The sequence below is a fragment of the Mesorhizobium sp. P2_C7 genome, assembly GCF_056404515.1.
Window position 1 is genome coordinate 225,120 of sequence record NZ_JBFUDW010000004.1, and the last position, 57,671, is coordinate 282,790.

51 protein-coding genes (2 of these 51 cut by a window edge) are annotated in these 57,671 nt (G+C 63.0%); 23 read left to right on the top strand and 28 right to left on the bottom strand.

What is annotated here, in order from left to right; genetic code table 11:
- Window positions 1-1,084: the 5' portion of a DHA2 family efflux MFS transporter permease subunit gene (locus tag AC1D2G_RS11045; RefSeq protein ID WP_477413905.1), read on the bottom strand. The gene continues 347 nt to the left of window position 1, outside the view; 1,084 of the gene's 1,431 nt are visible here — the first part of the coding sequence; the start codon lies at window positions 1,082-1,084; its stop codon lies off the left edge, out of view.
- A 347-nt stretch (window positions 1,085-1,431) separates the two neighbouring features.
- On the opposite strand from AC1D2G_RS11045, the gene AC1D2G_RS11050 reads away from it, so the two are divergent.
- Window positions 1,432-1,767: a hypothetical protein gene (locus AC1D2G_RS11050; RefSeq protein WP_477225853.1), complete on the top strand. Its 336-nt coding sequence runs from the start codon at window positions 1,432-1,434 to the stop codon at window positions 1,765-1,767.
- 23 nt (window positions 1,768-1,790) lie between these two features.
- Here the strand turns inward: AC1D2G_RS11050 and AC1D2G_RS11055 are convergent, their stop codons facing one another.
- The 3 genes from AC1D2G_RS11055 to AC1D2G_RS11065 are packed head-to-tail and all read right to left on the bottom strand — an operon-like array spanning window position 1,791 to window position 4,513.
- On the bottom strand, window positions 1,791-2,321 hold the full coding sequence (locus AC1D2G_RS11055; protein ID WP_477413907.1) for a DUF5943 domain-containing protein: 531 nt from the start codon (window positions 2,319-2,321) through the stop codon (window positions 1,791-1,793).
- A gap of 5 nt (window positions 2,322-2,326) precedes the next feature.
- Window positions 2,327-3,601 carry a metal-dependent hydrolase family protein gene (locus AC1D2G_RS11060; RefSeq protein ID WP_477413909.1) on the bottom strand — a complete coding sequence of 425 codons (1,275 nt, stop codon included), beginning with the start codon at window positions 3,599-3,601 and terminating at the stop codon, window positions 2,327-2,329.
- Between the two features lie 27 nt (window positions 3,602-3,628).
- Entirely contained in the window at window positions 3,629-4,513 is an 885-nt protein-coding gene (locus AC1D2G_RS11065; RefSeq protein WP_477413910.1) for a fumarylacetoacetate hydrolase family protein, read from the bottom strand.
- Window positions 4,514-4,657: 144 nt separating this feature from the next.
- On the opposite strand from AC1D2G_RS11065, the gene AC1D2G_RS11070 reads away from it, so the two are divergent.
- Window positions 4,658-5,359, top strand: coding sequence for a GntR family transcriptional regulator (locus AC1D2G_RS11070; protein ID WP_095080829.1), 702 nt, complete (start codon window positions 4,658-4,660; stop codon window positions 5,357-5,359).
- A 75-nt stretch (window positions 5,360-5,434) separates the two neighbouring features.
- Here the strand turns inward: AC1D2G_RS11070 and AC1D2G_RS11075 are convergent, their stop codons facing one another.
- The 10 genes from AC1D2G_RS11075 to AC1D2G_RS11120 form a co-directional block, all read right to left on the bottom strand.
- Entirely contained in the window at window positions 5,435-6,481 is a 1,047-nt protein-coding gene (locus AC1D2G_RS11075; protein WP_477413912.1) for an extracellular solute-binding protein, read from the bottom strand.
- A 37-nt stretch (window positions 6,482-6,518) separates the two neighbouring features.
- Complete coding sequence (locus AC1D2G_RS11080; protein WP_477413914.1) at window positions 6,519-7,313, bottom strand: ABC transporter permease; 795 nt, start codon at window positions 7,311-7,313, stop codon at window positions 6,519-6,521.
- Window positions 7,310-8,179 carry an ABC transporter permease gene (locus AC1D2G_RS11085; RefSeq protein WP_477413916.1) on the bottom strand — a complete coding sequence of 290 codons (870 nt, stop codon included), beginning with the start codon at window positions 8,177-8,179 and terminating at the stop codon, window positions 7,310-7,312. The genes AC1D2G_RS11080 and AC1D2G_RS11085 overlap by 4 nt, the downstream gene beginning before the upstream one ends.
- 7 nt (window positions 8,180-8,186) lie before the next feature.
- The gene (locus AC1D2G_RS11090) at window positions 8,187-9,185 is read right to left on the bottom strand and encodes an ABC transporter ATP-binding protein (protein WP_477413918.1); all 999 of its coding nucleotides are present in this window, start codon (window positions 9,183-9,185) and stop codon (window positions 8,187-8,189) included.
- 210 nt (window positions 9,186-9,395) lie between these two features.
- The gene (locus tag AC1D2G_RS11095; RefSeq protein WP_477413920.1) at window positions 9,396-10,487 is read right to left on the bottom strand and encodes an ABC transporter ATP-binding protein; all 1,092 of its coding nucleotides are present in this window, start codon (window positions 10,485-10,487) and stop codon (window positions 9,396-9,398) included.
- Window positions 10,488-10,491: 4 nt separating this feature from the next.
- A complete protein-coding gene (locus tag AC1D2G_RS11100; protein WP_477300940.1) occupies window positions 10,492-11,421 on the bottom strand; it encodes an ROK family protein in 930 nt (309 codons plus the stop codon).
- Window positions 11,421-12,464, bottom strand: a complete 1,044-nt coding sequence (locus tag AC1D2G_RS11105) for an SIS domain-containing protein (RefSeq protein WP_477413922.1) — start codon at window positions 12,462-12,464, stop codon at window positions 11,421-11,423. Before AC1D2G_RS11105 ends, AC1D2G_RS11100 begins: the two co-directional genes overlap by 1 nt.
- Before the next feature lie 64 nt (window positions 12,465-12,528).
- Window positions 12,529-13,383, bottom strand: a complete 855-nt coding sequence (locus AC1D2G_RS11110; protein WP_477226417.1) for a carbohydrate ABC transporter permease — start codon at window positions 13,381-13,383, stop codon at window positions 12,529-12,531.
- 29 nt (window positions 13,384-13,412) lie between these two features.
- Window positions 13,413-14,300, bottom strand: a complete 888-nt coding sequence (locus tag AC1D2G_RS11115; RefSeq protein ID WP_095080821.1) for a carbohydrate ABC transporter permease — start codon at window positions 14,298-14,300, stop codon at window positions 13,413-13,415.
- Window positions 14,301-14,400: 100 nt separating this feature from the next.
- On the bottom strand, window positions 14,401-15,660 hold the full coding sequence (locus AC1D2G_RS11120) for an ABC transporter substrate-binding protein (RefSeq protein ID WP_477413924.1): 1,260 nt from the start codon (window positions 15,658-15,660) through the stop codon (window positions 14,401-14,403).
- Window positions 15,661-15,847: 187 nt separating this feature from the next.
- Between AC1D2G_RS11120 and AC1D2G_RS11125 the strand changes: the two genes are divergently transcribed.
- The 4 genes from AC1D2G_RS11125 to dhaL all read left to right on the top strand — a co-directional run bounded on the left by AC1D2G_RS11125 (window position 15,848) and on the right by dhaL (window position 19,531).
- The gene (locus AC1D2G_RS11125) at window positions 15,848-16,891 is read left to right on the top strand and encodes a Gfo/Idh/MocA family protein (RefSeq protein WP_477413926.1); all 1,044 of its coding nucleotides are present in this window, start codon (window positions 15,848-15,850) and stop codon (window positions 16,889-16,891) included.
- Window positions 16,881-17,657 carry a GntR family transcriptional regulator gene (locus AC1D2G_RS11130; protein WP_457151256.1) on the top strand — a complete coding sequence of 259 codons (777 nt, stop codon included), beginning with the start codon at window positions 16,881-16,883 and terminating at the stop codon, window positions 17,655-17,657. The genes AC1D2G_RS11125 and AC1D2G_RS11130 overlap by 11 nt, the downstream gene beginning before the upstream one ends.
- A gap of 142 nt (window positions 17,658-17,799) precedes the next feature.
- Window positions 17,800-18,807 carry a dihydroxyacetone kinase subunit DhaK gene (locus AC1D2G_RS11135; RefSeq protein ID WP_477413928.1) on the top strand — a complete coding sequence of 336 codons (1,008 nt, stop codon included), beginning with the start codon at window positions 17,800-17,802 and terminating at the stop codon, window positions 18,805-18,807.
- A gap of 82 nt (window positions 18,808-18,889) precedes the next feature.
- Window positions 18,890-19,531, top strand: a complete 642-nt coding sequence (gene dhaL / locus AC1D2G_RS11140; protein ID WP_457151254.1) for a dihydroxyacetone kinase subunit DhaL — start codon at window positions 18,890-18,892, stop codon at window positions 19,529-19,531.
- 19 nt (window positions 19,532-19,550) lie between these two features.
- Here the strand turns inward: dhaL and derI are convergent, their stop codons facing one another.
- The 14 genes from derI to tssH form a co-directional block, all read right to left on the bottom strand.
- A complete protein-coding gene (derI, locus tag AC1D2G_RS11145) occupies window positions 19,551-19,988 on the bottom strand; it encodes a D-erythrulose-4-phosphate isomerase (RefSeq protein WP_477393986.1) in 438 nt (145 codons plus the stop codon).
- A gap of 32 nt (window positions 19,989-20,020) precedes the next feature.
- On the bottom strand, window positions 20,021-20,788 hold the full coding sequence (locus AC1D2G_RS11150) for a triose-phosphate isomerase (protein WP_477413930.1): 768 nt from the start codon (window positions 20,786-20,788) through the stop codon (window positions 20,021-20,023).
- 63 nt (window positions 20,789-20,851) lie between these two features.
- Window positions 20,852-21,790 (bottom strand): sugar phosphate isomerase/epimerase family protein, encoded by a 939-nt coding sequence (locus tag AC1D2G_RS11155; RefSeq protein ID WP_477413932.1) that lies wholly within the window; start codon window positions 21,788-21,790, stop codon window positions 20,852-20,854.
- Window positions 21,790-23,298 carry a glycerol-3-phosphate dehydrogenase gene (locus tag AC1D2G_RS11160; RefSeq protein WP_477413934.1) on the bottom strand — a complete coding sequence of 503 codons (1,509 nt, stop codon included), beginning with the start codon at window positions 23,296-23,298 and terminating at the stop codon, window positions 21,790-21,792. Before AC1D2G_RS11160 ends, AC1D2G_RS11155 begins: the two co-directional genes overlap by 1 nt.
- 4 nt (window positions 23,299-23,302) lie before the next feature.
- Entirely contained in the window at window positions 23,303-24,877 is a 1,575-nt protein-coding gene (locus AC1D2G_RS11165; protein ID WP_477225836.1) for an FGGY family carbohydrate kinase, read from the bottom strand.
- A gap of 99 nt (window positions 24,878-24,976) precedes the next feature.
- The gene (locus AC1D2G_RS11170) at window positions 24,977-25,918 is read right to left on the bottom strand and encodes a D-ribose ABC transporter substrate-binding protein (protein ID WP_095081092.1); all 942 of its coding nucleotides are present in this window, start codon (window positions 25,916-25,918) and stop codon (window positions 24,977-24,979) included.
- 39 nt (window positions 25,919-25,957) lie between these two features.
- Entirely contained in the window at window positions 25,958-27,091 is a 1,134-nt protein-coding gene (locus AC1D2G_RS11175; protein WP_477413936.1) for an ABC transporter permease, read from the bottom strand.
- A 26-nt stretch (window positions 27,092-27,117) separates the two neighbouring features.
- Window positions 27,118-28,659 (bottom strand): sugar ABC transporter ATP-binding protein, encoded by a 1,542-nt coding sequence (locus AC1D2G_RS11180; RefSeq protein ID WP_477413938.1) that lies wholly within the window; start codon window positions 28,657-28,659, stop codon window positions 27,118-27,120.
- A complete protein-coding gene (locus AC1D2G_RS11185; RefSeq protein ID WP_477413940.1) occupies window positions 28,656-29,312 on the bottom strand; it encodes a DUF2291 family protein in 657 nt (218 codons plus the stop codon). The genes AC1D2G_RS11180 and AC1D2G_RS11185 overlap by 4 nt, the downstream gene beginning before the upstream one ends.
- 33 nt (window positions 29,313-29,345) lie before the next feature.
- On the bottom strand, window positions 29,346-30,368 hold the full coding sequence (locus AC1D2G_RS11190) for a sugar-binding transcriptional regulator (protein WP_477413942.1): 1,023 nt from the start codon (window positions 30,366-30,368) through the stop codon (window positions 29,346-29,348).
- Window positions 30,369-30,788: 420 nt separating this feature from the next.
- Window positions 30,789-32,501 carry a glycerol-3-phosphate dehydrogenase/oxidase gene (locus AC1D2G_RS11195; RefSeq protein WP_477413944.1) on the bottom strand — a complete coding sequence of 571 codons (1,713 nt, stop codon included), beginning with the start codon at window positions 32,499-32,501 and terminating at the stop codon, window positions 30,789-30,791.
- Entirely contained in the window at window positions 32,498-33,274 is a 777-nt protein-coding gene (locus AC1D2G_RS11200) for a DeoR/GlpR family DNA-binding transcription regulator (protein ID WP_477413946.1), read from the bottom strand. The genes AC1D2G_RS11195 and AC1D2G_RS11200 overlap by 4 nt, the downstream gene beginning before the upstream one ends.
- Entirely contained in the window at window positions 33,271-34,806 is a 1,536-nt protein-coding gene (locus AC1D2G_RS11205) for an FGGY-family carbohydrate kinase (protein WP_477413948.1), read from the bottom strand. The genes AC1D2G_RS11200 and AC1D2G_RS11205 overlap by 4 nt, the downstream gene beginning before the upstream one ends.
- 470 nt (window positions 34,807-35,276) lie before the next feature.
- Window positions 35,277-38,087, bottom strand: coding sequence for a type VI secretion system ATPase TssH (gene tssH / locus AC1D2G_RS11210; RefSeq protein ID WP_477413950.1), 2,811 nt, complete (start codon window positions 38,085-38,087; stop codon window positions 35,277-35,279).
- Between the two features lie 219 nt (window positions 38,088-38,306).
- Between tssH and tssA the strand changes: the two genes are divergently transcribed.
- The 17 genes from tssA to AC1D2G_RS11295 form a co-directional block, all read left to right on the top strand.
- The gene (gene tssA / locus AC1D2G_RS11215) at window positions 38,307-39,479 is read left to right on the top strand and encodes a type VI secretion system protein TssA (RefSeq protein ID WP_477413952.1); all 1,173 of its coding nucleotides are present in this window, start codon (window positions 38,307-38,309) and stop codon (window positions 39,477-39,479) included.
- A gap of 6 nt (window positions 39,480-39,485) precedes the next feature.
- Window positions 39,486-40,025, top strand: a complete 540-nt coding sequence (tssB, locus tag AC1D2G_RS11220; protein ID WP_095080775.1) for a type VI secretion system contractile sheath small subunit — start codon at window positions 39,486-39,488, stop codon at window positions 40,023-40,025.
- A gap of 3 nt (window positions 40,026-40,028) precedes the next feature.
- Window positions 40,029-41,534 (top strand): type VI secretion system contractile sheath large subunit, encoded by a 1,506-nt coding sequence (gene tssC / locus AC1D2G_RS11225; RefSeq protein WP_095080774.1) that lies wholly within the window; start codon window positions 40,029-40,031, stop codon window positions 41,532-41,534.
- A 49-nt stretch (window positions 41,535-41,583) separates the two neighbouring features.
- Window positions 41,584-42,039: an Hcp family type VI secretion system effector gene (locus tag AC1D2G_RS11230; RefSeq protein WP_095080773.1), complete on the top strand. Its 456-nt coding sequence runs from the start codon at window positions 41,584-41,586 to the stop codon at window positions 42,037-42,039.
- Entirely contained in the window at window positions 42,026-42,781 is a 756-nt protein-coding gene (gene tssE / locus AC1D2G_RS11235) for a type VI secretion system baseplate subunit TssE (protein ID WP_477414120.1), read from the top strand. The genes AC1D2G_RS11230 and tssE overlap by 14 nt, the downstream gene beginning before the upstream one ends.
- A 1-nt stretch (window position 42,782) precedes the next feature.
- The gene (tssF, locus tag AC1D2G_RS11240; protein WP_477413954.1) at window positions 42,783-44,657 is read left to right on the top strand and encodes a type VI secretion system baseplate subunit TssF; all 1,875 of its coding nucleotides are present in this window, start codon (window positions 42,783-42,785) and stop codon (window positions 44,655-44,657) included.
- The gene (gene tssG, locus AC1D2G_RS11245; RefSeq protein ID WP_477413956.1) at window positions 44,621-45,688 is read left to right on the top strand and encodes a type VI secretion system baseplate subunit TssG; all 1,068 of its coding nucleotides are present in this window, start codon (window positions 44,621-44,623) and stop codon (window positions 45,686-45,688) included. Before tssF ends, tssG begins: the two co-directional genes overlap by 37 nt.
- Entirely contained in the window at window positions 45,685-47,154 is a 1,470-nt protein-coding gene (gene tagH / locus AC1D2G_RS11250) for a type VI secretion system-associated FHA domain protein TagH (RefSeq protein ID WP_477413958.1), read from the top strand. Before tssG ends, tagH begins: the two co-directional genes overlap by 4 nt.
- A gap of 3 nt (window positions 47,155-47,157) precedes the next feature.
- Window positions 47,158-47,610: a type VI secretion system lipoprotein TssJ gene (tssJ, locus tag AC1D2G_RS11255; protein WP_184871654.1), complete on the top strand. Its 453-nt coding sequence runs from the start codon at window positions 47,158-47,160 to the stop codon at window positions 47,608-47,610.
- Between the two features lie 39 nt (window positions 47,611-47,649).
- Window positions 47,650-48,984, top strand: coding sequence for a type VI secretion system baseplate subunit TssK (gene tssK, locus AC1D2G_RS11260; protein WP_095080766.1), 1,335 nt, complete (start codon window positions 47,650-47,652; stop codon window positions 48,982-48,984).
- 4 nt (window positions 48,985-48,988) lie between these two features.
- Window positions 48,989-50,311 (top strand): type IVB secretion system protein IcmH/DotU, encoded by a 1,323-nt coding sequence (gene icmH / locus AC1D2G_RS11265; RefSeq protein ID WP_477413960.1) that lies wholly within the window; start codon window positions 48,989-48,991, stop codon window positions 50,309-50,311.
- A gap of 1 nt (window position 50,312) precedes the next feature.
- Window positions 50,313-53,852, top strand: a complete 3,540-nt coding sequence (gene tssM / locus AC1D2G_RS11270) for a type VI secretion system membrane subunit TssM (protein WP_477413962.1) — start codon at window positions 50,313-50,315, stop codon at window positions 53,850-53,852.
- Window positions 53,834-54,376 (top strand): type VI secretion system-associated protein TagF, encoded by a 543-nt coding sequence (tagF, locus tag AC1D2G_RS11275; protein WP_477413964.1) that lies wholly within the window; start codon window positions 53,834-53,836, stop codon window positions 54,374-54,376. Before tssM ends, tagF begins: the two co-directional genes overlap by 19 nt.
- Window positions 54,377-54,501: 125 nt before the next feature.
- A complete protein-coding gene (locus AC1D2G_RS11280) occupies window positions 54,502-55,560 on the top strand; it encodes a DUF2169 family type VI secretion system accessory protein (protein ID WP_457151560.1) in 1,059 nt (352 codons plus the stop codon).
- Entirely contained in the window at window positions 55,557-56,615 is a 1,059-nt protein-coding gene (locus AC1D2G_RS11285) for a beta-ketoacyl synthase N-terminal-like domain-containing protein (RefSeq protein WP_477413966.1), read from the top strand. Before AC1D2G_RS11280 ends, AC1D2G_RS11285 begins: the two co-directional genes overlap by 4 nt.
- Window positions 56,615-57,559, top strand: coding sequence for a DUF4150 domain-containing protein (locus AC1D2G_RS11290; protein WP_457155189.1), 945 nt, complete (start codon window positions 56,615-56,617; stop codon window positions 57,557-57,559). Before AC1D2G_RS11285 ends, AC1D2G_RS11290 begins: the two co-directional genes overlap by 1 nt.
- Window positions 57,552-57,671, top strand: the beginning of a protein-coding gene (locus tag AC1D2G_RS11295; RefSeq protein ID WP_477225824.1) for an SMI1/KNR4 family protein. It continues 432 nt past the right edge of the window; 120 of the gene's 552 nt are visible here — the first part of the coding sequence; the start codon lies at window positions 57,552-57,554; the stop codon falls past the right edge of the window. The genes AC1D2G_RS11290 and AC1D2G_RS11295 overlap by 8 nt, the downstream gene beginning before the upstream one ends.

Here is a 57,671-nt window from a genome sequence, read left to right on the forward strand (position 1 = left end):
AGTGTGGCGTGTCGGCGCCGATCAGGGCGAAGCCCGCCACACCGGCGGAGCCGACAAGCGCGCTGCCGATCAGCACGACATTGAAACCGAAGCGCCGCAACAGCGGCGACAGCAGCGGCCGAATGAGCAAGGCGCCGAAGCTGCCGACGAATGTCAGCGAGCCGGAGGTGACCGGGCTCATGCCAAAGCCGACCTGCAGCATCAGCGGCAACAGGAACGGCACGCCGTTGAGGCCGACACGGCACAGGCCGCCGGCGAGCGTACCGACCCAGAACGAGCGAAACCGAAACAGCGTCAGGTCGACTGCAGGCGCGACGACGCGGCGTGCATAGCGCCCGAAGGCGAGCAGCAGCAGGACCGCCGCTGCCAGCACCAGCACTGTCGCCGAGACAGGGATGATCGGCCGGCCGATGCTCTCCAGCCCGAATTGCAGCAATGCGACGCCGCATCCCACCATCAAGAATCCGGCGAAATCGAAACGTCGTACCGCTTCCTCATGGAAATCGTCGACGAAGCGCAGCGCAGCCGCAATGCCAAGGCAGCCGAACGGCACGTTGACATAGAATATCCAGCGCCACGAGGCATAGGTGGTCAACAGGCCGCCGAGCAGCGGCCCGATGACAGGTCCCATGATGGCGGGCAAGGTCATGTAGGTCATGGCGGTGATCAAGCCGCTGCGCGGAAAGCTGCGCAGCAGGATCAGCCGCCCGACGGGCGTCATCATGGCACCGCCCAGCCCCTGCAGCGCGCGCATCGCCAGCAGCATGCTGAAACTGCTGGCGATGCCGCACAGCGCCGAACCAAGGGTGAAGGTGAAAAGCGCCAGCGCGAACACTCTTCGTGCGCCGAACCTGTCCGCGAACCAGCCGCTGACGGGGATGAACACGGCCAAGGTCAGGATATAAGTTGTGATCGCCAGGTTCAGCCTGACCGGCGTCGTGTCGAGGCTGCGTGCGATGGCCGGGATTGCGGTGGTGATGATGGTGGAATCGAGCTGCTCCATCAGAAACGCGATGGCGACGATGATCGGAATGATTAGCCTCAACCTCGGGTCGCGCTCGGTGGCAAATTGAGGCTGTTCCAATGCTGTGGCCAATTCCGTCATGCAGGCGGCGATATGTTCCAGCCCAAGCTGGCGCATCCGCGTTCAAAGGCAAGATTGCCTTGTGTGCGCCAGCCAGCCGAGACCCGACGGCACGGCCTGTCTTATGGTCCGACAAAAAGGCAAGCGGTAGTCAATTTGGCCTTGATGGAAGTCAACAAATCTTGACCGCGGCTATCCCTGCGAGGATATCGGCAAACGGCCGTTGCGTGGAGTTTTCCGGCTCATTTGCGTTTCAGCGAATGCCGTCCCGATTTCGTGAAGGAACGTGTCGAGTGAGAGGTCGTTTTCCTCCCCATGTATGTCTCGCATGAACAGGAGGCATCCTCATGAAAAGGCAAATAGCATTCATCACTTCCATCGTACTGGCGTTGGCCACGAGCGCGATCCCGTTGACCACCGACGCCAATGCCGCGGTCGTGAGGCACCATAGTGTCCACCACACTGCTGCCCATCACGGTGGCGCGCATCGACACGCTGTGCGCGGTGGACATGGGCACCGCGGCGGGTGGGTCAGCGGCGGTTGGACCGGCGACGATCGGGTCGGCGATGATGGCTGGATAGACGGCTACTACAATGGCTACGGCAGTTACGACGGCTACGCCGGCGACTATTGCGGAACCATCCAATGGACGCTCGACCTGTGCGGCCCCCACGGTCCCTGACCCTCATCCGGCCGTAGCGTGCCTCAGGCAGGACGCCTTTCCGCGAAGTCGAACCGGCAATGGTCGTGCCGGCCATCACAGGCGCAGTATGTCTCCTCGCATTCGACTTGCGTCGGTGCCGCAAGACCGAGCAGGAACGAGAAGGCGCCGGTGACAAAACCCTCGAACATGTAGCAGACGCGCTGGCCTGGCCCCTGCCCGGCCTCCAGCGCGAAGATCGAATTCCTCAGGCTGATGCTGCCGAAGCGCCCGCCCACATCCAGCGTGTCGATCGAGAACTGGCCCCAGCCGCGCTGCGACAGGCGCTGGAAATAATGGCGGAACGTCGCCTCCGGATCGAGGCCCTTGCCCTGCACCTGCGCCTCGCACCATTCGATGGCGGACTTTGCCGTCGCGGTGCGCAGGATGGCGCGATAGGCCTCGCGGCCAAGGACTGCCTCGACCGCGAGATGATTGTTAACCAGGAAGTGCCTGGGCAGGTAGACCATCGGCAGCCCGTCGGTCCGCCAGATGCCGCTCGTCTCGTCGACATCGATCGGAACCGCGGGCTGCATGATGCCTAGGCCGCTTGGCGCTGCGCGGCGACCGAGGCCGACTGGTCCTTGTAGAGCTCGCCGTCCTTCATGATGACGACGAGGTTCTTCTCATGCACCATCATGTCGAGGTCCTTCAGCGGGTCGCCATTGACCAGCAGCAGGTCAGCGATGAAGCCTTCCTTGACCATGCCGAGCTCGTCGCCGAGGCCCATCACCTGGCCGCCGAGGCGCGTGCCGCATTGCAGCGCCTCGCTCGGCGAATAGCCGAGCAGGTCGACGAAATGCTTGAGGTCGCGCGCGTTGGTGCCTTGCGGCGTCTGCGCGAAACCATAGTCGCCACCGATCAGTGCGCGCACGCCGCGCTTGCGCAATTCGGTGTATACCTTGCGGCTGTCGTCGAGGATGCGCTGCATGCCGAACTTGACCGCCATCTCGTGGGTGAAGCCGAAGGGCTCGCCCTCGTAGAGTGTGCCGTAGATGATGCCGATGGCCGGGCCGACGAAGATGCGGTCCTTGGCCGATTCCAGTGCATCGAGCGCTTCCTCGTCGGCGGATTCGCAGTGATAGATGACGTCGACGCCGCACTTCACCGCGCGCTTCACCGAACCCGCGGCGCGGGCATGGCAGTTGATCTTCTTGCCGAAGTCGCGCGCCACCGACACCGCCGTCATCACTTCGGCCTCGCTCATCACGGTGAGGCCGCCATGCGCCGCCGGGCTCAGATCATCGCCGGAAATGTTGATCTTGATGTTGTCGGCGCCTTCGCGGCAGCACAGGCGCACCGCCTTGGTTATCTCCTCGACGCCGTCGGCGATCATGCCGAAGCTCTCGTGATACATGTGCTGCTGGCGCTCGTCGCCGAGGCCGCCGGTCACGGTGATTTCCGGACTGCCGGCGCGCATGCGCGGTCCCGGCAAGCGGCCGGCATTGATTTCGTTGCGGATGACGATGTCCAGCCTGAGCTTCGAGGTCGCGGCGCTGTAGGCGCTGGTGAAGCCATGGTCGAGCAATGTCTTGGCGTTACGCATGGTCAGCAGAAGATGCTCCTCGGGCGGAATCAGGCCAAGGTCGGAATCCTTGATCGCGCCGCCGAAGGAGATGTGGGCGTGGCCTTCGACAAGGCCCGGCATCAGCGTCATGCCGCGGCACTCGACTGTCGTCGCGCCGTCGCCGGACAATTGGCCGGGCGTGCGCGCAATGGTGACGATGCGGCCATTCTCGACCAGCAGATCGGCTGGAAAGGCATCGGCGCCGGTGCCATCCCAAATCATGGCATTTCGAAACATCACTCTTGTCATGACATCGTCCTTTCGGAGTTGGCGGGGTTATTGGTTGACGGCTTGCGCTGAGATGACGTCGTCGGCAACGACATTGGACAGGATGCCGACGTCTTCCAATTCCACTTCGCAGACGTCGCCATGTTTCATGAACAGCTGCGGCTTGCGCGCCATGCCGACGCCGGACGGCGTGCCGGTGACGAGGATATCGCCCGGCTCGAGCGTGATCGCTTCACTGATGATCGAGATCAGCGAGGCGACATCGAAGATCATGTCGCTGGTCGAGGCGTTCTGGACGACCTGGCCGTTGAGGCGCGTCTGGATGCGCAGCCCCTTGCCGCCCGGCGGCAATTCGTCTGATGTCACGAAGATCGGCCCGAAGGAGCCAGTGCCGTCGAAATTCTTGCCGACGGTCCACTGCGGCGACTTGGTCTGGAAGTCGCGGATCGAGGCGTCGTTGAAGATGGAGTAGCCGGCGACATGGCTCAGTGCCTTGCCGGGGGCAATGTGGCGGCCGGCCTTGCCGATGATCGCCACCATCTCGCCCTCGTAGTCGAGCTGGATCGAGGCCTCCGGACGGCGGATGGCCGCGCCATGCCCGATCAGGCTGGTCGAGAAGCGGGCGAACAAGGTCGGATAATTCGGCGGCACGAAGCCGCTCTCGATGGAATGGTCGACATAGTTGAGGCCGACGCAGATGATCTTGCCCGGTGCCGATAGCGGCGGCAGCCACTCGACCGCTTGAGGATCGATCCGCCGTCCGCTGGCCAGCCGCTCGCCTGCCGCCTGCAGCGCCTGCGTGCCCTCGGCGATGAGTTCCTCCAGTCGTCCGGGAAACATCGCATCGCATTCGTCGATGCCGCGGAACTCACCTGCCGGCAATGCGATTGCCAGTCCGGGTCCCCGCGGCGATTTATAGGCTGCAAATCGCACTGGCCACATCCTCGCTTGTGAAGGCTGGACTTTGTTCAGAAATTATATATCTGTCAACATAGAATATATTATTTTGCATTCTGATTCCTGCCTGGGATAATGTATGAGGGCATTCGATGGACAGATTCGGCCGCGGGCGAACCAATGGCTAGGGAAGGCTCGATCAATCTCACCCAGGGCGCGTATGAGGATTTGCGCGCCGACCTTTTGTCGTGCCGCATCGCACCGGGCAGCCGGCTCAAGGTGCAGGAACTGTGCGACAGGCTGTCGGTCAGCCTCGGCGCCATCCGCGAAGCGCTGTCGCGGCTGACGTCCGAGGGCCTTGTCGTGGCCGAACCGCAACGCGGCTTCCGCGCCGCACCGATCTCGGCCGAGGATCTGGTCGACCTCACCAAGACGCGCATCCAGATCGAAACGCTGTGCATCCGCCGCGCCATCGAGGTGGGCGACGTCGCCTGGGAATCGCAGCTGGTCGCGGCCCTGCACCGGCTGTCGCGAACGCCAGAGCACACACCGGACCATCCGGTGCATTCGAGCGACGAATGGGCGACCGCGCATGCGGCCTTCCACAAGGCGCTGGTTGGCGGCTGCGACAGCCGCTGGCTGCTGCGCCTGCGTGACCAGCTTTACGACCAGAGCGAGCGCTACCGCCGCCGTTCGGTCTCGCTGGCACCCAATGCCCGCAACATCAGCAAGGAACATCAGGACCTCGCCAATGCCGTGCTCGACCGCAATGCCGAGAAGGCAGCCGAATTGCTGGCGGCGCATCTGGCGGTGACCACCGACATCCTGCTGGCGGCCGAAGCCGATGACCTGCCGGCGCGCGAGAAAATTGTGCGGGCGTAGCGATTCACTTTCGAGGTCCTCGGACAGGAGGCAAAACGCCGCCCGTTCGCACGGGCGGCGTTTTGCGTCATCAGCCTATTGGCGCAGATTGGTCCAGATACGATCGTAAGCGCGGATCGCCTTCTCGTCGCATGACGGCGCAAAAGAGATCTTCAAATCGGCCGGCGGGTTGAACTCCGGCGAGCCGCCAATATCCGCCGCCAGATATTTGTTGGAACCAGCGATCGCGCTCTGGTAGCCGGTGTATTTCTGCTGCAGCGCGATGTTTTCGGGATCCATCAGGAAGTTGAGGAACTTCTTGGCGTTGTCGACATTGGGCGCGGTTGAGGGCACGGCGACATTGTCCATCCAGCCGACAACGCCTTCCTTGGGATAGACGTATTTGACCGTCGACTTCTGCTGGCGTGTCGCCAGCGCCTTGCCCGACCACTGCTCGTGCATGACCGTCTCACCGGCGACCTGGCGCTCGACGATGCCGTCGGAATTGTAAACCTTGACGAAGGGCTTTTGCGCCTCGAGCAAAGCATCGAGTTCCTTCAGGTCCGCCGGATTGCTGTTGCACTGATCCTTGCCGAGATAGACCAGCGCCAGCGACATCACCTCGGTCGGCGAGCCGAACATGCCGACCTTGCCCTTGAGCTCCGCCGGAGGATCGAAGAGCGGCTTCAGGCTGTCGGTCGGGCCCTTGTAGACGGCGGTGTCGACCGAATAGGACGTGGTGCCCCACACCCATGGCACGGTGTATTTCGCATCCGGATCCCAGGACCGGTGCTGCCATTTCGGATCGACGTTCTTGAAGTTCGGCATCGCCCCCGCATCGACTTCCTGGAACAGCTTCTGCTTGACGAAGATCGGCACGAAGTCGTTGCTGATGATCATCACGTCGTAGCCGGCCGCACCCGAGCTCAGCTTGGCGAGCGCGGTCTCGTTCGAATCGTAGGTGTCGATGGTGACCTTGATGCCGGTCTCCGCCTCGAACTTCTTGATCATCTCGTCCGACGTGTAGTCGGTCCAGTTGTAGATGTGCAGTTCGCCGGAACCGGCGAGCGCCGTGGTGGTGATGGCCCCCATGATGGCGGTGGCCAAAGCTATTCCTGAAAGTCCTTCTTTCCATTTGGTCACGGTCGTTCTCCTCTGATTTTCTTATTTCTAGGCAAGCTTATTTGCGTCGTCCGACGAGCAGCGCCGCTGCGACGAAGACGATGGAAACGGCAAGAAGGATGGTGGAGATGGCGTTGACCTCTGGCGTCACGCCAAGCCGCATCATGCCGTAGATGTAGACCGGCAAGGTGGTCGAGCCGGCGCTCGACACCATCATCGAGATCAGGAAATCATCGAGCGACACGACGAAGGCCATGATGGCGCCGGCCGAGATCGCCGGGATCAGCAAGGGCAGCGTGACGCGGCGAAACAGCCGCCATTCGTCGGCATAGAGGTCGCGGCCAGCCTCCTCCAGCGTGCCGCCCATGTCGCGCAGCCGCGCCTGGATCGGCAGCAGCGCGAACGGAATGCAAAAGACAGTGTGGGCGATCATCAGGTTGATGAGCCCGTGATGCATGCCGAGCCCGGAGAAGAAGATCAGCGTGGTGATCGCCACGACGATCTCCGGCACCACCAGCGGCATCGCGATCAGCGCCGTTGCAGCACTCCGCCCGAAGCGCAGCCGGCCGCGTTCCAGTGCCAGCGCGCCGGCCGTGGCGATGGCCGTCGAGGCGATGGTGGCGACGATCGCGATGATGACGCTGTTGAAGGCAGCGTCGCGGATCGAGCCGTTGTTGGCGACCGCCACGAACCATTTGAAACTGAAGCCGGCCCACACGGTGACCAGCCGGCTCGAGTTGAAGGCATAGATTACCAGGATCAGCAGCGGCGCGTAGAAGAAGAGGAATATGAGAGCGGTGTAGGCCGACAGGCCGGGCGTATGCCGCCAGTCGAAGGGTTTTGCGCCATTCATCGCCGCCCCTCCTGTGCCTTGCGCGAACGGATGACGAAGACCGTCAGCACGACGACCGTCACGACGGTCGAAAGTGCTGCCCCAAACGGCCAGTTGCGCGACGAGGTGAACTGCATCTGGATCAGGCTGCCGATCAAAAGCTTCTTGCCGCCGCCAAGCAGGTCGGGCGCCAGGAACGAGCCGAGCGCCGGCGCGAAGACAAGCGTGGCGCCGGCCAGCGCGCCGGGTCTCGCCAGCGGCCAGACGATGCGGCGGAAGACCGCCGCGCGGCTGGCGTAGAGATCGTGTGCGGCCTCGATCAGACGCGGGTCGATGCGCTCCAGCGTCGAATAGATCGGCAGCACCATGAAGGGCAGGAAGGTGTAGACGAGGCCGAGCAGGATCGACCCGTCATTGTAGAGCAGCGGCAGCGGATCGGAGATGATCCCGGCATGACGCAGCGCACCATTCGCCAGGCCTTCGTCGCGCAGGATGAGGATCCAGCAATAGGTGCGGATCAACGTGTTGATCCAAAATGGCAGCGTGACGGCAAACAGCAGGACCCGGCGGCGCTCCGGTGTCTGGCAGACGATGTACCAGGCAACCGGCAGGCCGAGCACGAGGCAGATAAGGGTCGTGGCAATGGCGAGGTAGATCGACCGCAGGATGATCAGCGCATAGCTCGGCGAAAACACCAGGCTGTCGTCGAAGTCGCGCTGGTACAGGAACTGGAGATAGGCGTCGAATGTCGCCGGCGCGGTGACACCGCCATAGGGGTTGGCGGTCATGAACGAATAGGCGACCGCCAGGAACAGCGGCAGCACCATGAAGATGCCGATGACCAGCATTGCGGGTGCGATCAGCAGGTAGGTGCGGTTCGGACCCATCGCCGCCTCAGTTCGCCAGTTCGCGTTCGACGTCGCAGGCCCAGTCGACGACGACCCTGTCGCCTGTCGCCAATGCCGCACCGCCGCGCGAGCGCGACTGCAGCCTTGCTCCCTCTTCCAGGACAATCTCGTAGAGCGTGTCGGAGCCGAGGAAGGTGATGGCTGACACCGCTCCTCTGGCGTGGCCTGTGGCGTCATCGGATGCCGGTGATACGACGATGTGTTCGGGACGCACGACGATCGTCTTTGCAGGGTCGCGGCCAAGCGCTGCACCCGGAAGCAGGTTGGACTCGCCGATGAAATCGGCAACGAAGCGGTCCTGCGGATTGTCGTAGATGTCGCGCGGCGTGCCGACCTGCAGCACGTCGCCACTGCGCATCACCGCGATCCTGTCGGACATGGCGAGCGCCTCCTCCTGGTCGTGGGTGACCAGCACGAAGGTGATGCCGGTTTCGCGCTGCAGCCGCTTCAATTCGCTCTGCATGCCCTTGCGCAGCTTGAGGTCGAGGGCCGACAGCGGCTCGTCGAGCAAAAGCACGCTCGGCTTCGGAGCAAGGGCACGCGCCACCGCGACGCGCTGCTGCTGGCCGCCCGACAGTTGCGCCGGGCGGCGCGTGGCGAAGCCTTCGAGCCGCACCATTTCCAGTGCTTCCCTGACCCGCTCGTCGATCAGCGATTTCGGCGCGTTCTGCATTTCCAGCCCGAACGCAACATTCTCGGCGACGCTCATATGCGGGAACAGCGCGTAGCTCTGGAACACCGTGTTGACCGGCCGTTTCTGCGGCGGCAAGGCGGCGACATCGCTGCCAGCGATGCGGATGGCGCCCGAGCTCGGCGCCTCGAAGCCGGCTATCAGCCGCAAGAGGGTCGTCTTGCCGCAACCGGACGGGCCAAGCAGGGTGAAGAACTCATTGTCGAAGATTTCGAGGCTGACTTCGTTCAGCGCACGGACAGGATCGGCGTCCCTGGTCACGAAGGACTTTGACACGCTTTGGATGTCGATCATGACGGGCAAATTCCTGGGACTGCGATGAGATGGCGGTGCCTGCTGGGAACCATCACGGTCATTCGAAACCGTTCCTAAAAATTCGCTCCAAAATTATATTTGTCAACAAATAATATATTGTTTTTGCGTTCTGACACGCGAAAGTGTGGCAGGGAACCGGCTATCCTCCGCGCCCACCCCTTTGCGTGTCGTGACGGTACGCCGGCAGGTTCAGAGCACCTTGCCACTGTCGGGATCGAGCAGGTGCATATGGGCCATGCCGAGCGAGAGCGTCGCCACCTCGCCCGGCTTCGGCGTCGAAGCGGGATCGATGCGCGCCGTCGCCTCCGCGCCGGCGATCAGCACATGCAGCAGCGTCTCCATGCCCATCGGCTCGACCACCTCGACCGGCGCCTTGATGTCGACGACGTCGGGCCGCTCGCGCTGCTCGGTGATATGCTCAGGACGCAGGCCGAATTCGAGTTCGCGCCCGACATGGCTGGCGTAGCGTGCGGTGCGGGCAGCCGGGACGGCGAGAGCGGTGCCATCACCGAGCACGACCGCGAGCCGGTCGCCGTGCGCCTCCAGGCGGCACTTGAAGAAGTTCATGCCGGGGCTGCCGATGAAGCCGGCGACGAAGCGGCTGGCTGGCTCATGATAGAGATCGTTGGGTGGGCCGATCTGCTCGATGCGTCCCTTGTTCATCACCACGACGCGATCGGCCAGCGTCATCGCCTCGACCTGGTCATGGGTGACATAGACTGTCGTGGTCGCGACCATCTGGTGCAGCTTCTTGATCTCTGCGCGCATCTTCACCCTGAGCTTGGCGTCGAGGTTGGAGAGCGGCTCGTCGAACAGGAACACCTTCGGCTGCCGCACCATCGCGCGGCCCATCGCGACGCGCTGGCGTTGGCCGCCGGACAACTGGTGAGGCTTACGCTGCAGCAGTTCGCTGAGGTCGAGAATGTCGGCGACACGGGCGATGCGCTGCGTCACCTCGCCGTCCGGCACCTTGCGGATGCGCAGGCCGAAAGCCATGTTCTGCACGACCGTCATCTGCGGATAGAGTGCGTAGCTCTGGAAGACCATCGCGATGTCGCGATCCCTGGCCTGCACGTTGTTGACCAGCCTGCCGCCGATATGGATCTCGCCGCCGCTCGGCCTGTCCAGTCCCGCCACCATGCGCAGCGTCGTCGACTTGCCGCAGCCGGACGGCCCGACGAGGACGACGAATTCGCCCTCTGCGATATCGAGATCGATATCGTGCACGACCTTCAGATTCTGGAAGCTCTTCGAAACCTTCCTCAGTTCGACGTCTGCCATGGCGCTATTCCCTTGCCGTGGGCGCGAACATGTCGAGCGCCAGTGCCGCGGCGCCGATCACGCCGGCGTCGTTGCCGTGTTCCACCGCCACGATCAAAGGTGGCCGGCCGGGCTTGAGCAGCACGAAATCCCTGACATTGCGGGCGATACGATCGGTGAAGAAAGGGCCGGCCAGCGCCAGGCCGCCACCGATGATCGCCGCCTCGATGTTGAGCATGTTCGACATGATGCCGATCATCTGACCGAGCCAGCGCGCCACCTCGTCGACGACCTGCAGCGCGATGGGGTCGCCTTCCTTGGCAAGATCGCAGACGGTCTCGGCGTTGGTGGCGTCGGTGTCCGGCTTGAGCTGGCGATAGCGATTGACGAGCGCGCGGGCGCTGGCGAGGTTCTCGACCATGCCCGGCACCGGATCGGCAATGTCGGTGCGGGCCGGATCGAGCGAGATGCAGCCGAGCTGTGGCGGCAACCCGTCCGGGCCGTCGATCACCTTGCGGTCGATGACCATGGCGCCGCCAATGCCGGTGCCGAGCGTCAGCAGCGCAAAGCGGGAGAAGGGACGACCGGCGCCGTGCCGCATCTCGCCATGGGTGGCGCAGACGGCATCGTTGCGGACGATGGCCGGGACGCCGAAGCGGATGCCGAACAGTCTTGACAGCGAACCCTTCAACAGCGCCGGGATCGCCGGGCATCGGCCATTCAGCATACCGGTCTCGGGATTTGGCGTGCCCGGCACACCAATGCCGATGGCCGTGATGTCCGGATACTGCCGCGTCAGCTCGTCGGTGGCCTTGGTGACCAGATGGACGAAATCCGCGAACTCGATATCCCGATGCACCGGGACAGCGCCGCGCGCCAGCACCTTGCCCGAACCGTCGACGGCGCCGAGCTTGACCAGGCTGCCGCCAATGTCGATTCCGATCGCGGTTACCATCAGGCCTCCTTGCGTATGCGCACGTTGAGCCTGCGTCCGAGATTGGGATAGATCATCTTGTCTGGATCGATGCCACGCGCGATCGCCAGTTCGCAGCCATACCATTGCAACGGGATCGGCGCCCAGCAACCGGCGAGCCATTGCTGTTCCGGCTCGGTCGGCCAGCTGACATCGAGGTCGAAGCGGGTCGGATGGCCGGAGAGGTTGAGGACGACTGTTCGCGGTCCGAGTTCGGCCAGAGCCTCGCCAAGATTGGCGGCGACCTTCGCCTCGGCCTCGGTCTGCGCGATGGCGATCACCAGGCTGTTGTCCGTCGTGCCATAGACATGCCCATGCAAAGCCTCCTCGGTGTCGAAGGCGGCTGTCGGCACGCCGCTGATCTCGGCGATCTTGAGCGATGCCTCGAGCGCGGTGCCGAGATGCGTCGCCTGTCCGGCGACCAGTATGTAATCCGGGACGCCGAAGCGGGTGATCAGATCCTTCGCTGCGGCGAGACCGGTTTCCGCTGTCTGCTCCAGTTGTCCGAGAAGCTTCGACAGATCGACCGTCTTGTTGGCTAGCTTGGCGGCAACCGCCAGCACCGAGATGACGGTGGCGGTATAGCCCATGGTCTTCGGGCCGACCGTCTCCGGGCCGATCGGCATGACGATCACCTCGGCACCGGTCTCGGTAATCAGGCTGCCCTCCTCACCAGTGATGACAAGGGTGGGAAACCCGCGCGCCACCGCCAGGCGCACCGCTTCGATCGTGGTGATGCTCATGCCGGACTGCGAGGCGGCCAGAACCAGCGTCCGCTGGTCCGATGCCTTGGGCGGCAAGCGCAGGAAAGCCTCCGGCTCCTTGGCGATCACCGAGGCGCCCGTCCCCTCCTCCAGCGCTTCAGCGCCAGCCAGCAGCGCATTCATCGAGGAGCCGGTGCCGAGCAGCACGATGCGCTGCGGCTTCTGGCGCAGGCTGGCGAACCGATCCAGATCCGCGCCGATGGCGGCGGGCAGCCCGGTCAGGGTCGAGGGCTGCCGGCGGATGTATTTGCCTATCTGCATCTTGATGTTCCATCAGTTCGAAATTGTAGAAGTCTTGCGAAAATCTGTCGGCCATGACGTCCGGCTATTTGCTGTAGCCCTTGCTCAGGCCGCTGATGAACTGCCGCGAGAACAGGGTGAACAGCAGGACGAGTGGCACCGCGCCAAGCGTCAGCGCGGCGAGAAGTGCGGGGTAGTCGTTCATGAACTGGCCGACGAATTGCTGCACGCCGAGCGTCACCGTCTGGTTCTGCCGGCTTGGAGCCAGGATCAGCGGGAACCAGAGGTCGTTCCAGACCGGCAGCATGGTCAGCGCGGCCACCGCGGCGAGGCCGGGCCTGACCAAAGGCAGCACGATCCAGAAGGTGCGCAGCTCGCTTGCGCCATCCATGCGCGCTGCTTCCTTGAGATCTGTCGGAACGGTGCGGAAATATGTGACCATCAGCGTTACCGCGATCGGGATGCTCATGGCGGTGTAGACGAGGATGAGGGCCGCCAGCGTATCCATCAGCTTCCAGGCGAGCATCATCTGGATGAGCGGGATCGTGCCGAGCCGGATCGGCAACATGATGCCGAGCACGAACAGGCCAGCGAGCAGCGAGGCGACCCGCACGCGATATTCGACCAGGGCGAAGGCGGCGAGCGTCGACAGGACCACCGTCAGCACGATCGTCGTCACCGTGACGATCAGGCTGTTGCGGTAGTTGACGATGAAATTGCCGCGCGTGAAGACCCGCTTGTAGCCTTCGAGGCTGAAGGTCTTGGCCGTCGGCAGGTCGAACGGGCCACCGAAGATCGCCGGCGTCGTCTTCAGCGAATTGATGATGACGATCAGCACCGGCCCTATGGCAAGCAGGACAAAAAGGATCAGCAGCGCGTGGACGATGATGCGCTCCAGCGTCCAGGGCTCGCGGTCCTGGCGGCGGCGGGCAACTGGCATGGTGAGGTCCGGGGCGCTCATATCAGCTCCTAGACCGAATAGGATTTCAGGCGGCGCTGGATCAGCCAGAAATAGACCGACGTCACCAACAGAACCGTGAGGAAGATGATCGTCGCGACCGCGGCACCCAGGTCGAGATCGGCAAGCTGCCCGCTCGAACCGAAGAAGGTCCGGTAGAAATAGGTGCCGAGGATGTCGGTGCTGTAGTTGGGTCCGGGCGCCGATCCGTTGAGCGCGAACACCAGGTCGAAGCCGTTGAACGTCCAGATGTAGGTCAGGATCGCGATCAGGCCGAATTGCGGCGCGATCAGCGGAAACTTGATCTTCCAGAACGTCGTCCAGCCGCCAGCGCCATCGATATTGGCGGCTTCGACGAGCTCGTTGGGGACCGCCAGCAGGGCGCTGTAGAGGAAGACCATAGGAATGCCGAAATACTGCCAGACCGACATCAGCGAAATCGTGGTGAGTGCGGTCGATTCCGTGCCCAGCAGCGGAAAACCGACCAGGCCCCAGAGCGGGTTGATGATCAGGCGCCAGACGAAGCCGACAATGACCACCGACAGCGTCGCCGGTATGAACAGCAAGGTGCGGTAGATGCCTTCCGACCGTGCCAGTTTTCCTGACGTCAGCAACGCCGCCAGCAGCAGGCCCATCGGCACTTCGACAATGAGATGGATGGCGAAATACTGCATGTTGTTCAAAAGCGCGTTCCAGAAGCGGGCGCTGATCGTCGGATGCGTGAACAGGCGCTCGTAATTGGCGAGGCCGACAAAGGTGTCGCCAGAGGCGCCACTGGTCTGGAAGAAGCTCATTACGATCGAGGTCGCCAGCGGCAGCACGGCAAAGACCAGGTAGACGGCCAGGGCCGGCAGCACGAACAGCAACAGGTTTCTGTAGGCGGCAGCGGGAGATATCAATTGATGACCTCTTGTTCACGCCGGCATGGATGTGCCGGCGTGCCCGAAGGCTTCGCGCATGCCTCGCCGGCTGGCAAGACATGCGCAAGGCGTTCCCGGATTACTTCTTCTGCGGTCCGTACCAAGAGGCGAGCCCGGTCTGAAGCTCGGTGGCGACCTGCTGAGGCGTGACGTCCGACTTGGTGAACATCACCTGCAGCAGACGCCAGGTCTCGTCGTCGAGCGGCGGCGTGCCGGCGCTCAGGCGATCCAGCGCCAGCCGCGGTGTCAGCTCAGCGCCTTTCTTGAGGTCGGCGAAATCCTGCGCCAGCTTGTTCTTGTAGGTGACCGGCTTGCTGCTCATGGCAAAGAAGCCGGGGGCGGCGTTGACATAGAGCTCCTGGAATTCGGGTCCGGCGACCCAGTCGAGGAAGGTCTTGGCCGCTTCCTTGTGCGTGCTCTTGGCATTGATGCCGATGCCCATGTCCGGCATCTCCTGCAGGTAGCGCTGGCCGCCCGCCTTCGGCACCGGCGGACCGAACACGCCGATATTGAGGCCGGTCGAGGTCGCCTGGTTGATGTCCCATGAACCGTCGGGGAGGATGGCCGCCTTGCCGAGCGTGAACAGCTGCGTCATGTCGGCATAGTTCAGGCTCTCCTGCCCTGCCGGCAGGAACGGCTTCCAGGCTTCGAAGGCGGCGATGGCATCGACGAATTCGGGGTCGGTCAGTTTCTTCTTGCCGTCGATCAGGCCGAGCCGGCCCTCCTCGCCCTTCCAGTAGGCCGGACCGATGCTGTAGAGGCCGTTATAGGCGAGTTGCCAGGATTCGGCCGAGCCGTAAGCCAGCGGCGTATAGCGGCCGTCCTTCTTGATCGCCTGCAGCACATCGATGAACTCGGCGCTGGTGGTCGGCACCTTCAAACCCAGTTCCTTGAAGATGTCGGCGTTGTAGTAGAAGCCGGCGAGCACGGCGGCGACCGGCAGACAGTAGGCCTTGTCGTCGGCGCCCGACCAAGCGGCGCGGGACGTCTTGTCGAAGTTTTCCAGGCCCGGCAGCCCTTCCAGGGACTCGAAATAGCCGCGCTTGATCCATTCGCGATTCACGTCGAAGGGGCGGCAGGTGATCAGGTCGCTGCCGGCGCCGCCTTCGATCTGCGACTGGATGGCGGCGTTGTATTCATTGGTGTTGATCGGCGCGAATTCGACCTTGATGTCGGGATGCTTGGCTTCGAAGGCGGGCAGGATGGTGTCCTGCCAGACCGCGATGTCCTCGGTCCGCCAGCTGTTCAAGGTGATCGTAACCGGGTCGGCAAAAGCGGCGCCTACGCCGCCTGAAAACATCACGCCAAGCGTCGCCGCCAGCGGGATCGATACACGCATGGAACGCATTTTCCTGCTCTCCCTCAAGATGGTGCCCCGTGTGGATTCACGATTTTGCACTGTTGCCTGGGACCATACCTACTGATACATATTGTGACAAGTGGTATTGTGTTGTCTTTTCCTGTTGCATAGTCGTTGTCCGAACTGGGCACCACCAAACCGACGGCAAGAAATTTGGGAGGACTTGATGATTGGAGTTGGAATTCTGGGCTCGGGTTTTATCGCCGAGACCTATGCGGACTCACTGCTCGACGTACGCAACGCCGAACTCGTGGCCTGCTCCTCGCGCAGCTTCGAGCGCGCCGAAGCCTTCGCGAAAAAGTGGGGTCCAAAGGTCACCGCCCACAGGGATATCGACGCCCTGTGCGCCGATCCGGCGGTCGAGCTCGTGGTGATCGCGCTGCCCAACGAGATCCACCTCGAAGCCGTTAGGATCGCTGCCAGGCACGGCAAGGCCGTCATCTGCACCAAGCCATTGGCGCGCACGGGCAAGGAAGCGCAGGAAATCCTCGATATCGTCCAGCGTGCCGGCATCTGGCATGGCTATGCAGAATGCGCCGTGTTTTCCCCCAACATCGCCAAGGCCCACCAGATGATACAGGCGGGCGGTATCGGCAATCTCCTCACCATGCGCGCCCGGGAAGCACATTCGGGGCCGCACGCGCCGCATTTCTGGAACGCCGAGCTTGCCGGTGGTGGCGCCCTGCTCGACATGGGCTGCCACACCGTCGAAAGCGCCCGCCACTTCTTCGGCAAGGACAACGAGATCACCGAGGTGATGGCGTGGGGCGCGACGCTGGTCCACGGTGATAAGACAACCGGGGAAGACACGGCGATCGCGCTGCTGAAATTCGCCGGCGGCCAGCTCGCGACGATCGAATCGTCGTGGATCGAAAAAGGCGGCATGCAGCTTCGCCACGAACTGGTCGGCTCGGCCGGCCGCATCGTCACCGACACATCCGTCGGCCCGGTCTGGGGTTTTATCGAAAAGCCGGTGGGCTACCTCGTCGAGAAGGCGGATTCCGAGACCGGCTGGGTCTATCCGGTGCCCGAGGAGACCAGGGCCTACGGTTTTTCACAACAGATGCGGCATTTTGTGGAACACTTCGCGGCTGGGACGACGCCACTGGAAACCTTCAAGGATGGGGTCATCGTCAACCAGGTAATTGACGCCTGCTACCGTTCGATGCGAACGGGCGTCTGGGAAAAGATCAGGGCAGATGGTAACTGAAATGGAGGGCTCGCCACTGCAGTCGGACGGACCCGAACCGCTCTGGCGACAAGCGGCCGATGCGATCCTGCAGGAGATCGCCGCCGGCAAGCTTGCTTCGGGCGCGCGGCTGCCGCCCGAGCGCGATCTGTTCACGCGCATGTCGATCAGCAGGGTGACCTTGCGCAGGGCCCTGCAAAGCCTTGTCGAGGAAGGTGTGCTGACCCCTTCGCATGGGCGCGGCTGGTATGTTTCGGCCAAGGTGCCGAAGGAGTTTCCCAACACGCTGGAATCCTTCAGCGAGACCGCCAGGCGTCTCGGCCTGGCGCCCTCCTCCGACGTGTTGCGCGCCGAGGAAGCACCTGCCTCGCTGGACGAGGCCGAGGAGCTGTCGATCGCGCCCGGCGCGACGCTGTTCCACCTGGAAAGGATCCGCCGCCTCGACCAGGTTCCGGTCGCCGTCGACACCTCGTTCTTCGCCCTCGCCCTTGTCCCCGATCTCAGCCGTGTCGACTTCCGCACCGCTTCGCTGTTCGGCCTGCTGATCGACGCCGGCGTTGATCTGGCGCGCGCCGAAACCACGATCGAGGCGCGCGGCGCCGATCCTACCCTCGCGCGCCACCTCGACATCGACGTCGGCAAATCCACCCTGGTGATGCGTCAGCTCATCGTCGATGCGACCGGCCGGCCGCTGCTGTCGTCGACGATCCGATATGCCGGCGACCGCTATCGCCTTCGCACGTCGTTTTCGCGGACAGGCAGGTCGGCGGGGCGCGCCGCTGGCTAGCCGCCGGATCGCAACCGTCCAGGCATGCTTGTCAACAACGGCGGCGCGCGAACACCGCAACGCGTGAAATGCTTTTTGCCGGGTGGAAATCCCGATAACACCCGGTACTATCTGCAAAAATATCGAAATCGGGAGGCTGCGGGTGCAGACCAAGAAGATCATCAATGACGGCAACCGCGCCGTCGACGAAATGCTGGAAGGCATCCTGGCCGCGCATCCCCGCCATCTCAAGAGCGTCGACGGCAGTTCACGCTCGATCATCGCCCGCGACGGACCGCGCCAAGGCAAGGTGGGCCTCGTCATCGGCGGCGGCTCGGGGCACGAGCCGAGCTTTCTTGGCTTCGTCGGCAAGGGCCTGGCCGATGCGGCGGCCATCGGCAACGTCTTCGCCTCGCCGCCGCCAGACCCGATCCTCGAATGCGCCAAGGCGGTCAGTGGGGGCGCCGGCGTCCTGTTCATGTACGGCAACTATGCCGGCGACGTGATGAATTTCGACATGGCGGCCGAGATGGCTGATATGGACGACATCGAGGTGCGCACGGTACTGAGCACCGACGACGTCGCCTCGGCACCGCGCGACCAGCGGCACAAGAGGCGCGGCGTCGCCGGCAATTTCTTCATCTTCAAGGCGGCCGGTGCTGCCTGCGACCAGATGCTGTCCTTCGACGAATGCGAGCGCATCGCCGGGAAGGCCAACGACCACACCTTCACCATGGGCGTCGCGCTGTCGCCCTGTTCGCTGCCGCAGACCCGCCGGCCGAATTTCGAGATCGGGCCTGACGAGATGGAGATCGGGATGGGCATCCACGGTGAGCCCGGCATCGCGCGCGGAAAACTGAAAACGGCCGACGAGATCACCGACGAGATGCTGGACAAGATCCTCGACGAGATGGCGCCGGCACGCGGCGACAAGGTCGCCGTGCTCGTCAATTCGCTCGGTTCGACGCCGCTGATGGAACTCTACATCATGAACCGGCGGGTGAAGCGCCGGCTTGATGACATCGGTGTATCCATTCACGCAACCTGGGTCGGCAACTACTGCACCTCACTCGAAATGGCCGGGGCCTCCATCACGCTACATCGGCTGGACGGCGAGTTGCAGGCGATGCTCGACCACCCCTGCGACTGCGCCATGTTTCGCGCCGGCTAGACCATGATCCCGAAAAGTGGGTTCCGGTTTTCGGAAAAGTTCATGGTCAAACAATAGACCTTCAGCGGCAAGGGACAAAGACATGACGACAATCGATACAGCCCGCCTTGCCGGCATGTTCGCGGCCATCGCGGACGCGATGTCAGCCGACAGGGACCGGCTGTGCGCGCTTGACGGCATTATCGGCGACGCCGACCACGGCATTGCGATGGAGCTCGGATTCTCCGCAGCACGCGATGCGGTAGCGGCATTGGACACCGGAGCCACCGATCCGACCACCTTGCTGAACACCGCGGCAAAGTCGTTTCTGAATGCCGTCGGCGCCTCCTCGGGTCCGCTCTATGCCACTGCGTTCATGCGCGGCGCGGCAGCCGTGAAGGGCAAGACGTCGCTCGACGATGCCGACGCGGTCGCAATGTTCCAGGCCATGGCCAAGGGCATTCAGGATCGCGGCAAGGCCGAGCCGGGCGAAAAGACCATGGTGGATGCATGGGGTCCGGCAGCGCAGGCGGCGGGCGAGGCGCTGGCCTCCGGCAAGGGTCTGGCGGGCAGTCTCGAGGCTGCTGCCCAGGCGGCGAAGGCAGGCGCGGAAGCGACCAAGGCGATGATCGCCGCCAAGGGCCGGGCGTCACGCCTCGGCGAACGCTCGCTTGGCCATATGGATCCAGGCGCCGCGTCCGCCGTAACCGTGATCGAGGCGATGCGGGTCACCCTGACCGGCTGATCAGGAGCGAGTCCCGCCTTCAGCGCTTGCTGTCGAGCTTGTCGATGGCCTGCACGTTTGCGGCGGAGGGGCCGTTCGGATCGAACTCCGAGGCCAGCCATGCGTCGGCGATTGATTTCGCCAGTTCGGGACCGATGACCCGGGCGCCCATGGTGATGATCTGTGCGTTGTTGGACTTGGCGGCGCGCTCGGCGGAATAGGTATCGTGGGTTAATGCGGCGCGAATTCCCGGGACTTTGTTGGCGGAGATGCTGACGCCAATGCCGGTACCGCAGAACAGGATGGCCCGGTCGTAGTTGCCGTCCAGAATTTCGTGACCGACCTTGGCGGCGATATCGGCGTAGAATCCGGCCTGGCTAAGATCAATCACCTGCAGCTCCGGCTTCGTGGCGAGATGCTTGGCGATGACGTCGAGCAGCGGTTTGCCGGCGCTATCGGCTCCGAGTGCTATTTTCATGGCATGAACTCCTTTGCTTCTTACTGTAATGGTCAGCGCTCGATGGCGGCCGACGCCTTTTTCAGGATGTCGATGTAGCCTTCCGCTTGCCACGCCGAACGGCCAATGAACAGGCCATCGACATGCGGCTGGCCGATCAGTTCGGCCGCGTTGCCGGGATTGACGCTGCCGCCGTAAAGCACGGGCGGCGCGTTCGCCATCCGGCTTGCGGCGACCTCTTTGATCAGCGCCTGCTGCTTGTCGGCATAGTCGGCGCTGGCAGGGATACCCTTCTCGCCGATCGCCCAGACAGGCTCGTAGGCAAAGAGGATTTCGGCCGACAATTCGCCGTCCTCGAGCCCTTGTAGCGCACCGAGAACCTGCGCGGTCAAAACGTCATCGGCGCTACCGTCTTCGCGCTCGATCAGCGTCTCGCCGACGCAGATCAGCGGCACGAAGCCGTGCCTGACCGCCGCCGCCGTCTTCAATCCGACAGTCGCATCCGTTTCGCCGAAATGCTCGCGACGCTCGCTATGGCCGAGTTCGATCAGATCGAGCCCACAATCCCTGAGCATCACCGGCGAAACCTCTCCCGTCCAGGCGCCGGCGTCGGCCCAATGCATGTTCTGGGCGCCAACCTTCGCGCGGGTCTTGGCCAGCGCCGCCTTGACCTCGCGCACGGCGGTGAACGGCGGAATGACGAACGGCTGTATCGCCTGATCGAAACCAGGCACGAATGCCGCCAGCACATCGGCGAACTGGAGGGCCTCCGCCAGCGTCTTGTTCATCTTCCAGCTGGTGCCGACCCAATATGGGGCCATTCTTTTTCTCCTTCGATCCTTTTGCGGCCGCCATCGGCGACGGCTTTCAGGCGACGTATCCGTTCAGGCCCGAGGCTTGAGACTGTCGCGCCCGCTGTCGATGTAAGGCGCCCAGAAATCCACCGACTCGCGGATCATCTCGACAACCTGATGATCGACCGGTTCCCTCTCCCGGAAGGAAAGTTCAAGGCAAATTTCATTGTCGGTTCCGCCACCCTGCCGCACGGTATCGAGCAGCTTCTGCGGAACTATGCGGCCGTCCTTGTTGTAGGCAGCTGTGAACGGCCAGTGTCCACCCTTGTTCATCGAAGACTGCTTGATGTGGATGATCGGCGACTGCAGTGGAAACGCCTTCGCCCAAGCATAAGGATCGGTGTCGGCAGGATTTGGCGAGGTGATGTCGCCATGGTCGATATCCACCATCATCTTCATCGGGATCGGCAGCTTGGCCGCATCGATGGCACTCTGCAGCGTCATGCAGCTTTCGATCGTGTGGCCAAATTCCCGGCCCACTGACATCGGCTCCCAGAACAAGTATGTCAGCCCCGCCGACTTGGCGTGTTCGGCCACCTCTCGCCAGCATTCAAGCGCGATGTCGAGAAGTGCCGCGCGCCGCTGCGGATCGTCAAAGTCCCTGTAGGTGAATATGGCGAATTGCGTGCCCATGCCCGGAGCACCGAGTTCGGCGGAAATGTCGGCGAAGGTCTTGAACCAGTCGACATAGTAGCGCCGGACATCGGGATCCGGATGGCCGAAATGATTGAGCCGGCCGTAGGGTCCGGTCATGCCGGAGGTGATCCTGACGCCGGTCCGCGAAAGCGCCCTGTTGAACAGGCGCAGGAATTTGGCGATCGTCGCCGCCGGCCAGCCCGGATTGACGAATTCATGCGTCAGCTGCACGTCGCGGATGCCGATGCCGTAGGCAATGGCGTCGATCAGGTCGTCGGGATCGGCGAAACGGTTGACCAGCGGATTGGTGTTGAGGGAGAGCGTGAAAGCCATCAGTCCGCCACCGCCATGATGTTACCGAACCAGTCTTCGAATGTCTTCCGCTCTGCTGCATTGATGTGCAGGCCATGTTTGGTGCGACGCTCCAATATGTCGGCTGATGTGCCGGCCCATTCGGTGTCGACCAGGAACTTTGCCTCCCGTTCATAAAAATCGGGTCCGAAGCGGCGTCCGAGATCTGCCTCGCTTTGCGAGCCGGCGAGCAATTGCCTGGCGCGGCTGCCATAGCTTCGAGCGTAATGCTTCACCAGCGACGGGCTGAGCCATGGAAACTCGGTGTGCAGGTCGCTCAGGAACTGTTCGAAGTCCGCATTCGGCAGGTCGCCCCCCGGCAAGGGAATTTTGGCAGTCCAGGCTTTCTTCATCGCCGGAAAGAACGGCTGGATTTTTTCCAGGGCATGCTCGGACAGCTTGCGGAAGGTGGTGATCTTGCCGCCAAACACCGAAAGCAGCGGGGCGCCGCCGCTCGGGGCGTCGAGTTCGAAGATGTAGTCGCGTGTCACCGCGCTCGGATTGTCGGCATTGTCGTCATAGAGCGGGCGCACGCCGGAGAAGCTGTAGACCACGTCTCGTGGTGTCAGCTGTCGCTTGAAATAGCGATTGACCACCTTGATCAGATAGTCGATTTCGCTTGGCTCGGCGGCCACTTCCTCCGGCCTGCCTTCGTAGGGAATGTCGGTCGTGCCGACCAGCGCCAGATCGTTCTCGTAGGGGTTGACGAAGATCACCCGCTTGTCACTGTTCTGGATGAGATAGGCCTGCCGTCCCTCCCAGAATTTGGGCACGACGATATGGCTGCCCTTTACAAGCCGAACATTGCGAGTGGAATTCTGCCCGGCGACGCGGCTGACAATGTCGTTGACCCACGGCCCTGCCGCATTGACCAGCGCCCGCGCGCGGATTTTCGTCACCGCACCCGTGCGGCCATCCTGCATGTCGATCGACCACAGTCCGTCTTCGCGGCGGGCGGCGACACAAGCGGTCCGCGTCAGCACGCTGGCGCCGCGCTGGCTGGCGTCCAGGGCGTTGAGCAGCACAAGGCGCGCATCGTCGACCCAGCAGTCGGAATATTCGAAACCGCGCTTGAATTCGTCCTTGATCGGCGCCCCTTCCGGCGCTGTTCTGAGATCGAGCGTCCTGGTTCCCGGCAGCCGCTTGCGGCCGCCAAGGTGATCGTAAAGAAACAGTCCGAGCCGGACCAGCCACGCCGGCCTGTCTTCGGGGCTATGCGGAAGAACGAAGCGCATGGGCCAGATGATGTGCGGCGCCGCCTCGAGCAGCACCTCGCGTTCGATGAGCGCCTCGCGAACCAGCCGGAATTCATAATATTCCAGATAGCGCAGGCCGCCATGCACCAGCTTGCCGGAGCGAGAGCTGGTGCCTTGCGCCAGATCGTCCTTTTCGCACAGGATGACGGACAGCCCGCGACCTGCCGCATCACGCGCGATGCCGGCCCCGTTGACGCCGCCGCCAATCACAAAGAGATCAACTATATCACTCAAGACCTTACTCCTGTGCACCCGGGATGCGGGTGAGCGGCCGGTGCGCCATGGTTTTCCACACCGGCCGAAGCGCCTGGCGCGCCGCAACGAAGGAAGGGAAGAGCGCATCGTAGCTTTGCGAAAGCGCCTCGTCATAGGCATCGCAGTCGCCGAGAAGCGGCGTCACCCACTCGGCGGCGCAGTCGTCCATCGATCGATAGACGCCAAGGCCGACCGCGGCCATCATCGCCGCACCTGCAGCACCTGCCTCCTGGCGGCTGCTCGTTCGCACTTGCGCCCGGGTCGCGGCCGCGATGATGCGACGCAGGGACGGGCTGCGCGCGGCGCCGCCCGATAGCCGGATCTCGCCGGGCATCGTGCCCATCGCCTGGTAGCAATCGCGGGCTGCGAAGGCCAATCCCTCGAGGACGGCGCGTGCCAGATCGCCGAAGCCGTGCTTGACCGAAAGGCCGATGAAGCCTGCGCGCGCATCAGGGTCGACGAACGGTCCGCGTTCGCCGGCGAGCGAAATATAGGGCTGGTAGACCAGCGATCCCGGCTCCGATCCCTCCACCCAGACGTCGAGCGCTTTCAGCAAATCGTCGCGCGAGAGCTCGGCGCCGCCGGCGGTGAGCACGTCGCGTGCAAGGCCAAGCAGCCAGTCGATGTTGAGCGTCGCCGCCATATTGGACTGCAGCTGCGCAAAGGCACCCGGAATAGGCATGGCGATCGTATAGCCAGACCCATCGCCGTTGAGCACGACATCGCCAGGTGTGCGGGCGAAGCGCGTGTGTATGCCGGTCGAGCCGATGACCGTGCAGCCGACATTGCCGCTCCGATCATAGAGGCCGGCTCCCAGCGCTGTCATGACCATATCCACATAACCCAGCACAACCGGCGTACCTTCGAGCAGGCCGGTCTCTCCTGCCGCCGATCGCGACAGCGGGTGATGGTCGGTGGTGCCCTCAAGCATGGGAGGCAACAGGCGGCGATGCGTCGCCAGATCCAGAATGTCGAAGACTTCGTCGGAATAGCTGCGCGAGCGAAAATCGCCGAAGGTGAAGGTTCCTTCGGACGGATCGGTGGCGCGTTCACCCGTCATCTTGAAGTAGAGCCAATCCTTGCAATGCAGTGCGGTCGCCGCCTGCTGCAGCATGTCCGGATCGTTCTTTTTCATAAAGGCAAGCTGAGCGCCCTGCTGGCAGGAGTTGAGCCCCGTGCCGGTCAGTTCAAACCGCGTGCGATCGCGGGGATCGGCGCGCATCTCGTCCACCAGGTGTCCGGCGCGGGCGTCGAGCCACAGCCACGCGCGCCCGACCGGCAAGCCGTCGCCATCGATCAGCCAGGTTCCGTCGCCCTGCCCGGTGATGGCAACCGCCGCGGTTCGTTGCGCGAGGTCGGAAATTTTGGTCGCCAGGTCACGAACGGTCCGCGCCATGTCGCGCCAGGTCTGATCGAGGTCCTGCTCGGCGCCGCCACCTTCCAGCGTGACGAAACTGTTGTTCACCGACGTCATGGCAAGCTGCCGACCGGACAGATCGAAAGCGACCGATTTGATCACCGACGTTCCCGCGTCGATCCCGATCAGCAGATCTTTCATGCCGCAAATTCCGGTTGGTTGCGAAGGCGGTTCACAGGGACGTCGTCTCGATCGGTAGAAGAGGCAGGGAGTGTCCGCAAGGACACCCCCTGTGAGGTTTCACTCCGACAGCACGAAGGGTGCCGTGTATTTGTCGACATTGTCCTTGGTGATGAGAAGGCAATCAAACAGCTGCTTCTCGGTCGCCGCACCGGTGGCGCCCGACTTGATGAACGAGTCCGCCTGCTGCACGGCCTTGGCCGAGAAGATGGCGACTGGCTGCAGCACGGTGTACTGCAGTTCGCCGGACTTGATTGCCGCAACCGCGTCCGGAGAGCCGTCGAAGCCGCCAACCTTGATGCCGGAAAGCTTGCCGGCTTCCTTCAGCGCAGCAACCGCGCCGAGTGCCATTTCGTCATTGCCGCTGATCACGGCGATGATGTCGGGATTGGCCTGCAGCATGCTCTGCATCTTGTCGTGGCCCTTGGTACGATCCCAGTCGGCGACCTGCGAGGCAGCCTTTTCGAGGTCCGGATATTGGCTCAGCACGGTCGCGTAACCGTTCGAGCGCGTGGCGGCGTTATTGTCCGACGGGGCGCCGAGCAGTTCGACATATTTGCCCTTTTCGCCAACTGCCTGCACCCATTGCTGGGCGCCCAGAGCAGCACCCTGGGCATTGTTGGAAACGAGCTGCCCCTTGGCGAGACCTTCCTGATTGATCTCGGCGTTGACGAGGAAAACCGGGATGTTGGCGGCAATCGCCTTCTTCACCGCACCGACGGAGCCGTCGGCATTGGCCGGATCAAGGATGATCGCCACGGACTTGTTGGTGATGGCGGTGTCGATCAGGTTGCTTTCCGTGTTGGTGTCGCCCTTGTGGGCGGCGACGTTGGCCGTATAGCCGAGCTTCTCGGCTTCGGCCTTGGCGACATTGCCCTCCGTCAGCCAGTAGGGGTTGGCCGGATCGTTAACGATGATCGAGATCAGGCCCGCGGCTGACGCGGCGGCCGTGAACCCGACAACCATCGCAGCGGCAAGCAGACTTTTCAGCATGGTTTTCATATACATTCCTCCAAATGATTTACGCGGTGTTGCTGCCAGTCACCTGGCAGTCTTCCCTTGGGCAGGATTGGCCGGCTCGGCCTTCCCCCGTTGCTGAGAAGTCGGTTGGCCGCCCGTCGAAGCCGGGAGCTTGCTACGGCGGCGATACTGAACGGCATTGAGAAGCACGGCGAGCACGATGACGGCGCCGGTGAACACTGTCTGCCAGTAGGACGAGATACCGATGATCACCAGACCGTCGGAAAGGAAGCCGATGACGAAGGCGCCGAGCAGGGTTCCGCGGATGTTACCGCGCCCTCCGGTCAGCGCCGCGCCGCCGATGACGACGGCCGCAATGGCCGTCAATTCGTAGGTGGTGCCGGCGGTCGGACCCGCCGACGTCAGCTGCGAGGACAGGATCAGGCCGGCAATGGCTGCACAGATGCCTGACAGCACATAGACGGAAACCTGCACCGTCTTGACCGGAACACCGGACAGTTCAGCCGCGCGCTCGTTGCCGCCTGATGCATAAAGCCAGCGGCCGAAAGCGGTGCGGTTCAAGACGATGCTGCCGATGAGTGCAATGACCACCAGAACCACCACGCCGGTCGGCACGCCGAACAGGCGGTTGAAACCAAGCGCGTCGAAGCCGGTGTTTCCCAGCTCCGGCTTGCCGCCAAGGTTGTTGTAGGTCAGGCCGCTGGTCATCAGCAGCGCCAGGCCGCGGGCCATGTACATGACGCCCAGCGTGGCGACGAAGGCCGGAACCTTGAAGCGCGCGATGAGCACGCCGTTGATCAGCCCGACACCGGCGCCCAGCATGCAGGCAATCACTGCGACCACCCAGACCGGAGGGTAGAGAACGACGCCCAGCCAGGTCAGCGTCACGCCTTGCATCAGGAATCCGGCAACGACGCCGGCCAAGCCCAGCGTCGACCCCACTGACAGGTCGATGCCGCCATTGAGGATGACGAGCAGCATGCCGACCGCGAGAATTCCGAAGATGGCGACATGCGAGGCCATGGTCAGGAAATTCGCCACTGAGAGGTAGTAGGGCGACAGGATCGAGAAGACGACGATGATGACGATCAGAGCAAAGAAGGCCCGGCCCTCGAGCAACAGCTTGGCGAGATCGAAGCCTTCGCCGCGCGCGCTTGCACTGGACTGTTTTCTGGCCTGGCTGACGTCGATCATGATCGGGGCTCCGAAATTCATGGTGATCAGGCGACCACGGCTTCGCCGGAGGCGGCCATGATCTGCTCTTTGGTGGCGCTGGCGCCGAATTCTGCTGAAATCCTGCCCCGGCGCATCACCACGATCCGGTGCGCGATGCTGAGGCACTCGTTGACCTCGGAGGTCGAGAAGACGACCGCCAGGCCCTGCGCGGCGCGTTCGCTCAGCAAGCGGAAGACCTCCGCCTTGGCGCCAACATCGATGCCACGGCTCGGCTCGTCGAGGAGGATGACCTTGGGGTTGGTCGTCAGCATCTTGCCGATGACGACCTTCTGCTGATTGCCGCCCGACAGCGATCCGATCATGGCATTGCCGCCCGCGGTCTTGACGGTGACCTTGCGGATCGAGTCTTCGACCAGCTCTCGCTCTCTGGAGCGAGACAGAAACAGCCCTTTTGCGAACGCCTCGATGCTGGCAAGCGAGAGATTGCGGCCGACGGTCATCGTCTGCACCAGCCCGTCACGCTGGCGGTCCTCGGGGACGAGCACAAGACCTTTGGCGATGCGCTGGGCTATGCTCATTCTCGAGACATCCTCGCCTTCCAGCAGCGCCCGGCCGCCCGCCATCGGCATCCGCCCGGCGACGGCTTCCAGCAACTCCGTGCGTCCGGCGCCCATCAGCCCATAGATGCAGACGATCTCGCCCGCCCTGACATCGAGCGACAGGTGATCGACGACGGAATAGCCCGAGCCCGAAGCGTCTATGACGCTGACATCCTCGATCGACAGGGCGACCTCGCCGAACGCATGGCCGGTCGGCGGCGAGCCGAGATCGAAGTTCTCGCCCACCATGTTGCGGACGATCCACTCGAGATCGATGTCCCTGGCTTCGGCCGTTGCCGTTATCGCGCCGTCGCGCAGGACAACGGCGTAGTCGGTGATCTGCAGCGCCTCTTCGAGGTGATGTGAAATGTAGACGATGGAAACGCCGCGGCTGGTCAGGTCACGGATCACCTTGAACAGCACCTCCACCTCGGTCGCGCTGAGCGCCGAGGTCGGTTCGTCCATGATGAGGATGCGCGAGTCGACCGACAGTGCCCGCGCGATCTCGACGATCTGCTGCTGGCCGAGGCGCAAATCCTCGACCAGGGTCATCGGGTCGATGTCCTCTTCGAGATCGGCCATCAGCGCGCGCGCCTGGCGCGATTCCTCGGCGAAGTCGAGGCCGGTCCTGGTGCGCAGTTCACGGCCCATGAAGATGTTGTCACGAACGCTGAGGTTCGGCGCCAGGCTGAGTTCCTGGTGGATGATGGAGATGCCGCGATCGCGCGCGTCCGAGGACGAGGAAAAACTGACGAGATTGCCGTCGAGCACGATGTCGCCCGATGTCGGCGTGACGACGCCGGACAGGATCTTCATCAGCGTCGACTTGCCGGCGCCATTCTCGCCGAACAGTGTGGTGACCTTGCCGCGATGGATGTCGAAATTGACGCCCTTGAGCGCGTGAACGCCGCCATACGACATGACGATGTTGCGCGCCGAAAGCACGGCGTCGCCATTCGCGGGCGCGGTGTCGGCAGCCGGTATCATTGCACCTCCAGCCTCACCGGAGTGACCAGCCAGCTCTTCGGATTGACCAGCTTGAACGCGCCGACCACCGATATGGTCTTGCCGGTCAGAGCACTCGTATCGACCTTTGCCAGGACTTCCTTCTTCATCTCGTTGTTCAGCGCCGAGCCGGCGTCCTGGTATTCGATCTGATTGGTGAACTGACCGAATGTGATCTTGCCGGTGGCGTCGCGCAGCTCGGTGCCGTTGATCGCCGGCCCCGTCTGTACGCGAACCTGCAGCGTGTCCGGCACGCCCTCGACGGCGACCTTGTAGATGCCCGATTTTCCCTCGCCGACGACGCCGGTGAACTTGACCGATATGACCGGTCCGACGCCAGCCGGCACGCCGTATTCCTTCTCGGCCGTCGCCCTGTCCTTGGCGATCGCCGTTGCCACCGTCACCGCGTCGGCCGCTCGCGCTTCGACATCGGCCTGCACCTTGGGAAATTCCGACTTGCCATAGTCGGCCGCCGAAAAGACGGCGCTGCGAACGTCGCCCGCGGATCCGATCCTGACCACCTTGGTGTCGAGCGCCATGGCGCCGAGCAGGACGACAACCGCGGCGCCGGCAAGGATGCGGCGCAGGCCGGGCGAGACCTGCCGGGCCGATGCGGTGGTGGCCTTCGCGCTCATGATGCAAACACCGGCGATGCGGGTTTTCCGTTGTCACGCATTCGACGATCCTCCGTTCACATGGCGCTTCGCCGCGCTGGCCGCTCCATTGGACTGGTTCAGTTCGACAAGGGCACGGGCGGTGCATTCATCGGTGATCAGGCCGCTCAGGTAACGGCTTTCGAGCACTGCTTTGATCGCCCGCACTTTCACCTTGCCGCCGGCGACGGCGACAATCCTGCGGCCTTTCAATTGGTCCCGCGGCAGCGCCAGGATTCTTTCCGACAGCGCCGTTTCCACAGGACGCCCCTTGTCGTCGAAGAAGTGGGCGAGCAGCTCGCCGACGCCGCCATCGCGCTTGACCTCATCGATTTCGGAATGCTCGATCATGCCGGTTGCGACCAGCGAAGCTTCCCGCTCGGCGGTCCCTATGCCGACGAACATCAGGTCGGACCGGCCTGCCAGAGCGAAGACATCGCTGATGCCGCGCTGGCCGAGCAGCACCTCGCGGTCCTCGGCGGTGTTGGCGACGAAGGGCACCGGCATCACATAGGCCTGCGCGCCGGTCCGTTCGGCCAGCCGATGCATGACGTCGTGCGGATTGGCGGCAAATTTGCGCGTCACGCCGCCAAGCAGCGAGACGAAACGGATATGGGCGGCAGGAGTGCGCGTCAGATATTCGACGCTGGCCGCGAGGGTGCGGCCATGGCCGACGCCGATCAACATGTCTTCGCCACGATCGATCTCGCGCTTCAGGAACTGCGCACCGGCGATACCCAGTCCCCTAAGCGGCAAGTCTTCCTGATCCAGATCCGGAACCACCTCGCAATAATCGAGCCCGTATGCGGCGGTCAGGCGCTGCTCCAACTCCACACACTCGGCGACGTCGCCGTCGATAAAGACCCTGACCAGACCTTCCTGGTTGGCCTTGGTGATGAGCCGATGCGCCTTGAGGCTGGTCAGGCCAAGCCGCTTGGCGACCTGGGCCTGCGTGAGACCCCCGGCAAAGTGAAGCCACGCCGCGCGTGTGGCGAGGCTGGACTCGTGGTTGCGGTTAGCGGTTCCGCCAGATTTCAAGCCATCTCCTCCCCGAGATGATATTATTATCTTTGTGTGCAAAAATTTTCATACCTTTGCGTCGCTGTCAATCCCTCCGCCTGGCTCCCAGGCCATTGCGGGGATCCACAGGCCTCGCCCCTCGCCGATACGTCGCCCTCCCGGTCGGCGTCGGTCCATTAGGAGGTCGGCATGTTGGGTTGATCATATGGCGATGTTAAATTAACGTCAATTGATGTTATCAAATGTCTTCGTTGGCGGGATCATGGAGGCGAATTCCGCCAACATGCCAATTAAGTGACTGTTTTTAATTAGATATTTTCGTCGGTATAAAAATCCCAATCCATCTGTGAGTTGGGACATTTCGGGTGCGCGGCGCAACCAGGGGCAAACCGATCGGATTGCCCAGAAAAAGCGGGATCGGCATTGTCGATGACGCGCTCAGTCCAGCCGCATCAGGTTCCTGCCTTCGAGCTCCACGACAGCGGCCTCGACTTCCTGCGCGATGCGCTTGGCGTTCCAGCCCAGCGCCCGTCCGGCGATCATGGCAATCTCCTGCAGATCGCGACTTGTCAGTGAGCCGCCTATGGCGAGCGTGCTGCGACGCATCACGATGTCGGCCAGATGTTCGACGAACTCGTTGTGGACGATGTAGTCGATCTCCGATCTGCCGTAGCTGTCGGAGTCCGGCAAATCGCCCTGACCATCTGGCCCATGCGTGGCAATCTCCAGGGCTCTGGTCCCGTAGCGCGACAGCAATTGGTCGAGACGTCGTTCCTCTACGTCCGTCTCCGCTCGGGCCTTGGCTAGCCAGCTTGCGCGTGCCTCAGCATTGGCGGGGAAATCCTTTCCGCCGCCGATCGGCATGGATTGCGTCGTTACCTTACGGCTGCGCCGCAGACGGTCGAGTATCGCGTCGGCGACTTCCTCGGCAAAGCCCCGGAATGTCGTCCATTTGCCGCCGACCAGCGAAATGACCGCGAAGGGCCTGTCCCGGTCCGGCTCGGCGACTGGAGCGGAATGATCGCGACTGATCAGGCCCGGTAGCGATGCATCGGAGGCCGGGAGCGGCCTGATGCCGCTATAGGCGTAGACGATCTGGGCGTGTTCGAAAATCATGCCCGGCAACAGCGTCCGCACGCTCTCGAGCAGATAGTCGACTTCGTCGGGTTCGCAGCGGACCTCGTCGGGGTTGTCGGCCTTGATGTCGGTCGAGCCGACCAGCGCCAGACCGAGATAGTCGTAGACAAGGCAGATGCGGCCGTCATCGGCCTCGAAATAAAGCATCCGCCCCGCCAGGCTTTTTACCAGTTCGTCATGCTTCAGCAGGATGTGCGAGCCCTTGGTGCCGCCGATCATCTTCGACGGTGCACCGAGCAAGGCGTTGACATCGTCGATCCAGGGACCGGCGGCATTGACCACCAGCTTTGGCCGCACCGAAAATGCACCACCGTTCTCCGGCTGGAAGGTCAGTACGCCATTGGCCGAAGCCACCAGTGCTGTGTAGTTCGTGCTGGCGGAGGCTGCATTGGACCGCAAGCCGTCGAGGATCAACTCGAGCACCAGCCTTTCGGGATGGCTTATCTTGGCATCGTAATAGGTGCCGGTGGCGACGATCGAAGGGTTGAGCGCCGGCATCTCGCCCAGCGCCTGCCGCCGTCCAACCATGCGGTGGTGCGGCATGACTTGGTTTCGCGAGCCGTAGAAATCGTAGATCATCAGGCCGATCTTGATCAGGAGGGCGCCACGGCTGCGCGGCGCGCTGGTCGAGCCGAACAGCGTTCGCAGCGCCGCCAGCATGCCCTTGCTCCAGGAAAAGATCGGAATGACGGTCGGCAGCGGGCTGACATAGTGCGGTGCATTCTGCAAGAGCAGGTTGCGTTCGAGCGTCGACTGCGCCACCAGCCCGAACTCGCCGGTTTCGAGATATTTCAACCCGCCGTGGATGAGCCGCGATGGCGCGGCACTGGTGCCGGAGCCGAAATCCGCCTTGTCGACGATCAGACAGCTGACGCCTTGCGCGCACAGGTCGCGAAACAGCCCCGCCCCGTTTATGCCGGCGCCAAGAATGACGACGTCGACCTCGCCGGCCGTGGCCATGGCGGCGAGACGCCCGGCGGCATCTTCCGCACCTGCTGCGTCGGCTGAGCTCATTGTGCCGTCGTCTTGACGATGCGCAGCTTCACGCCAGCCCGTTCGAGGTGCTGCGCCTGTGCATCGCCCAGCCCCTCGGTCGTCAGCACGGCATCGAAACTGGTCAGATCGCCAAAGACATGCAGTGCGATCCGGTCGAACTTCGCATGGTCGACCAGCAGGATGCGCTTCACCGATGCGGCCATCATCGCCTGCTTGACCCTCACGACATTGGGATCCTGGATGAAGGCCGTGGTTCCGGTGATGGCCGAAGCCGAACAGATCAGGACATTGGCGCGAAGCTGCGCCACGGCGTTCTCGCAGACGATGCCGATATAGGCATTGTAGGTGCCGTGGTACTTGCCACCAAGACAGATGAAGTCGATGTCGTCGACATTGGTCAGCAGCGAAGCCGTCGCCACGCTGTTGGTGATGACGGTCAGCGGCTTGACGTCGAGCAGCAGCGTGGCGACGGCATTTGCCGTCGATGAATCGTCCAGCATGACCACCTGTCCGGCTTCGACATAATCCAGTGCCGCGCGCGCCAGCGTATCCTTCTCGACCCTGTTGACCGTCACCCGGTAACGAAAGGCACTTTCGTAGAGGCCGGAAGGCTGAACCGTCACCGCGCCGTGCAGTTTGCGCAGCACGCCCTGCTGCGCCAGCCGGTCGATGTGCCGGTGGATGGTCATGCGCGATACGCCAAAATGCTCGACCAGATCGTCGATGCGCACCTGGCCGAGCTTGATCACATACTCGGCGATCTCTTCGCGTCGTTCGTCGGCCTTGATCATGCAGTCCCCTTGGTGTCTGGCCGCGCCAGCCTTTCGATCTCAGGCCATTGCGACTTCAGCTGCTCGGCGATGCGGCAATAGAGGGAAAACCGCTCGCTGAACACTGCACTGGAGGCAGGCACGGGCTGATATTGGCGCGCCGTCATGCCGACCTGCCTGGCGCCCTGTTGCGGCGTCGTGAAGATGCCGACCGCGGCGCCGGCGCAAAGGGCGGCACCCAAGGCGGCGGCCTCGTCGGTCGAGGTGATGGTGACAGGGGCGTCCAGCACGTCGGCAAACATCTGGACGAAGGCCGGATTGCGCGAACCGCCGCCAGTCAGGCGTATCTCGCGGACCGCGAAGCCCTCGCGCAAGGCTTCGACATGGGTGCGATGATTGAAAACAATGCCTTCCAGAACCGCCTTCAGCATGTCGCCGCGATCGTGCCAGCCATGCAGGCCGACAAAACTTCCGCTGGCAACGTCGCCATAGGGGGAGCCGAACAGATAGGGATGAAACAGGATGGTCGAAGGCTTCTTCAGCGCCGCGTCGATCTCTGCTGCCAGCAGTTCGTGGATGGAGCCGCCATCGGCGTTTGTCCTGTCCTGCTCCGAGCGGCAGAAGGTGTCGAGAAACCAGTCGTAGTTTGCGGTCGAGGCCGGCGAGATCGCCATGTTGTTCCAACGGCCTGCATCGATGGCGTTGCGACAGAACCAGCGCCGGTCGACGCGCGGTTTCGAAGAGACGACTTCGTTGATGGAATAGGTGCCGGCGACGATGCTGAGCACGTCCTCCTCATGGCCGCCCATGCCAAGCGCCGAAGCGGTCACGTCGTGCAGGCCGCACGCGACCGGCGTTCCCTTGCGAAGGCCAGTCATTTCGGCGGCATCGGCGGTGACCTGGCCGACGATGTCGGCCGAATGCGCCACCGGCGGCAGCGCGTCGAAAAGGTCACCCAATCCAAAGATCTGCATCGCTTCCGGGGCGTAGGCCTGCGTGCGGAAATCCGTGAACGACGTGCTGGCCTCCGTACGGTCGGTGCCGATCGTGCCGGTCAGGCAAAAGCGAAGCCAGTCCTTGCAGGCCAGTATGTGACCGATGCGAGCATAGCGATCCGGATCGTTCTGCTTGAGCCATGCAAGCAGCGCCGAAGGCGCTGAAACATGCGGCGCCTGGCCGGTGCGCGCAAGCGCTTCGTCGAAGACCAGATCCACCGACCATCTTTCGATAATTTCGCCGGCGCGGCTGTCGAGCGACAGGATTCCGGGCCCCAGCGGCCGACGATCCTTGTCGAGCAGATAGAGACCGTCGCCATGCGCGGTCGCTGCCACCGCCCTGATATCGTCCGCCGGCCGGCCACAGAGCGCGATCGCTTCCTTGATGGCGTCGGCGGTCGCTTGCCAGAGGCCCGCCATGTCGCGCTCCACCCAGCGTGCATGAGGCATCGACTGCGGCACCCGCCGGCGCGCCACCGACAACTGCGTGCCATCGGCGTCGAAGATCACCGCCTTGGTGACCGTGAGACCGTTATCGATTCCGAGCAAACTGGGCATGATCACCGCCTCTTTCGGCAACTGGCGATGCGCACTGCGCGACAATCCTGCAGGCTGGGGCAAGGGCTACAGATATGGCGACAATCAATGGACAACGGCGATACAATGCGGCTGGCACCTTGCGGATTGAACGGACCATATAGCGATGTGATTTTAACGTCAATATGTGAGACAATGCCGCTGGCATCGCTGAGAATGAGCGTTGTCGAAAATCTGAAACTTACTAACTTTCTGATTTTGTTAAAATTTTTCGCTACAAAAATATCCCACCGAGATCGTTCATTCGGTCGGAACGGCCATGCCTTTCGAACTCGAAATCTCCGCGGACGCCGTGGAATCAGGCCGACGGATTCAGGACCTCATGGATTGCTTCGACAATGAAGTCCTGCGTGGGTTCGTCCAGGTAGGGGTTCAACGGCAGGCTGAAGACTTCATGGGCCAGCCTTTCGGTGACGGGGAGCCGCCCTGCGCTACTCGAAAGAATAGGTGAAGCCCTCCTTGGAGGCGCCGACTGTCACCTTGGTCATCTTTTCGCCCCCGAGTGACCGGTTCAGCACGCCTCGGCTCAATTCCGGCAGAAGCGTGTTGGTCAGGATGGCATCGATCATCCGGCCGCCGGACTCGATCTCGGTGCAGCGGGCCTTGACCAGGTCCATGACGCCGTCGCCGATCACCAATTCCGCGTCGTTGGTTGCACGCAGCCGGCGGGCGATCTTGGCGAACTGGTGGCGGGTGATCGCTTCGATCATCGAATCCGAAAGCGGATAGTAAGGAATGGTCACCACGCGGCCCAGAAAAGCCGCGGGGAAGACCTTCAGCAACGGGCTGCGCAAGGCGGTGTCCAGATCGTCGAGCCCGGCCCGTAGCGTGCCGTTCCTGGTCCGGTCCATGATGACTTCCGAGCCGACATTCGAGGTGAGCAGGATCAGCGTGTTCTTGAAATCGATGCGCCGGCCCTCGCTGTCGTCCATCATGCCCTTGTCGAAAACCTGGAAGAAGATTTCGTGCACGTCCGGATGGGCCTTCTCGACCTCGTCGAGCAGGATCACCGAATAGGGTTTGCGGCGGACCGCCTCGGTCAGGATTCCACCCTTGCCATAGCCGACATATCCGGGCGGAGCGCCCTTCAAGGTGGAGACCGTATGTGCCTCCTGGAACTCGGACATGTTGATCGAGATCAGGTTCTGCTCACCCCCATAGAGCGTTTCGGCCAGCGCCAATGCGGTTTCGGTCTTGCCGACGCCCGAGGGGCCGCAGAGCAGGAACACGCCCACCGGTTTTTCCGGCGCGCCGAGCCCGGCGCGGCTGGTCTGCACACGCTTGGCGATCATCTCCATGGCGTGATCCTGGCCGACCACGCGTTCGGACAGGGTGGCGGCGAGCCGCAGCGCCTTTTCGGTCTGGCTCGACAGCATCCGCCCGGTCGGGATTCCCGTCCAGTCCTGAACGACCGCCGCTATGGCGTTGCGGTCGACCGAAGGCAGGATCAGCGGCGTCTCGCCTTGCGCCTCGGCGAGTTCAGCCATCAGTTCGCGCAGCCGGGCGAGATCGGCGTCCGGTACCGGTGGAGGGGCATTGGCCGCCGCCGGTGTCTCCACGTCGGCCTTGGCCGTCTTGGCCTTGGCTTTTTTGGTTTTGGGCGTTTCGGTTTGGAGCGTTTCGGTCTTGGGCGAGGGAGTCTCCGCGGCGTCCGCGCCTGCCGTCTCGGCATTGGCCTCAGGCGTCTCCACCGCATCGAGCGGCACACCTTCGCCGCGCAGCCGGGCACGCAATTCGAGTATCTCGGCAACCAGGGCCTTTTCCCGATCCCAACGTTGTTGCGCTGCGGCCAGCGAGACCTGGGTTTCGGCAAGGCCGGTGTCGACCCGCGCCTGCCGCTCGGCCACTTCGATGCCGATCGCGGCCTCGCGGCCGATGATGCCGCGTTCGACCTCCAGCGCCTGGCGGCGACGCATGATGTCTTCGACCTCGGCCGGCGTGGCATGCTGCGATATGGCGACACGGGCGCAAGCGGTGTCGAGAAGGCTCACCGCCTTGTCGGGCAATTGCCGCGCCGGGATGTAGCGATGCGACAGGCCGACCGCCGCCTCGATCGCCTCGTCCAGTATCTGCACCTTGTGGTGCTGCTCCAGAACCCCGGCCACGCCGCGCAACATGAGAACGGCCACCACCTCCGACGGCTCGTCGATTTTCACCACCTGGAAACGGCGGGTCAGCGCCGGGTCTTTCTCGATGTGCTGCTTGTATTCGGCCCAGGTCGTTGCCGCGATGGTGCGCAGTTCGCCACGCGCCAGCGCCGGTTTCAGGAGATTGGCGGCATCGCCCGTTCCTGCCGCGCCGCCGGCGCCGATCAAGGTGTGGGCTTCGTCGATGAACAGGATGACCGGCGTTTCGGACGATTGAACCTCGTCGATGACAGCCTTGAGCCGTTTTTCGAACTCGCCCTTCACGCTTGCACCCGCCTGCATCAATCCGACATCGAGCATGCGGACACTGACATCCTGCAGCGTAGGCGGCACGTCGCCCTGGGCGATACGCAAGGCAAAGCCCTCGACGACCGCCGTCTTGCCGACGCCGGCCTCACCGGTCAGGATCGGGTTGTTTTGCCGCCGTCGCATCAGGATATCGACGATCTGCCTGATCTCCGGATCGCGGCCGACGACCGGATCGATCTTGCCGTCGCGGGCGCGCTGGGTCAGGTCGGTGGCGTATTTCGCCAGCGCCGAATCCCCGCCCGGAGCCCGCTTCGGCGTTTCGGCCGTGGGAACCGAGATGGCCGCGCCGGCTTCGAGCGAACCCTCCACGACATCGGCGAACCGCGCGATGACCGCGTCGGCGTCGATCTTGTCGAACTCGGAACTGATCTTCGACAACAGGCCTTCCAGCACCGGCGTCTTCAGGCAGGCAAGGAGAATATGTGCGCTGCGGACTTCCTCGACGCCGAATTCCAGCGTCGCCAGGTTCCAGGCTTCCTGGATGGCGTGGAAGATATGGTCGGAAAATTCCTCTATCGACGTCGCGCCGTAAGGCAGCTTGTCGACGGCGCGGGTCATATCGGCGGTGAGCCGGCTCGCATCCAGTCCCGCATCGGCGACTATCATTTGCACATCGGAGCGGTCGGAAAGCACGAGTTGCTCGATGAAGTGTACGAGTTCCACGTAAGGATTGCCGCGCAGTTTGGCGGTGTCGGCCGCGGCCTTGAAGGCGCGCACCCCGACAGGATTGAGCTTGCCGACCAGTTCCTTGCGTTTGAAGCTCTGCGACGACCGGCGCTGTTCCATCGAACGTGCTCCTGCAATCTGCCAGTCGATAACCTGCCACAGAAGCCGCCGATTGACAAAGTGCGTGATGGACGGGGCTAGATGCGCAGTCAGCCGGTACTCAAGAAGGTCGCGTTTAGCTTCTGTTAATTTTTGAGCAGTCGTTGAATTGTGGTAAAGTACAACCGTGTGATAACGTCGCGTCACGTACGGTTTGACGGCCGGTCGCTGGGGGTTGGTGTGATTGATCTCGCACTCTGGCTTACTCCGCTCGACGGTGAAAATCCGTCCGGGGAGGATTTGCGCAACGACCCGGCTTTTCATGAGCTGGAGCGCCTGACGGAAGCCCAGATAAAGGTCCTCCACGACGGCAACAACAAGGCCACCTCACAAAGCACCATTCCGGCCGACTGGGCGGCGGTGCTCGCCAAGGCAGATGAATTGCGCGCGCATGGCCGGGACCTGCGCCTGCTCGTCATCGTCACGCGCGCACTGGCCAATGAAGAGGGGCTGGCCGGCCTCGCGCAGGGCCTGACCCTCATTGCGCAGACTTTCGATCAGTATTGGGAAACCATGCATCCGGCATTGCGGCCCGGCGCTTCGCCACGCGATGCCGCCTTGCGCCGCATCAACGCGCTGCTCGACCTGCAGAATGGTCAGGACGGGCTGTTGGCGAACCTGCGGCAAATGACGTTCTTTGCGCCGCGCGCTATCGGCCCGATTCAGGGCATAGACCTGGAAAAGGGTGCGCTCGACGACCGCGTCATGCTCCAGGAAGCCGCCTCGGGGTTGAATGCCGCAGAAAAGGCGGCACTGGTCGGCGCGCACGGGCAACTCTTGAATCGGGTGCGTGCCGGATGCGCGGCACAGATGGATCAAGCCAACGCAGAGATGGTCTTGCTCATCGCCGACACCCGGGCAGCGATGGCGGCCCTCGACGCGGTCGAGACCGCCCTCAACGCTCGTCTCGATGGCGGCGGCGCTCCGGTTCCGGAATTAAAGCGGTTTCTGCAGCGTTTGCTGACGACCCTCGAACGGAACTCGGCAGCCGGCGCCGTGGCCAATGGCGCGGCCAAGCCACCCCCGCCGGCAGAACCGGCAACGCCTGCTCGAAACGGTCATGGAGCCGATGCGATGGCAAGTATGGCAAGCTACGCGGACTCGAGCACGGGGCTTCCCGACCGGATTTCCTCGCGTGACGACGTGGTGAAATGCCTCGACCTCGTCGTCGCCTTCTATGACCGCACCGAGCCGTCGAGCCCGATCCCGCACCTGGCTCGGCGTGTGCGCCGGATGGTGCACATGGATTTCGTTGAACTTATGGAAGATCTCGCCCCGTCGGGGCTGAAGGAATTCCGGCTCCTTGCCGGCGTTCCCGATGCCAAGAAGGCGGCTCAGAAGGATGAAAGGTAACAACACATGCCAGCCGAAAGCAAAGCGAAGGTCATCGAACGAAATCGCGCGCCGCGGGTGCAGATCGCCTACGATGTGGAAACCTATGGCAGCCCGACGACGATCGAACTGCCGTTCGTCATGGGCGTGATGGCCGATCTTTCCGGAGCTTCGCAAACCAAGGAAGCGTCAAAGTCGGTGCTGGACCGCTCCTTTGTCGAGACCGACGCGAACCGCTTCCCCAAGTTCATGGAGGCGCTCGGTCCCCGCGTCAAAGCCCGGGTGAAGAACACGCTGCCGCAGGCCGAAGGCCAGGAGCGTGACGAGGAACTGGCGCTCGATCTCACCTTCACCAAAATGGGCGATTTCGCCCCGGACAAGATCGCCGCGCAAGTTCCGCAACTGGCCGAGATCCTCAAGATGCGTCGTCAGCTCGAGGAATTGCTGGGCTTCATGGATGGCCGCGTCGACGCCGAAAAGCGCATCGCGCAGCTTCTGAACAACGAGCCGCTTCTTGGCAAGATCGCCAGTCAGGCGCTGACCGACGACGACAAGGCAGGGGAGTAGATCATGGCCGAACAGCAAAAGACCGCCGCCGTCGCCGCCGAGGCCGAAGCCATAGACCTTGGAGAATTCAGCGGGCTCCTCGAGAAGGATTTCAAGGTCAAGAAGGACGACAGCGAGAAGCTGCAGCAGCTCGTGCGCAATCTGGCGCTGGCGGCGCAGTCCCGTTCCGACACCACGACCATCTCGTCCAATGCGATCAAGTCGATCAAGTCGCTGATCGCGGGCATCGACAAGATGCTGACCACGCAGGTCAACGAGATCCTGCATGCGCCGGAAGTGCGAGAAATGGAAGGCACATGGCGCGGCCTCTGGTATCTCGTCAACAACACCGAGACGGATCAGAAGCTGAAGATCCGGGTGATGAACATTTCCAAGGAGCAGCTGGCCGACACGCTCGAAGACTTTGAAGGCCAGATGTGGGACCAGAGCCCGATCTTCAAGAAAGTCTATACAGACGAGTATTCGATGCTTGGCGGCGAGCCGATCGGCTGCGTGGTCGGCGCCTACGAATTCTCCAACCACCCGCGCGACGTCGGTCTGCTGCGCAACATCTCCGGCATCTGCGCCTCGGCGCATACGCCGTTCATCGCAGCCGCCTCGCCGCGCCTGTTCCGCATGGACAGCTGGCAGGAATTGCCGAACCCGCAAGACCTGCAGCAGATCGTCTCCAACCCGGCCTATGCATCGTGGCAGTCGCTGCGCGAGAGCGAGGACGCTCGCTACATCGGCCTGACCATGCCCCGCGTCCTGGCCCGGCTGCCCTACGGCACCGATACCGTTCCGGTGAAGGGCTTCACCTTCGAGGAAGAGGTGCAGGGGGACCACAACAAATATGTCTGGATGAATGCCGCCTTCCCGATGGGCGTCAACATCAACCGCAGCCACAAGCTGTTTGGCTGGGGCACGCAGATCCGTGGCGTCGAGAACGGCGGCACGGTGCTGAACCTGCCGGTGCACAGCTTCCCGACCGATGATGGGTCGATCGCGATGAAATGCCCGACCGAAGTCGCCATCGACGACCGACGCGAGGCCGAACTGGCCAAGCTCGGCCTGATGCCGATCCTGCACCGGAAGAACACCGATCTCGCGGCCTTCATCGGCGCGCACTCGCTGCAGGACGACGAGACGCGGGCGGGACGGCTGGTCGACCCGGACGCACAGTCGAACGAGCGGCTGAGCGCCAACCTGCCCTATCTCTTCCCGGTTTCGCGCTTTGCGCACTACCTCAAGGCCATTGCGCGCGACAAGGTCGGCTCGTTCAAGGAGCGCTCCGACATGCAGATCTGGTTGACCGAGTGGATCAACCGGTACGTGCTGGCCAACCCGGCCTTTGCCGACGACAAGGCGCGCGCCAAGCGCCCGCTTGCCGCCGCCGAGGTTCAGGTGGACAGTGTGGAGGGGCGTCCTGGCTATTACGCTGCCCGCTTCTATCTGCGCCCACATTACCAGCTGGAGGGCATCAATGCCTCGCTCCGACTGGTGTCGGAACTACCGTCCGTGAAGACTTGATTTGCAGCAACCAGACCTTGTTTTTGTTTGAAAGCGGTGGAGAAAGACAATGCCAGTGAAGATTGATGGTTTTCTGAAGGTTCCGGATATCAAAGGCCCGAGCACCCGCGACGGCCACGATGACGAGATCGAAATCCATGGCGTCGACTACAAGATGGTCGCACCTTATGATCCGAATTCGCTCTCACGCCGTGGCCGCGTGTCCATGGGCATGATCAAATTCATCAAGCATTACGACAAATCCTCGCCCTACCTGAAGAAGGCTTTGTTCGAGAACAAGGCCCTGGATGAGGTGGTGTTCTCGGCACGGCGGACCATCGATGGTGAGACCAAGGATTACCTGGTGGTCACCCTCACCGACGCCTCGATCATGGAATACGACATGTCGCAGGCGCCGGACGAGGAAGACCTGATCCAGGAAGAGGTCAGCTTCGCCTACAAGAAGATCAAGTTCGTCTATGACGGCAATGATGAAGCCGAAATGGATGTCTATGTCGGCAAGTGAGGTTCGGCGACCCGGCGCGGGCAAGCAGCAGACTACCGGCAGCTTGCGGGCAAAAAGCGAGGCCGTCCAGCCTTCACTTTGGGATCGCCTCGTCAATGACCTGCCGGGCCTGACTTCGGAGATAGACGGGCTGCGCCATGTCTTGCTCGACGAGCTTGGCGCGGACCGTCTCGACACACTCGTCGCCGGCAGTGCGCGCGCCATAGACGCCGATGCGGAGCTGACACCCGATCAAAAACGGCGTCTGCATCGATTGGCCTTTCAGACCCAGCACCGCGTCGAGATCGAAAGCCGCGGCGTGGTGGTTTCGGCTCGCGTGCTCAGGGAAGCGGTGCGGCGTGACATCGAGGCGCTCTTCAACACCGAGCGCTTCGAGGCCACTCCGTTGCTTTCCGATCTGGAAAACGAACAGGTGTCGGACAATCCACCTTCGCTCGCCGATTTTCCGGAGGTGCGTCGAAGCGTGGTCAATTACGGCGTGCCTTCCTTCTCGGGCCGGTCGTCCCGCGACTTTGATCGCGACGTGCTGGCGCGTGAGATCCGCGCAGTGCTCGCCACCTTCGAGCCTCGCCTCAAGGAGAGCGCAACAACGGTTACGGTCACCCTCGGCGACAAGACCGTTGGCCTGAAGATCGAGATAGACGCCGTGCTGATCATGACGCCGACGCCGGAACGCATGCGCCTGCGCACCACGATCAATCTCGATAACGGCTTGGCGCGGACCGAAATTAGGGACGCCTGAGATGGATCGGGTCTTCGTCGAATATTACGAGGAGGAACTGACCCATATCCGTGGCCTTGCGGCGGAATTTGCCGACATGCATCCGGCGGTGGCGCGCAACCTTTCCCTCGATACGGTCCCATGTCCGGACCCCTATGTCGAGCGACTGCTGGACGGCGTCGCCTTCCTCGCCGCGCGCACCCGGCTCAAGGTCGATGCCGAGCGCTCGCGATTTTCACGCAGCGTGCTTGAGGTTCTCTATCCCGATCTGGTCACGCCGGCGCCGGCAACGGCGATGGCGGTGCTGAAGCCCGGCCAGCAGGTCCAGACCATGCTCGCCGGCCACGTCGTCAAACGCAACACGCGCCTGGTTTCCAGCCTGCAGCCCGGCCTGTCGACGCGCTGCACGTTCTCCACCGCGCAAGAAATGACCCTATGGCCGATAGCGGTCACTTCGGTGAGCTATTTCCAGGATCGCAGCGCGCTGGCGATGGCCGGCATAGGGCCGATCGGCGGCGTCGGCGGCGCGGCGGCGCTCCGCATCGTGCTGGCCCGAACCGGAAAAGGCAGGCTCGACGAACTGGCGCTCGACCGGCTCGACCTCTATTTTGCTGGACGCACCAAGGCGCCGCTCCTGTTCGATGCGATTTTCGGCGCCTGCTCGGCCGTTGGCGCACGCCCGGAAGGCAAAACCAACCCATTGTCACCCCTGCCGGCACCCGAAATGGTCGGCATCAGCGACGACGAGGCCCTGATGCCTCGTACCCGTCCGACATTCGAGGGGTACCGCCTGCTGCGCGAATATTTCATGATGCCCGAGCGCTTTCACTATGCGCGGGTTTCCGGGCTTCAGCCCGTCGTGCGCCGATGCGCCGCCGGGCTCGAGATCATCTTCTTGTTCAGACGCGCGGTGCCCGAACTTGCCGACCTGACACCGGCGGACTTCGAACTTTTCGCAACGCCGATCATCAATCTGTTCGAGCGTGAGTGCAACGTCATCGAGGTCGATGCGCGCAAGACGCGTCAGGTGCTGCATGCAGACCGAACGCGGGCGCGCGACTTCGAAATCTACCGGGTCATCCGCGTCGAGGATGCCGACACAGAAGGCAACGACGCCGAAATCCCCGAACTCTTCAGCCTGGGGCAGAACCGCGGCAGTGGCTGGGTCTATTCAACCGAGCGGCGCCCACGTCGGGCGACGGAGGAGGAGCGGCGCGACGGCCTGACCCGAACGTCATACACCGGGGACGACGTTTTCCTGGCCATATCCCGGCCGCTCGCAAGCCCGGCGAACCGGCCGCTCAAGCGTCTCGACGTCATGGCGCTTTGCACCAATCGTGATCTGCCGATCCTCGATGACAATCCGACATTGACGCTGGAGGCCGGCGACCCGGTCGAAAGTGTCAGGCTGCTTGGCGCGCTGCGTCCGCCACAGCCGGCCATCCCCGCGGCACTGCCGGCTGGGGCCGACGGTGAATCGCGGGCCGACGATCTTGCCTGGCGGCTGGTGGCGCAGCTCGCGCTCAATTTCCTCAGCCTTGCCAAGGAAGGCCGCGGCATCGACCCTCTGCATGCTCTGCTCGACCTCTATGCCGACCGCGGCGATCCGAGCCTTGCCCGCAATGTGCATTCGATCGTGCGTATCGACTCGCAGCCGGTCATCGAACGGCTGCAGATCGACGGGCCGATGTGCTTCGGACGCGGCACCGAAGTGACGTTGCACGTTGATCAATCGGTCCTGGCCGGCCAAAGCACCTTGCTGCTTTCGGCCTTGCTGGCGCGGCTGTTTGCCCGCCACGCCGGAATAAACGGCTTCGTGCGAACCCGCACGCGGCTGCTGCAGAAGCAGGAGGATGTGCCATGGCCGATGACGCCCGGCAATCGCTACCTGATCTAGACCAGCCCAGCCCGAACCGGGTCGAAGGTCTGTCCGAGACGTTCGACTTCTTCGAACTGCTGCGCCGTCTCGAACAGCGTAGCGGTCTGTTCGGCCATTCCGGCCGCCCCGACCGTGAGCCGGCTCGGCTCGGCCAGCATGTGCGCCTCGCCTTTTCGGCGCGGGACCTAGTTCAGTTCCGCGAAGCCGAGGGCGAGACGCCGGCCCGGGTCACGGTTGCAAATCTCGGCCTGCTGGGACCCGAGGGTCCCATGCCGCTGCATCTGACGCGCTGGGTGCTCGACCGCCTGTCGCAGCGCTGGTTCGCCGGCACCGACGCTCAGCTGACCAGCGACACGACGTTCGTGGACTTCGTCAACATTCTGCAGCACCGCATGATTGCCCTCTACTACCGGGCGTGGGCGGACGCGCATCCGGCCGTACAGGTCGAACGGGCGGTCGGCGGACGTGTTCGCGCCATGCTGGAAGCAATGGCTGGGATCGGACTTCCCGGCACCCAGGACGCCGATCTCGATACGGTAAAGCTTCGCCAGGCGGCTTCGCTCGCCAGCCAGGTCGACGGCCCGGAACGGCTGACGCTGTTCCTGGCGGAAGCATTCAAGGTGCCGGTGCAGATCAGGGAGTTCATCGCTGCCTGGATAACCGTGCCGACCAACCTCCAGACCCGCCTTGCAAAGGCCTATGCGGGGCTCGGCCGGGGGGCGACGATCGGCCCGCGGGTTTTCAACCGCCAGAGCAGGATCGAACTGCGCGTCGGCCCGCTGGGGTATGAGGACTTCAAGGCCTTCCTGCCTGGCGGCCAGCGGCTCAAACTGTTCAAACAGGCCGTTCGCGACATGATCGGGGAATCGCTCGACGTCGACCTGCGCATCGTGCTTGCGCGCGAAGCCGTGCCGCCGCCGCGCATCGGATCGGCACAGCTCGGCCGGACCACCTGGCTTGCGCGGCCCGCCGAAAGGGGCGATGCTGACGACATGCGGCTGCGGACAATCGTCGGATGGCGGCCGGAAATCGCGGGGGTCGCGGCATGAGTCTGCTGCTGACGCTGGAGCAAGGGCCACGCACCCAGGCGGTACGGCAGACCCGGCTGGACGAGGGTGAGCTGGTGATCGGCCGCAGCGCCGACGCGGGCTGGCAGATCGACGATCCAGACATGTTCGTTTCGCGGGCTCACTGCAAGATTTCTGGCGGGCGAGACGGGTATTTTGTAACCGACACGTCGAGCAGCGGATTGTTCATAAACGGCTCTGACAGCCCGCTCGGCGCCGGCAAGTCGACGCGCCTTCAAAGCGGCATGCGGCTGAGGCTGGGCGACTACATCGTCTATGTCGACCTGCAGTCGCCAGTCGCTCAAGCACCCGCAGCCGGCCAGCCGGTTCCCGAACGCGTACCGCAGCCATCTCGGGCGCCGGTGAGCATCGGCCGCGATGATTTCTTTTCCGCCAAGGTCGAAGAAGAGCCGCGACGGCCACGTCCGGCCGATCTGCCGAACCCGTTCGAGCAGCCGGTTCCGGGCGCGTTCGAGCGTGCCGCATCCCAGCGCAACTCACCTGCTTTCGATGACCCGTTCAGCCTCGATCCGGTTGCAACCCCTGTGTCGAGAAATGCCGCCCCTTTTCTCGAGCCGAGCGGTGCGGCGAACTTGGCGGACCCATTCAGCCTCGACCCGGTACCATCCCCCAGCCGCGGAGCCGAACCGGCTGCCGGAAAGCCGTCCGATTTCAATGATGATTTTGGTTTCGGACCGGCGGCAGTACCCAGTTCGGCAAACGGCGGCGGCTCGACCGGACAGCGCGAGCGCGCCGCCCAACGACCCCAATCCACCAATCCCTGGGATTTGCCCGTGCAAGCGGCGGATACCCCTCCCCCGCCACGTGCGGTCGCTGCTGCCAAACCCGCCCGCCCGCCCGCCGCGCCACAGCCGGGGGAGTCGGCGCTTCGCTCGGCATTCCTGCACGGCATGGGCGTCGAGGAAGCCGATTTCCCCGGACGCGACAGCATCGCGGAAATGGAGAAGTTTGGCCGCGAGTATCGGCTGATGATGGAAGGCCTGATGCAGCTTCTGCGCAAGCGGGCCGAGGAAAAGGGAAACGCCCGCGTCGCGCAAACCATGGTCGGAGCCTCCGAGGTCAATCCGCTCAAGTTTCTGCCAACTGTCGATGATGCCATCGTCACGCTTATCGCCGAGCGCAGCCCCGGATTTCTTGCCGGCGAAGCGGCAATCGCCGACGCGGTTCGCGATCTCGCGCAACATCACGTGCGCGCCTGGCGCGGCATACAGGCCGCCTTGCGGCGGATGATCGACCGTTTTGACCCGGCCGAGATCGAGGAAGAGCTGAAATCGAATTCGGCGATCGGCACCCTGCTTTCAGGCGGGCGCGGCGCCAAGCTGTGGGAGCTTTACCAGAAACGCCATCGTGAAATCGCCGAGAGCGCGGAAAAGAGCTTCCTTGGCGAAATCGGCGCTGATTTTCGGGATGCTTACGAGGAGGAGTGAGAGATGATCGATCGACGTGAATTTGTCGTTGCCCTGGGCGCGACGGGGCTGCTTGCAGCCTGCCAGAGCGGTCCGCCAAAGCCATCGGTGATCACCGTCAACGTGACCGGCGGGGCCGGCATGAACCCAGGACCAGGTGGCGGCGATCGGCCGGTGACGGTTCTCGTGATGCGGCTGAAAAGCGCCGGCAAATTCAATTCTGCCGACTATTTTGCGCTGCAGGGGGATGCCGGCACGGCGCTGGCAGGCGATCTTATCGGGTCCGACCAGATCGCTGTCGGGCCGGGGAAATCCGCATCCAAAACCATCACCGTCGAGCCGGACGCGACGGCGCTGGGCTTCGTTGCATTGATCCGCGAGCCTGGCGGCAGGAACTGGCGGACAACCAAGTCGGTATCGCCGGGATCGAAGTTCACGATCAACGTCACGCTTGGCAGCGGCGGCATTTCCGCTTAGCGGCCAAGGCAAGGGGAGCTCAATGCAGAGAGCAGCGGCATGAGCGATGCAAACAGGGTGCTATGGTCCGAGGGGCTTTTCCTGCGGACCCAGCATTTCCAGCAGCAGGATCGCTTCTTCGAGGCGACGGTGCGCGGCGCGTTGCAGGCCGGGCAACTGCATACGTTCGGCTTTCAACAGCTGACGCTGGACCAGGCATTGCTGGACGCCGGCCAGATTTCGATCCTGTCCGCACGGGGCATCTTCCCGGACGGAACGCCTTTTTCCATTCCAGATATGATGGACGCGCCGCGACCGCTGCCGGTGACCCCGGACACTGGCGCCGGACCGGTGCTGGTCGCCTTGCCGCTGGAGCCTGCCGGCGGTGTCGGCTTCGATCCGGCGCACGCCGCCGCCTCGGGAGCCCGATATCATGGGCGGATCGTTTCGGTGCGTGACGCAGTCCAGGGCGGTTCAGACCCTGAAGAAATCGAAATCGCCCGCCCGCAGGCGCTGCTGCTTGCACCCGGCAAGTCGGTCGGTGGCTACACGGCCTTGCCGATAGCCGACCTCAAGGGCGTTCGAGCCGATGGCGGCGTCTCCCTGGACGAGACCTTCCTGCCACCGACACTGATTACCGGCGCGGTGGCCTGGTATCGGCAATTGTTGCTGGAAGTTGTCACCGGTCTCGACCAGATCGCCGAGGCGCATGGCAAGATGGTCATGGGTGGGCCTGGGCGCAGCGTTGAAGATCTGCTGATGCTCAATCTCGCCAATGCGGCGCGCCCGCGGCTGGCCCACATACTGGCCCAGGATGTCTTCCATCCGGCCGAGCTTTACCTGGAGCTAGCCGGGCTTGCCGGTTCGATGGCTACCTACGGATCGAGCGCACGGCGGCTGGGCGAGCTGCCGGCCTACGATCACATGGCCCCCGGCCCCGCCTATTCGGCACTGGCGGATGCGCTGCGCTCGCTCATCCTCAGCCTGCGCTACATCGAGCCGAAATCGCGTGCGCTGCCTGTCATGCGGCATTCGACCAATGTCTGGAAAATCCGCATCGACAACCCGAAGCTGCTGGTGGCCAGCCGGATCGTCATCCGGGTCGGTTCGGAGCTGTCGGAGGACGCGCTGCGCAAGATCTTCGTCAACCAGGCGACCGTCGGCTCGGCCGACCAGTTCGAGGGCCTGTGGAAATCGCGCTTGCCCGGCATTCCGCTGAAACCGCTTCATTCGCAGCCGCGCGAAATCCCTTACGATGGCGATCGGCTATGCCTCGAGCTGGACCAGAAAAGCGAGTACTGGGCGTCGCTGCTCGACGCTCCCGGCTTCGTCATCGGCGTTTCGGGCGTGTTGCCAAGCGAGCCGCAGGTGGACTGCTATTCGGTGAACAGGTGAGATGATGAGCCGCGATGATCCTTTCGGACTGTCGGAGGATCGCGAACGCACTCGCATTCGATTGACCGGCGCGCCGATGCCGCGGCCCATGGCGCCACTCTTGCCTGGCGCGGCAGTCAAGCGAGCCCGCACCCACCCGAACGCGCTCGTCAACGCATTCGCGCCCTTGCTCGAGTTCGCTCCCGAGCTTGAAAGCGCGCTGGCGCCGGACAATCCGGAAGCACTGCGTACCCGGTTGCTCGAAGAACTGGTGCGGGCCCGCGACACGGCAATGACGGCGGGATCCTCAATGGAGCGGGCCGACCAGGCAGCATGGGTCGTGGCGGCGCTGCTCGACGATCTGGCCCTGAACACGCCATGGGGCGGGGCCAGCGCCTGGCCGCGGCAGCCGCTCGTTGTCATGCTGCGCGGCGATGTCGATGCCGGAACGCAGTTCTTCACACGTCTCGACGAACTCGAGCGCCATCCGAACCGGGATCGCGAATTGCTGGAGCTGCAGTATCACTGCCTGGCGCTTGGCTTCCGTGGCAAATATCGTGTGGCAAACCGGTCAGGCGACCGCTCGATCAATGCCGTTCGTGTGGCGGCGGCACGCTTCTTGCGCGATGTCGACGCCGAAGGCGCGCCCTTGTCGCCAAACTGGAAGGGCGTGATCGCATCCGACGAGCCGCAGCGCTTCATCGTTCCGATCTGGGTCATGGCGCTCGGTGCGGCGGTCGTTGCCACGGCAGTCCATGTCGGGCTCTCGACGGGACTGAGCAGCCAGGCGGTCGAGCTTTCCGCACTTGTTCGTGCGCTGCCGCCGCCTGCACGCGGCGACATCACCCGGGCTTCGCCCAAGGTCGATGCCCCGCCGCCAGAGAAAGTGGATTTTGCGCTGTTGCCGGAATTTCAGGCCGGGGCGCCAGCCGAGCTGAAATCCGCCCTCAGCGGCACCGAAAGCGTTTCGGTGGCCAAGCTGATCATCCAGGCCTCCAACCCCGAACTGTTCCAGTCGTCGCGGCCACAACTGACCGAGGGTTTCGAGCCCCTGATCGGGTCGATCGCCAAGGTGATCCTCGCCAATCAGGAGCTCATCGGAAAGATCACGGTGATCGGTCATACGGACAGCGTTCCGCTGCAGAAGACCAATCCGCTGTCGACCAATCAGCGACTGTCCGAGGCTCGCGCCCAGACGATTGCCGACATGCTGGTCCAGAACGGAGTGCCGCAGGATCGCGTCCGTTCCGAAGGCCGCGCAGCCACCGATCCAGTGGCCACCGACAGCACGCGCGAGGGGCGGGCCTTGAACCGCCGCGTCGAGGTGCTCGTCGAAAAGAGGCTGTGAGATGTTCATCCTGCGCTTCATGTGGGCAGTTCTGACATCGCGCTGGCTGTGGACGCTGATCGGCATCACGCTGCTTTCCCTGGTCATCTGGGTGTTCGGTCCGATCGTCAGGGTCGGTCCCTACGAACCGTTCGCCTCTGAAAATGTGCGCATCGTCATCATCGCGCTGCTGGTCATCTTCTGGCTGATCTGGCTGATCGTCGCCCAGCGCCGGGCGATCCGCGCCAACCGCATGTTCGTCGCCGAGATTGCCGCACCAGCGGTGGAAAAGCCGCTCAGCCCCGGCGAAGAGAATGTCGCAGCCGTGGGCGCCAAGTTCGCCGAGGTGATGACCGAACTGAAGCGCCGCAAGCTGGGCGGACGCAAGTTTCTGCGCGAGATGCCGTGGTATGTGATCGTCGGGCCGCCGGCCACCGGCAAGACCACCGCCTTGCGGCAGTCCGGACTGAATTTTCCGATCGACCTCACCGACGACCTGCAGGGGGTCGGCGGTACGCGCAACTGCGACTGGTTCTTTTCCGAAAATGCGGTTCTGATCGACACCGCGGGCCGCTATGTCCAGCAGGAGAGCCAGCCCGATGTGGACGCAGCGGAATGGCTGGGCTTCCTCGACCTGTTGAAGAAGCACCGGGGCCGCCGCGCGCTCAACGGCGTGATCGTCGCGCTTTCGATCGACGTGCTTTCGGAAGGCGACGACGCCATCAAGGCGCACGGCCGCAAGATCCGCCGCCGGTTGGCCGAGCTCAACGACCGCCTCGAAATCCGCCTTCCGGTCTATCTGATGCTGACCAAGGCCGATCTGATCAAGGGGTTCGAGGCTTTCTTCGGCGGCTTGTCCACCGCCTCGCGCGAGCAGGTATGGGGAACGACCTTCGCGCTGGATGCGCGTGTGGATGCCAAGACCATCGAACGAGAGATTTCGACGCTGGCGACGGAACTCGAGCGGCGGCTGGTGCCGCGCCTGGAGGATGAGGACAAACTCGCCGCCCGTGCCGAGATCTTCAGGTTTCCCGCCCAACTCGCAAGCCTGTCCGAACCGATCCAGGTGCTGGTCGAGGCGATGTTCGGCGAAAGCCGGTATGAAGAGGTCGCCTGGCTGCGCGGGCTCTATCTGACATCGGCGACGCAGGAAGGGGCGCCCATCGATCGGCTGACCGCGGCGCTGTCTTCTTCCTTCGGCCTACCGCCACGGCGGGCCCTGCCCGCACCACGGGTCGAGAAACGTAGCTTCTTCCTCAAGCACCTGCTCACCGAAGTCATCTTCAAGGAAGCCGGCCTCGGTACGTTCGACCCGCTGGCGCAACGTCGCCGCGCCTGGATCTGGCGCGGTGCCGCGGCTGCATGTGCCGTGGCGGGCTTGTTGGCCAGTGCGGTGTTCACCTGGTCCTACTACGACAACCGCTATGCGATCTCGGCGCAGGCAGGCCAGTTCGAGGCCCTGCAAGCGCCGCTGACCTCTGTCGCCGCAACCCCGGCATCGGTGGAACAGCCTGCCATGGACGGCGCGCTCGGTGCGATGGACGCGGTCGCAACTGCCCGGACAGCACCGCCGGGCGCCGCCCATGACCTGCTGGGGCCATCGGCCTCGGCGGAACTGGTGCGGGCGCAGACCGACACCTACGACCACGCCCTGCGCAACGTCCTCGAGCCACGCATGGTCGCACTTCTCGAGGCGACCATGTGGCGGCAGATCCGCGATCCGGATTTCATGCTCGGGGCACTGAAGACCTATCGCATGATGACCGGGCTGTCGCAGATGGATCCCGATTTCGCCCAGAACTGGTGGGTCAACAGCCTGCCCGAATTCGCCGCCGCGGCACCATTTCCGACCGCCGATGCCGAAGAGCACCAGCTTGCCGCAATCCGCCGCATGACGGTCGACGAAAGCTATATCGCGCCCGACCAGGCGCTGGTTGCCGAGGCGCTGAAGACGGTGTGCACGATTTCACTGCCGGCGCGTGCCTACAAGCAGTTGCTGGCCGATCCGGCAGTGGCCGGGCTGAAGGAGTGGATTCCGGCCAATTTCGCCGGCCCCAACGGTGGCAAGGTGTTTGCGCGGCGTTCCGCCAAGACACTTCGCGTCGGCATTTCCGGAGCCTTCACCTATTCCGGCTTCCACGACGTCATTCTCGACCGCATCGACGATGTCGCCGCCCAGGCGGCGCTCGATCGCGCCGTTTTCGCCGGCGGCTGCTCGGAAAACTCAGAAACCTCGGTCTCGGCGCTGTCCGAGGATATTCTGAAGCTCTACTATGACGACTATATCGCGCAATGGGACAGCTTCCTGCGCGACATGAGGCTCGCGCCACTGACCGATCTCAATGTCGCCAGTGAAAATCTGAAGGACCTGTCGAGTGCCGATTCGGCGCTGAAGCGGCTGCTTACGGCGGTCGTTCAGGAGACCGAGTTGACGCGCTCCGACGATGACGCGCCCGCCGACAACAAAGCGGCGGCCAAGGGCGCTTCGAAACTGCTCGGCAAGCTTGGCAAGCTCGGCAAGCTGGCCACAAGCGGCGCGAAACTGCTTCCTCGCGCCGGATCGGCCAGCGAGGTGGACCTGACCGGCAATCTGGTGGCCGAACATTTCAAACCGCTCAAGAGCACCATCGCCGAGGTCGACGGCCAGCCGCCGGCACTGGATGCCGCGGTTGTCGCGCTGACAGCGCTTTCGAACGTGCTGCAGACGGTCAGCGCGAACCCCAATCCGCAGGATGCCATCAAGAAGCAGGGCGGCCTTGCCGAACTGACGGGGGCGGTCGCCAGGCAGGCACAGATCCTGCCCGACCCCATCAACAYGTGGCTCGGCGGGATTGCCGGCGATACCAGCAATTTGACCCAGAAGGCGGTCACTTCGGAGCTCAACGCCATCTGGCGGGCCGACATACTGCCTTTCTGCCAGGCCGCGCTGAACGACCGCTATCCCTTCAGCGCCGAGAGCGCTGTGGACGTCAATGTGCGTGATTTCGCCCGCCTGTTCGGACCGGCCGGGCTGATCGACGGTTTCATCAACGACCACCTGATCAACTATGTCGACACGACCAGCCAGCCATGGAAGTGGCGCGCCGACTTCGGCCTCGATCCTGCGGCGCTGCCGGCGTTCGAGCAGGCCAGGCATATCCGCGACGATCTCTTTCCCGGTGGTACCGGACCGGTGATGAGCTTCACGCTCGAGCCGAAGGACCTGTCTCCCAACGTCACGCGCGTAACGCTCAATCTCGATGGCCAGAGCCTGGTCTACTACAACAACGCGACGCGGCCGCAGCCGATGACCTGGCCCGGCAAGGACGGCACCGGGGTCATTACGCTCGCCTTCCAGCCGATCGACGGATCGCCGGAAGTCCTGCTCAACGAGACCGGCAGCTGGGCATGGCTGAGGATGCTGCGCAGCGGCCGTTTCGCCGGCACTTCGCTGTCCGATGTCTACAGCCTGCGCCTGGGCACGAAAGGCATGTATGCCGATTTCGAGCTCAAGGCCGCCAGCGTCGAAAACCCGTACAATTTGGAAATGTTCAAGAAATTCTCATGTCCGCCACAGATATGATCCTGCCAGGCTTTTACGGCAAAATGCCTGCCACCGGCGATTTCGTCACACGGCGGCTGCCGGGGGATTTTGTCCGCGTCTGGGACCGCTGGCTGGCGCAGCATCTCGTCCCGCTGTTTGGTTCGGAATTCTGGCCAAGCACAACCGTTTTGCGTTTCCTGGCTGGCCCGGCTTCCTTCGGCGCATCGGCAGGCATCGTTGTGCAGAGCGCCGACAGAGTTGGCAGACAATTCCCTTTGACCATCGTCGCGCAGCTTGCCGAAGCACCCGTTCAGCTGGCCGACGCCGAGGCGTGGTTTGCCAGCATCGAAGAGGCGGCCATCGCTGCACAGCAAGGCGAGCTGACCCCCGACGAACTGGATGCCGCGCTGGGCGCCCTGCCCGTGCCGATTGTCGAGCCAAGCGAAGGGCTCATCAGCGACATGGTGATGTGGACTGCCCGTTCGGATCTTTTCGACATCGACCCGCAATCGCCGCAAGCGAGGCTGGAACAGATCTTTGCGGCGAGCTGGGAGACCAATTGATGGAGGCAAATTCGACGATATGCAGTAGCCGGTACCCACGTCGCGCCGGCAAATTGTTTCCAAGCTATACCCAAGACAGTTGAAGGTCCGTTGTTTCACCGTCGCGCAAGGATGCCTTGTTTCAAATGTGGATACTGTCCAACCATACGCCATTCGCCGCTCAGGAAAGCTGGACGCGTGACGAGCGAGGACATGAGGTCTGGCTGATCGCGATCAAGGCGTCGTTCGAGATCGATGCCGACGGCAAGCAGCGGCTCTTGAAGAACCAGACGCCGGTGACCCTGGCACCTCTACACGGGGCCGATCCGAACGAACTTCTCGACGAAACTGATCTCAATCTTGAGAAAAAGCATACGGATGTTCTGGTCGAAGGACACGTCTATGCGCCCGGCAGGCGTCCAGCCATCGAGAGCGCGGCGCGCATAAAGGTCGGCGACGTGGACAAGACCCTCAACGTGGTGGGGGACCGCGTGTTTATGCCTGGCCCGGTGTCGGTGCGGATGAGCCGGGCGGAGCCATTCACGAGAATGCCGATCAGCTGGCGCCGGACTTACGGCGGCACGGATATGGAGGCATCAAAGCCGGATTGGGACCAGCGCAATCCAGTTGGTACGGGGTTTGCAATCGACCCCCAGCGGCTAGTTGGCAAAGCCGGACCTAACTTTGAGTATTCCAACGCGCCCTATCGCGACCACAAGAGCGGCACACCGGCTAGCTTCGGTCCGGTGGCGCGTCACTGGCAGCCGCGGATAAGATACGCTGGCACCTATGGCGAAGAATGGGAGAAGACGCGCGATCCGCTTTTGCCGCGCGATTTCAGCCGTATGTACTATCAATGCGCCCCGGAAGATCAACAAACCAAAACTCCGCTGATTGGCTATGAGGACGTTCGGCTGGGGAATTTCACCGAGGATGGCTTCTGGCAATTCCTTCTGCCGCGCATAAAATTCGACCTGACCACGGAGTTCTACAATCGTCCGGATCGCGAGAACGGCGAAGCCACCATCCATACCCTGCGCATCAAGCCCGATTTACGGCAGTTCTCGATTACGTGGATGTCCGCCCTGCCGGTGCCTTTCGACGAGGAACGGCTGAAGAATACAAATCTGCGTATCAGGCCACGGACAGGCATTTCGCCGACAGTAGCGGCAACAGGCATTTGGCAACCGGAAGAAAACGAATGACGACAAAACGGGCCACGATTGTCGTCGTCGGCGTTGGAGTACGCACGCCGTTGGGTTTTGACGCGTCCTCAAGTGCAGCGGCTGTCCGCGCCGGTATCTCGGCCATCCAGGATCATCCCCATATGGTGGACCGTTTCGGTGAGCGGATGAAAATCACTCGCGACATCGGCGTAGATGCGAGCCTTGCCGGCCCGGAACGCGCTGTGGAAATCGCGATCTCACCGGCACTCGACGCCTTGCGGCCATTGCGAGCATCACTGCAGTCGCCCGAAGTGTGCCTTATTCTCTCCACCGGAGAGCCAAGGCCAGGTCAACCGGATGGGTTTGCCGCTCAGGTGGACGCCAAGTTGCGCAAGCTGCTGGCCCATCATGTTGTCCTCGAAGGTGGCGGTTCAATAGCTGGTGGCCACGCCGGTGGGCTACTGGCGATCTACCATGCCTGCAAGACACTGCGAGATGGAAAAGCCACGTTCTGCCTCGCGGGCGGCGTCGATACCTATCTTGAACCGGAAACCCTCGAGTGGCTGGATGAAAACGAGCAACTCCACTCAGAGGGCAACATCTACGGCTTCTGTCCGGGCGAGGCGGCAGGATTCTGTCTGCTGACGACGTTGACTACTGCACGAGCGTTTGGGCTGCAACCTCTTCTCGAGATCGTCAGTGCCTCGACGGCGAGCGAAGAAAACAGGATCAAGACAGAGACGGTCGTGCTCGGCGAAGGGTTGGGCGCGGCCTTCCGCTTCCTTTTCGAGGACGCGCCGATCGATCCGGTCGGTCGCATCATCTGCGACATGAACGGCGAACGCTATCGCGGGAACGAATATGGCTTCGCTGTCATCCGCAACCCAGGCCGCTTCAAGGATGCGGCGGACTTCGAGACCCCGGCCGACTGTTGGGGCGATGTCGGCGCGGCGTCCGGTCCGCTGTTCGTTGGTTTGATAAGCGAGGCCGAAGCGCGGAACTACCAGAACGGGCCGCTGTCCCTGATCTGGGCGAGTTCAGAGAACGGCTCCCGTGCCGCCGTGCTGCTGGGCGGACCGAGGAGGGCCGCCTGATGCCCAGTCATATCACGGTCAACGGCCTCGGGCTGACCTACAAAGGCACTATCGGCCTCTCGATAGCGACGATCCCCGATGTCTGCAAGACACCCAGCCCTGGTGGTCCGATCCCCCTGCCCTATCCCAACATCGCCACGCAAAGCTCATTGAAGGACGGCACGACGACCGTCCTCGCCAAGGGCGGCAAGATGATTGCGATTAAGGGCTCGCAGTATGGCATGAGTTCCGGCGACGAGCCCGGCACGGTCGGTGGCGTAAAGTCCAACGTCTTCAAGAAGGCAACGGATTGGATACTTTACTCGTTTGATGTGAAGATGGACGGCAAGAATGCCTGCCGACACACAGACAAGAAATTCCACAACGACAAGAATACCGTGAATTTGGCTGGCGATGTTGATCCATTGGGGCCAGCCAACACCAATCCATTGAAGATCGATTGTGCCAACGGCCCGGCGAAAAAGAAGGGCAAGAAGCACGTCAAATTCGACGATTGCGAGAAGCAAGAGATTTGCGCCAAGTGCGCGGCAATCAACGATGCCGCGAAGGCCGGTGAAATGAAACGTGTGACCTGGGATGGGAATCGCTCTGCGGGCTATGCCAAAAGGCGCACGCAAGGCAACACCGAATGCAAACGCCTCAAAGATGCGGCAGTGGCAAAAAAACCTGCCGAGATTGAGTTCTACAAAGACTGCGCGAAGGAAAAGGCGGAAGAGCAAGAATACTCCGGATTTAGCCCCGACCACAGCAACGAGCTCCAGTTGAATGGTCACCCAACGGATGCCAAGAATCTCAAATGGATGTCGAGCCGCGCGAATTCGTGGATGGGGTCGAGCATGAAGAAGTATCGCGCCAAGACGGATTTCTGGCGAAAGGGTGGAAACAAACCCCACACTGGGGTTTTCCCCAATTGTTGCGGATGGGAGGAGCCAGCAAGTGCCTAAGAAACCTGAACTGAAGGAGCTGATCGAAAAGATCGTTGAGGCCCAACAGAAGTATGACTCGCTCAAATACGACGAGGAATTGCCACACGAACTTGGCAGGCCGGCGACCGAT

Coding starts and splice junctions, on each gene's coding strand:
- AC1D2G_RS11050 (WP_477225853.1), top strand. CDS start 1,432: ATGAAAAGGCAAATAGCATTCATCACTTCCATCGTACTGGCGTTGGCC.
- AC1D2G_RS11055 (WP_477413907.1), bottom strand. CDS start 2,321: ATGCAGCCCGCGGTTCCGATCGATGTCGACGAGACGAGCGGCATCTGG.
- AC1D2G_RS11060 (WP_477413909.1), bottom strand. CDS start 3,601: ATGACAAGAGTGATGTTTCGAAATGCCATGATTTGGGATGGCACCGGC.
- AC1D2G_RS11070 (WP_095080829.1), top strand. CDS start 4,658: ATGGCTAGGGAAGGCTCGATCAATCTCACCCAGGGCGCGTATGAGGAT.
- AC1D2G_RS11080 (WP_477413914.1), bottom strand. CDS start 7,313: ATGAATGGCGCAAAACCCTTCGACTGGCGGCATACGCCCGGCCTGTCG.
- AC1D2G_RS11085 (WP_477413916.1), bottom strand. CDS start 8,179: ATGGGTCCGAACCGCACCTACCTGCTGATCGCACCCGCAATGCTGGTC.
- AC1D2G_RS11090 (WP_477413918.1), bottom strand. CDS start 9,185: ATGATCGACATCCAAAGCGTGTCAAAGTCCTTCGTGACCAGGGACGCC.
- AC1D2G_RS11095 (WP_477413920.1), bottom strand. CDS start 10,487: ATGGCAGACGTCGAACTGAGGAAGGTTTCGAAGAGCTTCCAGAATCTG.
- AC1D2G_RS11100 (WP_477300940.1), bottom strand. CDS start 11,421: ATGGTAACCGCGATCGGAATCGACATTGGCGGCAGCCTGGTCAAGCTC.
- AC1D2G_RS11105 (WP_477413922.1), bottom strand. CDS start 12,464: ATGCAGATAGGCAAATACATCCGCCGGCAGCCCTCGACCCTGACCGGG.
- AC1D2G_RS11110 (WP_477226417.1), bottom strand. CDS start 13,383: ATGCCAGTTGCCCGCCGCCGCCAGGACCGCGAGCCCTGGACGCTGGAG.
- AC1D2G_RS11120 (WP_477413924.1), bottom strand. CDS start 15,660: ATGCGTGTATCGATCCCGCTGGCGGCGACGCTTGGCGTGATGTTTTCA.
- AC1D2G_RS11125 (WP_477413926.1), top strand. CDS start 15,848: ATGATTGGAGTTGGAATTCTGGGCTCGGGTTTTATCGCCGAGACCTAT.
- AC1D2G_RS11130 (WP_457151256.1), top strand. CDS start 16,881: ATGGTAACTGAAATGGAGGGCTCGCCACTGCAGTCGGACGGACCCGAA.
- dhaL (WP_457151254.1), top strand. CDS start 18,890: ATGACGACAATCGATACAGCCCGCCTTGCCGGCATGTTCGCGGCCATC.
- derI (WP_477393986.1), bottom strand. CDS start 19,988: ATGAAAATAGCACTCGGAGCCGATAGCGCCGGCAAACCGCTGCTCGAC.
- AC1D2G_RS11150 (WP_477413930.1), bottom strand. CDS start 20,788: ATGGCCCCATATTGGGTCGGCACCAGCTGGAAGATGAACAAGACGCTG.
- AC1D2G_RS11155 (WP_477413932.1), bottom strand. CDS start 21,790: ATGGCTTTCACGCTCTCCCTCAACACCAATCCGCTGGTCAACCGTTTC.
- AC1D2G_RS11165 (WP_477225836.1), bottom strand. CDS start 24,877: ATGAAAGATCTGCTGATCGGGATCGACGCGGGAACGTCGGTGATCAAA.
- AC1D2G_RS11170 (WP_095081092.1), bottom strand. CDS start 25,918: ATGAAAACCATGCTGAAAAGTCTGCTTGCCGCTGCGATGGTTGTCGGG.
- AC1D2G_RS11175 (WP_477413936.1), bottom strand. CDS start 27,091: ATGATCGACGTCAGCCAGGCCAGAAAACAGTCCAGTGCAAGCGCGCGC.
- AC1D2G_RS11180 (WP_477413938.1), bottom strand. CDS start 28,659: ATGATACCGGCTGCCGACACCGCGCCCGCGAATGGCGACGCCGTGCTT.
- AC1D2G_RS11185 (WP_477413940.1), bottom strand. CDS start 29,312: ATGAGCGCGAAGGCCACCACCGCATCGGCCCGGCAGGTCTCGCCCGGC.
- AC1D2G_RS11195 (WP_477413944.1), bottom strand. CDS start 32,501: ATGAGCTCAGCCGACGCAGCAGGTGCGGAAGATGCCGCCGGGCGTCTC.
- AC1D2G_RS11200 (WP_477413946.1), bottom strand. CDS start 33,274: ATGATCAAGGCCGACGAACGACGCGAAGAGATCGCCGAGTATGTGATC.
- AC1D2G_RS11205 (WP_477413948.1), bottom strand. CDS start 34,806: ATGCCCAGTTTGCTCGGAATCGATAACGGTCTCACGGTCACCAAGGCG.
- tssH (WP_477413950.1), bottom strand. CDS start 38,087: ATGGAACAGCGCCGGTCGTCGCAGAGCTTCAAACGCAAGGAACTGGTC.
- tssB (WP_095080775.1), top strand. CDS start 39,486: ATGCCAGCCGAAAGCAAAGCGAAGGTCATCGAACGAAATCGCGCGCCG.
- tssC (WP_095080774.1), top strand. CDS start 40,029: ATGGCCGAACAGCAAAAGACCGCCGCCGTCGCCGCCGAGGCCGAAGCC.
- AC1D2G_RS11230 (WP_095080773.1), top strand. CDS start 41,584: ATGCCAGTGAAGATTGATGGTTTTCTGAAGGTTCCGGATATCAAAGGC.
- tssE (WP_477414120.1), top strand. CDS start 42,026: ATGTCGGCAAGTGAGGTTCGGCGACCCGGCGCGGGCAAGCAGCAGACT.
- tssF (WP_477413954.1), top strand. CDS start 42,783: ATGGATCGGGTCTTCGTCGAATATTACGAGGAGGAACTGACCCATATC.
- tssG (WP_477413956.1), top strand. CDS start 44,621: ATGGCCGATGACGCCCGGCAATCGCTACCTGATCTAGACCAGCCCAGC.
- tagH (WP_477413958.1), top strand. CDS start 45,685: ATGAGTCTGCTGCTGACGCTGGAGCAAGGGCCACGCACCCAGGCGGTA.
- tssJ (WP_184871654.1), top strand. CDS start 47,158: ATGATCGATCGACGTGAATTTGTCGTTGCCCTGGGCGCGACGGGGCTG.
- tssK (WP_095080766.1), top strand. CDS start 47,650: ATGAGCGATGCAAACAGGGTGCTATGGTCCGAGGGGCTTTTCCTGCGG.
- icmH (WP_477413960.1), top strand. CDS start 48,989: ATGAGCCGCGATGATCCTTTCGGACTGTCGGAGGATCGCGAACGCACT.
- tagF (WP_477413964.1), top strand. CDS start 53,834: ATGTCCGCCACAGATATGATCCTGCCAGGCTTTTACGGCAAAATGCCT.
- AC1D2G_RS11280 (WP_457151560.1), top strand. CDS start 54,502: ATGTGGATACTGTCCAACCATACGCCATTCGCCGCTCAGGAAAGCTGG.
- AC1D2G_RS11285 (WP_477413966.1), top strand. CDS start 55,557: ATGACGACAAAACGGGCCACGATTGTCGTCGTCGGCGTTGGAGTACGC.
- AC1D2G_RS11290 (WP_457155189.1), top strand. CDS start 56,615: ATGCCCAGTCATATCACGGTCAACGGCCTCGGGCTGACCTACAAAGGC.